We start from the raw sequence: 57,671 nt of genomic DNA, 5'->3' as shown, positions 1-57,671 counted from the left end.
TGGAGAGAGGTGTGCGAGCCGTCATGCAACGGAACTATACATATTAGACTGAACTTGTATAGTCAGTCTCGTTCTCTTATGCTCACCTCATGAGCAGCTCCGAGGCCGGCCCCCTGTCGCCGCCAACCACCGATACCGACCGTCGGACCGCGGTTCTGGATTCCGCTCTCGCGACGTTCGCTCGATTCGGCTACGGGAAGACCTCGATGGAGGAAGTGGCGCGGGCGGCGCGCATCTCCCGCCCCGGGCTCTACTTCCTCTTCTCCTCGAAGGAGGCTCTGTTCCGTGCCGCCGCGACCCAGGCCCTGGAACGTGACATCGCAGTGGTCGAAGACGTCCTGGCCGATGCCGACCGTCCTCTTCCGGAGCGCCTCGTCCAAGCCTTCGACCAATGGGCGGGCCGCTACGTCGGCCCGCTGGCACGCGATGTCGCTGCGGTCATGGCGGACAACCCCGACCTCCTCGGAGAGATCGCACGGACCGCTCCACGGCGTTTCGAGGAATTGATCACGGGTGCGATCGCCGCCGAGTCAGGACAGGAGACGGCCGCCCCCGTCGCGCAGACGATGATCAGCGCATCGATCGGCCTCAAGCACCAGGTCGCAACGCGGGAGTCCTACCTCGAGCGCCTGAAGGTCGCCATCGAGCTCCTGGTGCACTGAAGGCGCGCGGTGTGCCGATTGTGCCCGGAGTCGGCACCTGCGCCGCTCGCTGTCGGTCATCATGGTCTGCCAGTACGCGGTGACGGCGCGGGAGTCCCGGGCTTCGGTCAGGGGCGCCGTAGGGTCGATGTGCAGCCCGCCCGGGGCGGTGACGCCGGGGTAGTACGCGTACCGCGCGCCGGCTGTCATCGTGCGGCGCGTCTCGATGGTCCGCTCCACCGCAGGGGCGCAAGCCGGCCGTTCCGGCCGTTCCTGCGCTCTTTGTTGCCATCTCCACGTATCCGGGCTGCCGCCGCTGTCCGCGCTCGCTACTTCTGAATCCAGGGGTGCACGTGCGAAGGAGGGGCTCATGGTTCTGTCGATCAATGTTGCGGTTCTCCTGGCGGTCGTCATCGTCGTCCGGCTCCGGCGCCGTACAGAGGCGCGGAAGCGTACCGATGAACAGCTGACCGTTCTCATCGTGCTGGTCTTCGGCGTACTGGTCGCCCCGACAGCTTTTGGGCAGTGGGTCACCGATATGGCCGGGCAGCTTGCCGCAGGTATCAACGACACCGGCCGCTGACGTCCCCCGGCCGCTGTCCGGGATGGGGAACATTCGCGAACGCGTGCTGGTTGGAAGGAATGTGGTTGTGGAGGGGACAGTGTCCCCGGGCCTCACCTATTGCCCATGAGGACGATCGTTCGGCTGAAGCCTCATGGAGCCTTTCGCCGCGTAGGCGACCGCCCTCCACGACCACACTCTTCACGGCCGCTGCCCGGGACTTCGTTCCCGGGCAGCGGCCGTTTGCGTACTGCTGCGCAGCTGGACGTCGGCTGTGCAACACGTCGTAGCGGTGGACGGCCGGATCGGGGCCGCCCGCGTCGCGGTTGACCACCAGCAGCGACTCGGAGTGGTCGGGCAGCCCGGAGAAGGCCTGCTTGCGGCGGAGCCTGCGCTTCCACCGGCAGGTCCGGGCGATCCAGCCCAGCGAGGCGCCGAGACCCGCCGCGATCACCCCGGGACGGTGTTGCGCACGTCGTCAGTCATGGGCGCGCATGGTGGCGGTCACACGCCTCGGTGTTCGAGAGGGGCCTGACGCGGCCGTGCCGGGGAAGTTACGCTGCGCGGACGGTCGTTCACTGGAGGTACGGATGGGGCGCTCGGTCGCGCGGAGGTTTGCTGTGCCGGCGGTATTGGCCGCCATGGTGTCGGTGGGAGCGGCGCCGCCCTCCTCGGGGGGCGCCGCAGGCGGCTCGGGACCGGCGGAGAAGGCTCCGGTCGCCGTCGGATACGGCGGGGCCGTCGCGAGCGTCGACGCCCACGCCTCGGCCGCCGGGGTGGAGATCCTGCGCAAGGGCGGCAACGCGGTCGACGCGGCCGTCGCCACGGCGGCCGCCCTCGGCGTCACCGAGCCCTATTCGTCGGGCATCGGCGGAGGCGGCTACTTCGTCTACTACGACGCGAAGTCCCGTACGGTGCGGACGATCGACGGGCGCGAGACGGCGCCCCTGACGGCCGACGAGGGGCTCTTCCTGGAGGACGGCCGGCCGATCCCGTTCGCCGACGCGGTGACCAGCGGGCTCGGTGTGGGCACGCCCGGCACGCCCGCCACCTGGCGGACGGCGCTGGACAGCTGGGGCAGCAAGGGGCTCGGGTCGCTGCTGAAGCCCGCAGAGCGGCTCGCGCGGGACGGGTTCACCGTCGACGCCACGTTCCGCTCGCAGACCGAGGCCAACGAGGCGCGGTTCAGGAACTTCCCGGACACGGCCGAACTGTTCCTGCCGGGCGGTTCGCTGCCGGTGGTCGGCTCGACGTTCAAGAACCCCGACCTGGCGCGTACGTACCAGGAGCTGGGCCGCAAGGGCGTGGGGACGCTCTACCGGGGCGGCCTCGCCCAGGACATCGTGGACACGGTCAACGAGCCGCCGGTGGCGCCGGGATCGGGCTACGACGCCCGCCCGGGCGACCTCTCGCTGAAGGACCTCGCGGCGTACCGGGCCAAGCGGCAGGCGCCCACGAAGACCTCGTACCGCGGTCTGGGCGTCTACTCCATCGCGCCCTCCTCCTCCGGCGGCACGACCGTCGGCGAGGCCCTCAACATCCTGGAGAACACCGACCTCTCGAAGGCCACCGACGTCCAGTACCTGCACCGGTACATCGAGGCCAGCCGGATCGCGTTCGCGGACCGGGGGCGCTGGGTGGGCGACCCCGCCTTCGAGGACGTACCGGCGAAGGAACTGCTGTCGCAGGAGTTCGCCGACTCGCGCGCGTGCCTGATCAAGGACGACGCGGTGCTCACGAGTCCGCTGGCGCCGGGCGACCCGCGTCGTCCGGCCGCCTGCGCGACCGGCGGCACGGCCGCGCCGACGACGTACGAGGGCGAGAACACGACCCATCTGACGGTGGCCGACAAGTGGGGCAACGTCGTCGCCTACACCCTCACCATCGAGCAGACCGGCGGCAGCGGGATCACCGTCCCGGGCCGCGGGTTCATCCTCAACAACGAGCTGACCGACTTCTCCTTCGCGCCGGCCGATCCGGCCGTGCACGACCCGAACCTGCCCGGACCGGGCAAGCGGCCGCGCTCGTCGATCTCGCCGACGATCGTGCTGGACCGGCACGCGAAGCCGGTGGTGGCGCTGGGGTCGCCCGGTGGCGCGACCATCGTCACGACGGTCCTGCAGACGCTGACGGGGTTCCTCGACCGCGGGCTGCCGCTCGTGGACGCGATCGCCGCTCCGCGGGCCAGCCAGCGCAACCAGACGACCACGGAACTCGAACCGGGGCTGTGGGGCAGCCCGGTGCGGGCGCGGCTGGAAGCCCTCGGGCACGGGTTCCGGCAGAATCCGGAGATCGGCGCGGCGACGGGGGTCCAGCGGCTGCCGGACGGGAAGTGGCTGGCGGCCGCGGAGACCGTGCGGCGCGGCGGAGGGTCGGCGATGGTGGTGCGGCCGGCGCGGTAGCCGGCCTGCCGCGCGGTCTCCCGCGCCCCGGCAGGGCCCGGCCCGGGCGTGTCGCGGCGCGGGGTGAGGCGCGGGGTGACGGCGCGGGGTGACGGCCGTACTCCGCGGCCGGGGCGAAAAGTCGGCGTAGCGCTTCCGTAACACGGATGGTGTTTTCTACCGGATTGGAGTATTCCGGTCCGGCATGGGGTGAACGCAATGGCAGTGGAACAACTCCCCGGACAGGTACGGGAGTTCGCGCAGTACTTCGGTGGCCTGCTGTCCCGGCTCGACCAGGGCGGCGGCTGGTGCGGTGTGTTCTGGCAGCGCGACCCCGACGGGATGCGGGCCTGTCTGGACGGGGCGGAGGTGCCGCCCTGGGACGTCGTGCAGGCCGTCCTGCAGGACCTGGCCGCCGCGCACGGTGACCGGGCCGCGGCCCAGGAGTCCGAGCGGGCCCGCGCGCTGCACGGGGCGTCCCTCGCCGCGTACGACGCGCGGCCCGGCGGCCGGGACGCCCTCGGCGACCGCCTCGACGTCATGCTGCGGGAACAGCGGTACGCCGCCGAGCGGCTCGCGGAGCTGGGGCGCGCACTCCCGGCGGCCGCCACCCGGGCCGAGACCGACGCGCTCGGCCTGGACCTGGCCTGGGCCCGCGACGACCACGACCGCGCGACGGCCCGCTGCGCGGAACTGCGTACCCGCATGGACGAACTGGACCGGCGCACGGTCGGCGGACACGCGCAGGAGACCCTGGCGATCCCGTCGGCCGTCGACGGCGGCGGTGCGGTATGGATCGACGGGCCGGAGGAGGACCGTGCTCCGGAGAAGGGCCGTGCCGCTGACGAGGCCGCCGGGTCCGGCGGGGACGGGGCCGTCGCGGCGGCCGCCTCGCGCAGGGGCGTCCAGCGGTCGGCGTCCGGCGCGGACGACTGGCCGGACCTCCGGGGCGGCGGCATGGCGGACCGGGCCGCACACCGGGATTCCGCCCCGGCCTCCGAGCCGCTCCCGGCTCCCGACACGGCTCCGGTGTCCGGCTCCGGCCCGGCGTTCGGCTCCGGCTCTGGCCCGGTGTCCGGCTCCCGCCCGGCGTTCGGCACCGGCTCGGCGTTCGGTACCGGCCAGGTGTCCGGCTCCGGCTCGGCGTTCGGTACCGGCCCGGCTTCCGGTACCGGCCCGCTGTCCGGTGCTGGGTCCGGGGTCGGCCCCGGTCCCGGACACAGCACGGGCTCCGGACCTGGCCCCGGCACGGGACCTGGCCCCGGCCCCGGAACGGGCCCCGTCGGCGCAGGACCCGCCTCCGACATGGATTCCGTCTTCGACAGGGGCCGCGCCTTCGACGCGGGCATGGCCCCGTACGGCGGACCCGCTCCCTACGCCGCCGCCCCGCACGCCCCCGCCCCGCCCGAGTTCGCCGCCCCTCACCCGGAGGAGGAGTCTGCCGGTGCGGCCGTCCCCGCCGCTCCCAAGCAGCGCTCGCGGCGCCGTCTCCGAGGGGGTGCCCGCGGCAGTGCCCGGTTCGCCGGTGCGGCGGATGCGGTGGCGGACCCGGAAGAGGGCGCCGGCGACCCCGCGGGCCCCGCTCCCGTGGCGCAGCCCGCCGCGCGCACCCCGCGGGGAGCGCGGTTCGCCGGGGGCGCCGAGGAGGGCGGGCAGGCGAAACCGCGGCGTGAGGCGCTGGACGACGAGGCGCGGCGCACCACGGTCGAGACCGTCGCGGAGCTGGTCCGGCTGCGCGGCGAGGGCCGTACCGGCGAGGCGCACGCGGTGCTGGTCGAAGCCGCGTACTGGCCCGCGGCCCGCCTCCCGCTGCTCGCCGCCGAACTGCACCGCGCCGGTCTCGGCGCCGACTGGGCCACCCTCCTGTGGGAGGCGGTCTCGCTGCCCGCCGACCGGCTGGTCGCCGCGGCCGACGCGCTGGTCGCCGCCGGCCGCACGGCGGACGGGGAGCAGATGCTGCGCCAGGGCGTGGCCCGCCCGGCCCCGGAGATCGGCGAGGCCGTCCTGGGGCTGGTCCGGGCGGGCCGGCACCGCGAGGTCCGTGCCCTGGTCGACGCGTATGTCCGCATCCGCGCCCCCGAGGAAGCCGTCCGCAGCATCGACGCCGATCCGCAGCTCCTCGCCCCGCTCCTCCTGGCGGCGGCCCGCGACGTCTCGGAGCAGCGGCACTGGGACCTGGTCCACGCCTTGCGCGTGGCCGGACACACGGCCTGACGCCCGGTCTGACGCCCGGCCGGACACACGGTCTGACGCCCGTCTGACGTCCAGTCCGACGGCCGGCCGGGCCCGGCGGCCCGGCGTCCGGCCCCGGCGAGGAGCGGGGCGCCTCGGGGCCCCGCCCCGCTCACCCACAGGGGTGTGAAACATGATCGACTCCGCCGGTTAACGGCGATGGTCTTGTCCAGCGCTGCGGCGAGGCTTACTTTCAGGGCTCCACGCCTCGTGTCTACGTGCGTAGAGGCTCTCTGACGTCACGTCGAAGGAGCAGCTCATGGCCAACGTCGTACGCGCCGCTCTGGTCCAGGCCACCTGGACCGGCGACACCGCATCCATGGTCGCCAAACACGAGGAGCACGCCCGCGAGGCGGCCCGTCAGGGTGCGAAGATCATCGGATTCCAGGAAGTCTTCAACGCCCCCTACTTCTGCCAGGTGCAGGAGCCGGAGCACTACCGCTGGGCGGAACCCGTACCGGACGGCCCGACCGTCACCCGGATGCAAGAACTGGCCCGCGAGACCGGCATGGTCGTCGTGGTCCCGGTGTTCGAGGTCGAGCAGTCCGGCTTCTACTTCAACACCGCCGCGGTCGTCGACGCCGACGGCACGTACCTCGGCAAGTACCGCAAGCACCACATCCCGCAGGTCAAGGGCTTCTGGGAGAAGTACTACTTCAAACCGGGCAACCTCGGCTGGCCCGTCTTCGACACCGCGGTCGGCAAGGTCGGCGTCTACATCTGCTACGACCGGCACTTCCCGGAGGGCTGGCGCCAGCTCGGCCTGAACGGCGCCCAGCTCGTCTACAACCCGTCGGCGACCTCCCGGGGCCTGTCCGCCCACCTGTGGCAGCTGGAGCAGCCGGCCGCCGCCGTCGCCAACGAGTACTTCATCGCCGCGATCAACCGGGTCGGCGAGGAGGAGTACGGGGACAACGACTTCTACGGGACGTCGTACTTCGTCGACCCGCGGGGCCAGTTCGTCGGCGAGCCCGCGAGCGACAAGAGCGAGGAACTCGTCGTCCGCGACCTCGACCTCGACCTGATCGAGGAGGTCCGGCAGCAGTGGGCGTTCTACCGGGACCGCCGCCCCGACGCGTACGAAGGACTGGTGCAGCCGTGACGACAGACACGTCCGGGAACTCTTCCCAGGGCTCGGTCCGCGGTCCCGACAAGGACCTGCTGCGGCGCCACCGGGCCGTCCTGCCCGACTGGCTCGCCCTCTACTACGGCGAGCCCCTCGAACTCACCCACGGCGAGGGCCGCCACGTGTGGGACGCCGACGGCACCAAGTACCTCGACTTCTTCGGCGGCATCCTCACCACGATGACCGCGCACGCCCTGCCCGAGGTGACGAAGGCCGTCAGCGAGCAGGCCGGCCGGATCAACCACTCCTCCACGCTGTACCTCAACCGGCCGATGGTCGACCTGGCCGAACGGATCGCCGAGCTGTCGGGCATCCCGGACGCGCGCGTCTTCTTCACGACCTCGGGCACCGAGGCCAACGACACCGCGCTGCTGCTGGCCACCGCGTACCGCCGCAGCAACCAGATCCTGGCGATGCGCAACAGCTACCACGGCCGCTCGTTCAGCGCGGTCGGCATCACCGGCAACAAGGGCTGGTCGCCGACCAGCCTGTCCCCCCTCCAGACGCTGTACGTGCACGGCGGCGTCCGCACCCGCGGCCCGTACGCCGATCTCGATGACACCGAGTTCGTCGCGGCCTGTGTCGCCGACCTGGAGGACCTGCTCGGCCACGTCCGCGCGCCCGCGGCCCTCATCGCCGAACCCATCCAGGGCGTCGGCGGCTTCACCTCCCCGCCGGACGGCCTGTACGCGGCGTTCCGTGAGGTACTCGCCGAGCGCGGCATCCTGTGGATCACCGACGAGGTGCAGACCGGGTGGGGCCGGACCGGCGACCACTTCTGGGGCTGGCAGGCACACGGACAGAGCGGCCCGCCCGACATCCTGACCTTCGCCAAGGGCATCGGCAACGGCATGTCCATCGGCGGGGTCGTCGCGCGCGCCGAGATCATGAACTGCCTCGACTCGAACTCCATCTCGACCTTCGGCGGCACCCAGGTCACCATGGCCGCGGGCCTCGCCAACCTCACGTACCTCCTGGAACACGACCTCCAGGGCAACGCCCGCAGGGTCGGCGGGCTGCTCCTCGAACGGCTGCGGGCCGTCGCCGCGCAGATTCCGGGCGTACGGGAGGTCCGGGGCCGCGGACTCATGATCGGCGTCGAGCTGGTGAAGCCCGGCACCGACCTGGCCGACCCGGACGCGGCCGCCGCCGTGCTCGAAGCGGCGCGTGAGGAGGGCCTGTTGATCGGCAAGGGCGGCGGCCACAGCACCAGCGTCCTGCGCATCGCCCCGCCCCTGTCGCTCACCGTCGCGGAGGCCGAGGAGGGCGCCGCGATGCTGGAGCGCGCCCTGCGGAGCGCCCGGTCCTGAGGAGGAGCCGGTTGCGGGGAGCCCGAGGCGGTGACCGGCGTGCGGCTCGGCGGCGGCGGGCCGGAGGCGTACGGCCCCGACGGCTTCCTGAGCGCCCGAAGGGGCGCGGGGAACTGCGCGACCGGCCGCACCCGGCCCGCACGGTGCCGTCCGCCCTCCGCCGGGGCGCCCCGTGAGGACGGACCCGGGGGTGCCCGCCCCGTCAGGACAGACAAGGAGACGAACCATGAGCAGCCGTACAGTCATCCGCGGTGGTCTGGTGATCACCGCGTCGGACGAACTCCACGCGGACGTCCTCATCGAGGACGGCCGCATCGCGGCCCTGGCGGCCACCGGCACCCCCGCCGCCGCGGCCTGGACGGCCGAGCGGACCATCGACGCGAGCGGCAAGTACGTGATCCCGGGCGGCGTCGACGCCCACACCCACATGGAACTGCCCTTCGGCGGCACCTTCGCCTCCGACACCTTCGAGACCGGCACCCGCGCCGCCGCCTGGGGCGGCACGACCACGATCATCGACTTCGCGGTCCAGAGCGTCGGCTGCTCCCTGCGCGAGGGACTCGACACCTGGCACGCCAAGGCCGACGGCAGGTGCGCCGTCGACTACGGCTTCCACATGATCGTCTCCGACGTCAACCAGGACACCCTCAAGGAGATGGACCTGCTGGTCGAGGAGGGCGTCACCTCCTTCAAGCAGTTCATGGCCTACCCCGGCGTCTTCTACAGCGACGACGGCCAGATCCTGCGCGCCATGCAGCGCTCCGCCGAGAACGGCGGCCTGATCATGATGCACGCCGAGAACGGCATCGCGATCGACGTGCTGGTGGAGCAGGCGCTCGCGCGCGGCGAGACCGATCCCCGCCACCACGGTGAGGTCCGCAAGGCGCTGCTGGAGGCCGAGGCCACCCACCGCGCCATCAAGCTGGCCCAGGTGGCCGGCGCCCCGCTGTACGTCGTGCACGTCTCGGCGACGCAGGCCGTCGCCGAGCTGGCCCGGGCCCGCGACGAGGGCCTGAACGTGTTCGGCGAGACCTGTCCGCAGTACCTGTTCCTGTCGACGGACAACCTCGCGGAACCGGACTTCGAGGGCGCGAAGTACGTGTGCTCGACACCGCTGCGGCCCAGGGAGCACCAGGCCGCCCTGTGGCGGGGCCTGCGCACGAACGACCTCCAGGTCGTCTCCACCGACCACTGCCCCTTCTGCTTCGTGGGCCAGAAGGAGCTCGGCCGGGGCGACTTCTCGAAGATCCCCAACGGCCTGCCGGGCGTCGAGAACCGGATGGACCTGCTGCACCAGGCCGTGGTCGACGGGCACCTCTCGCGCCGCCGCTGGATCGAGATCGCCTGCGCCACCCCGGCCAGGATGTTCGGCCTGTACCCGAAGAAGGGCACGATCGCGCCGGGCGCCGACGCGGACGTCGTCATCTACGACCCGCACGCCGAGCAGGTCATGTCCGCCGAGACCCACCACATGAACGTCGACTACTCGGCGTACGAGGGCAGGCGCACCACCGGCCGCGTCGAGACGGTCCTGTCGCGCGGCGAACCCGTCATCACCGAGCGGGAGTTCACCGGCCGCGCCGGGCACGGCACCTACACCCCCCGCTCCACCTGTCAGTACCTCCTCTGACTGTCAGTACCTTCTCTGAGCGACCAGGAGTGGCGCCCATGGACTTCGGACTCGTCCTGCAGACCGACCCACCCGCCTCCCGCGTCATCAGCCTGATGAAGCGGGCCGAGCGCAACGGCTTCACGTACGGCTGGACCTTCGACTCCGCCGTGCTCTGGCAGGAACCCTTCGTGATCTACAGCCAGATCCTCGCCAACACCACGACGTTGAAGGTCGGCCCGATGGTGACGAACCCGGGCACCCGCGCCTGGGAGGTCACCGCCTCGACCTTCGCCACGCTCAACGACATGTTCGGCAACCGCACGGTCTGCGGCATCGGACGCGGCGACTCGGCGATGCGGGTGGCCGGCCGCAAGCCCAACACCCTCGCGCGGATCAGCGAGGCCATGAAGGTGATCCGCGCCCTCGGCCGGGGCGAGGAGGCCGACCTCGGCGGCACGGTGGTCAAGTTCCCGTGGGTCGGACCGGGCGCCGAACTCCCCGTCTGGATGGCCGCGTACGGGCCCAAGGCCCTGAGGATGACCGGTGAGGAGGCCGACGGGTTCATCCTCCAGCTCGCCGACCCGTACCTCACCGAGTACATGGTCGAGACGGTGCGGACCGCGGCGGTCGGAGCGGGACGCGACCCGGCCGAGATCACGATCTGTGTGGCCGCGCCCGCCTACGTCACCGAGGACGACTCGCCCGCGGCGCTCGCCCACGCGCGCGAGCAGTGCCGCTGGTTCGGCGGCATGGTCGGCAACCACGTCGCCGACCTCGTCGCCAGGTACGGCGAGCACTCCGCGGCCGTCCCGGAGGAACTCACCGACTACATCAAGTCCCGCGAGGGCTACGACTACTCCCACCACGGCCGCAGCGGAAACCCGGACACGCGGTTCGTGCCCGACGAGATCGTCGACCGGTTCTGCCTGATCGGCACCGCCGAGCAGCACATCGCGAAACTGAACGCCCTGCGCGCGCTGGGCGTCGACCAGTTCGCCCTGTACGACATGCATGACGCGCAGGAAGCGGTCATCGAGGCGTACGGGGCGGACATCATCCCCGCCGTCAACGGCTGACGGCGGTCATCCCCGCCGTCAACGGCTGACGGCCGTCATGCCTGCCGTCGACCGTCGACGGCGGTCCCCGGGCCGTCCCCTTCCCGCCTCCCCGGGAAGGGGACCGCGGCACCCGCTCCCCGCATCCCCACGGCGCCACCCGCACGGCCTTTCCCGTCCCGCCTCATCGATTGGCCTGCTCATGACCGAAACCGTCCCCACGGGGCCACCGATATCCCAGTCCGCCGACACCGAGGGGCGGATCGAACTCAGCCCCGGGGTTTTTCCCGCCGACAGCCCCTTCGCCAACGAGGATCTGCGTCCCGTCCCGGTCGCCGAGCGCACGTGGACGACGTACAACTTCGCGGCGCTGTGGATCTCCATGGCGCACTGCATCCCCAGCTGGACCCTGGCCTCCGGTCTGGTCGCCCTCGGCATGGACTGGAAGCAGGCCGTCTTCACGATCGCGCTGGCCAACGTCATCGTGCTGCTGCCGATGCTGGCCACCGGGCACGCGGGACCCAAGTACGGGATCCCCTTCCCCGTGCTGGCCCGGGCCTCCTTCGGGCTGCGCGGGGCCAACGTGCCGGCGCTCATCCGGGCGGCCGTGGCCTGCGGGTGGTTCGGCATCCAGACCTGGATCGGCGGCAGCGGCATCTTCGCCCTCGGGTCCAAGCTGACCGGCGGGGAGTGGGAGAAGGCAGGGCGGATCGCGGGCAACCCCTGGCCGCTGTGGCTGTGCTTCCTGCTCTTCTGGGCCGTGCAGATCGCGATCATCTACCGCGGAATGGACTTCCTGCGGCGCTTCGAGAACTGGGCCGCGCCCGTGGTGATCGTCGGTGCGTTCGCGCTGCTGATCTGGATCGCCGTCAAGGCCGACGGCTTCGGCGCGCTGCTCGACCAGCCCTCGGAGCTGGGCTGGGGCGCCGACTTCTGGCCGGTCTTCTTCCCGTCCCTGATGGGCATGATCGGCTTCTGGGCCACGCTGTCGCTCAACATCCCCGACTTCACCCGTTTCGGCGCCAGCCAGAAGGCACAGACCTGGGGGCAGAGTCTGGGGCTGCCGACGACGATGACGCTCTTCGCGATCCTCGCCGTGCTGGTCACCTCCGGCTCGGAGGCCGTCTACGGAGAGGCCATCTGGGACCCGGTGGCTCTGGCGGCCAAGACGGACAGCGCCTTCGGTCTGCTCTTCGCGCTCTTCATCGTGCTGATCGCCACGATCTCCGTGAACATCGCGGCGAACGTGGTCTCACCGGCGTACGACCTGTCCAACCTGGCGCCGAAGTTCATCAACTTCCGTACCGGCGCGCTGATCACGGGTGTCGTCGGCATCCTGATCTTCCCCTGGAAGCTGATCTCCACCCCGGAGTTCTACATCTTCACCTGGCTCGGGGTGGTCGGCGGTCTGCTCGGCACGGTCGCCGGCATCCTGATCGCCGACTACTGGATCGTCCGCCGTACGGTCCTGCACCTCGCGGACCTCTACACGCCCGGCGGACGCTACTGGTACACGAACGGCTGGAACTGGCGGGCGGTGCTGGCCTTCGTGGTCGGCGGAGTCCTGGCCGTCGGCGGCTCGTACTCGACCGTCGACGCCGAGGGGGCGAAGCTCGGCCCGTTCCCGGTCGACGGACTCGTCCCGTTCCTCAAGCCGCTCGCCGACTACGGATGGGCGGTCGGCGTCGCCTCGTCGCTCGTCCTGTACGTCGCGCTGATGGCGCCCCTGGCACGGGCCGAACGGGAGGAGTCCGCACGCGAAGTCGCCTGACGGCGGGCCGGCCGCGCCGGGCGCCGCCGTTACCGGACGGCCTCCAGCGCGGCCATCCCCTCCTTGGCGGCCTTGATGGCACCCTTGTTGATCTCGTCCGTACCGGGCGCCTTCCCGGTCTCGAAGTCACTGCCGTTGTACGTGACGACCACCAGGGCGTTGGACGCGCGGACGATCACCATGCCCTCACGGGTCTGCTGCTTCTTGTCGGTGGTGAGGTTCACGACCGAGTAGGCCTCGTCGCCGACGCCGGGGACCTCACCGCCGCCGCTCTTCTCCGTGGTGCGCTGCTTGTACGCGGCGAGGGCGGTCTCGTCGGACTTCTTGATCTCGTACGAGATGTCGAGCCAGCGGTAGTCGAAGTCCTTGAGCGCGTTCCAGGAACAGGTGCGGCGCAGGGACTCGTCGGTCGAGGGGATCTCCTTGCCGGCCGGCTTGGCGCCGGGCACCAGCGAGGCCACCGTCTTCTTCGTCACGCCCTCGCAGGGCGCGGGCGAGTCACGGTAGGTACGGCTGGCGGCGGCGGTCGCCGGTGCGGAGGGCGAGGCCGCGCCGTCGGGGGCGGACTTCTTCTCCGCGGCCGCGGGCGCGGCGAGCGGCCCGGACGACAGCGCCCAGCCCGCCGTGGCGAGCACGACGACCGGCGCCAGACGCGCGGCGAGGGTGAGCGGAAGGGAACGCACGGCGCACATTTCGTGGGGGACGGTGCGGAGGGCCCGCACGGCGGACGGGACGCCAGTGTCACACGAGTGGCTGTAGGGCGGAAGTGAGAACTCGCTCCGTGCCCGCGCGGTGACAGCAGCTACGGTTCCTGTCGGCCGGCGGCCGCACCGGCCGCACCGGTCGCTCCGGTCGCTCCGGGTACGGCGGGTGTGGCGGGTACGGCGGCTTCCAGGGGCAGCGCCCGCTCGATGCGGTCCACGGCCGTGAACGCGCCGTACGCGATCAGCCGCACCAGGCAGCGGTCCGTGTACGGCGGCTTCTTCCAGGCGGCCACGTCCTCGTCGGTGATCCGGTACGGAGCCAGCGCGGCCAGTATCGCCAGCCGGGCCCCGGGCCGGTCGGCGCGGTCGGGCAGGGCGTCCCACACCAGCGGCTGGTGCGTACCGTCCCAGAGCGCCACGGTCTGCCGTACGAGGGACCGGTCGGCCCCGGTGAGCAGTCCGGCGCCCGCGGTGGCCGCCGTCCGCAGTGCCGCGTACGCCGGGCCGACCGCCGTCCCGGCCGCCCAGTCCGGGCCGGGGCCCGCGTCGCCGTCGAGGAGGGCGAGGCTCGTGCCCGGGACGAGGCGCCGGCGCAGGGTCCTCGCCACGGAACGGCCGACGAGGGAGCGGACCGGCCTGAACCGCTGGACGTTGCCCGGCAGCAGGTTCTCGGTCAGCAGGGCCGAGACGATCCGGTTGATGAAGTGGAACGACAGGGCCGTGCCCACGTACGCGGCGGTGTGCCGGACGAAGAAGGGCGGCGGGGTGAGTTCCGGGCTGCCCGGGACGCGGGTCGCCTCGCCCCAGGCCACCATGCGCGCCTGCACCTCCTTCTCGGGGGTGCCGCCGCGGGCCAGGCGCTCGGCGAGGGCGTGGTCACCGGTGGCGTGCAGCAGGACGGTGTGCGCGTCCACGCAGAACGGGCACCTGTTGGCGCGGGACACCCCGAGGGCGGCCAGCTCCTTGCCGGTGCGGCTGCCGTCGCCCGCGAGCAGCGACTCGCGCATCAGCGCCCAGGTGGCGGCGAGCAGGTCGGGCGAGGAGGACAGGACGACGAAGGTCGGGGGAGCCTCGATCCCGAAGTCCCGCGCGATCTGCCGGTGGACCTCGGCGGTGCGGCCGGTGGCCGACCTGGGCGGCGGGGGCTCGGTGTGGCGGAAGGGCGTGGTCGTGAACGGCAGGGACATGAACGGCGCGGCCTTGGACTGCGCGGCCTTGGGCCGGGTGCTCCCGGACGGTGTGGTCATGGGATGAACCCTGGCGCGCGGAGGTGCCTTCACGCGTCGTACGGCGGGCGGCGGTCGCCGGTGCGCTGACGCGACCGCCCCGCACGTCCCGCTACTGCGGCGGGAGTAGTGCCGAGGTTGTCCACAGGGCTGACGCCCCTGTCGGTCCGGCGGTCTACGGTACGGACATGGACGCGGACCAGGTCACCCGCAAGCGGCTCGCCGACGTGGCGCTCGCCGTCGTGATCGGCGTCGTCACGGTGACCGCGGCGGCCTTCGACGAGGACACCACACCGCTCGACCAGGCCCTGATCGTGGCGGGTTCGCTCGCGCTGGCCGCGTACCGCACAGCGCCCCGCGCGGTGCTCGCCGTCACCACGGCGGCCCTGGGCGTCCATGTACTGCACGCCCAGCCCGGACCGTCGTCCGCCCTCCCCGTGCTGGCCGCCGTCCACACCGCCGCGCAGGCGGGACACCGCGGCGTGGGCGCGGCCGCCGGAGCCGTCCTCCTCGGCGCGTACCTCGCGGCGGGCCCCATGACGCACGGCACCGTCGAGCGGACCGCCCTGCTCGCGGGCTGGTTCCTGTGCGCCGTCGTCACGGGCCTCGCGGGCCGCAACTGGCAGGCGTACCTCCGCCAGACGGAACAGCGCGCCCTGGAGGCCGAGCGCACCCGCGAGGAGGCGGCCCTGCGCCGGGCCGGTGAGGAACGCCTGCGGATAGCCCGCGAGTTGCACGACTCCCTGACCCACAGCATCTCGATCGTCAAGCTCCAGGCGGGCGTCGCCGTCCACCTGGCGCGCAAGCGCGGCGAGGAGATACCCCCGGCCCTGCTCGCCATCCAGGAGGCCGGCGGGGAGGCCATGCGCGAACTGCGCGCCACCCTGGACGTGCTGCGCACCGACGAGCCGACGGGGACGCCCGCGCTGCTCGTGGAGCGCGCCCGCGCGGCGGGCCTCGCCGTCGACCTGACCGTGACGGGCCGCGAGCGCCCGCTGGCGGCGACCGTGGACCGGGCCGCGTACCGCATCGTCCAGGAAGCGCTCACGAACGCCGCCCGTCACGCCGGACCCGCCGAGGTCACCGTGCGACTCGACTACGGGGAGACCGAGTTGACGGTACGCGTCGACGACGACGGCTGCGCCGAGCCGTGCCGGCCGCCCGTCGAGGGCATCGGACTCACCGGCATGCGCGAACGGGTCACCGCGCTCGGCGGCACCCTGCACGCGGCGCCGCGTGAGGAAGGCGGCTTCCGGGTGCGGGCGGGCCTGCCGCTGGAGCACGCGTGATCCGCGTCGCGCTCATCGACGACCAGGCCCTCATGCGGGCCGGGTTCCGGGCCCTCCTGGAGGCCGAGGAGGGCATCGAGGTGGTCGGTGAGGCGGCCGACGGCGAGCAGGGGGTGGCGCTGGTGCGCGCACAGGTGCCGGACATCGCCCTCGTCGACGTCCAGATGCCGGTGATGACGGGCATCGAGGCGACCCGCCGGATCGCCGCCGACCCGCTGCTGTCCGGCGTGCGCGTGGTGATGCTGACCAACTACGGCCTCGACGAGTACGTCTTCGAGGCCCTGCGGGCCGGTGCCAGCGGCTTCCTGCTCAAGGACACCGAGCCGGCGGACCTGCTCCAGGCCATCGAGGTCGTCACGCGCGGCGAGGCCCTGCTGTCGCCGTCGGTCACCCGCACGCTGATCGGCGAGTTCGTGGCCCGGCCCCCCGACCGGGCGGCGGCGCCCGGCCTGGAGTGCCTCACCCGCCGCGAACGTGAGGTCACCGCGCTCGCCGCCCGCGGACTCACCAACGAGGAGATCGCCGCGCACATGGTCATCAGCCCCTTCACCGCCAAGACGCACATCAGCCGCGCGATGACCAAGCTCGGCGCCCGGGACCGCGCCCAACTGGTGGTGTTCGCCTACGAGTCGGGGCTGGTCACGGCGCGGGGGCGGGCGCAGTGAGCGGGCACGGCACAGCAGCGCCGGGGCGCGGTGGCACGTCGGCACGGGAGAGGCGGAGCGGCAGCCTCCGCCGAGGTCCTGTGTGATGATCGGCCCGTGAGTGCGACAAGCCCGGGGCCGTTCCGCAGCGCCGCCCTGTTCTGCCTGCTGGTGCTGACGGCGAACGGATGCGGCCTCTCCGCCGAGTTGGACCGCGAGGCCAACCCCGGCCGCACCCCCACGCCGACGCCGAGCCCGGCGGTGGTGAAACCGTCGCCCCCGCCCCCGGACGCGACCCCCGCGCCGTCCCCGTCCGTCCCCGGTCGGCAGGTGAAGGGCTGCCCGAAGTCCGGTCTGCGTTTCGCGGCCGACCGGGGCGATGCCGCGATGGGGCTGCGCGCCATGGGCCTCGACGTCACCAACTGCGGTGACCGTCCGTACACGTTGAACGGCTATCCGGCCGTCACCGTCCTCGACGGCTCGGGCGACCCGTTCCCCGGCGTGCGGACCGTCGAGGGCACGGACCAGGTGCCCATGGCACCGGAGGACCCCGGCCCCCGGCCGCTCACCCTCGCCCCCGGCCGGAGCGCGCACGCGGCCCTGTACTGGCGCATGCACAACACGCCCGGCGTGTACCTCCGCGTCGCCCCGCGACAGGGTGACACCACCGTGACCGTCCAGCCTCCGTACCCGCTCGACATCGGCCCCGAGAACGTGCTGGGGACGACGGCCTGGCAGCCCTCGCAAGCCCGCTAGCGGGGGCCTGCGTACCATCGCCGGACGCCCGCGGCGCGGTTCGCGGGCCCGCCCCGCCGTGAGGAGTCCTCCCGTGTTCACGACCCGCCCCACCCTTCAGGGCACCTTCGGAATGGTGTCCTCCACGCACTGGCTCGCCTCGCAGTCGGCGATGGCCGTGCTGGAGGACGGCGGCAACGCGTTCGACGCCGCCGTCGCCGCGGGATTCGTGCTGCACGTCGTCGAGCCGCACCTCAACGGGCCCGCCGGCGAGGTGCCGGTCCTCCTCGCCCCGGCCGGCGGCGAGGTGCGGGTGCTGTGCGGGCAGGGGGTGGCGCCGGCCGCGGCCACGGTCGCCCACTACCGGGGGCTCGGCCTGGACCTCGTGCCAGGCACCGGCCCCCTCGCGGCCGCCGTGCCCGGCGCCTTCGACGCGTGGATGCTGCTCCTGCGCGATCACGGCACGAAGTCCCTGGCGGACGTCCTGAAATACGCCGTCGGGTACGCCGAGGACGGGCACGCGCCCGTGGAGCGCGTCGGCGAGACCGTCGGGACGGTACGCGAGCTCTTCGCGACCGAGTGGACGTCGTCGGCCGAGGTGTACCTGCCCGGCGGGGAGCCCCCGCGGCCGGGCGAGCTGTTCCGCAACCCCGCCCTGGCGGCGACCTGGCGACGACTGATCGCGGAGGCCACGGAGGAGGCGGCGGCGGTCACGAAGACGGCGGCGGTCACGGAGGGGTCGACGCTCACGCAGACGTCCGGAGCCGCCCGGGAGCAGCGGGGCGCCCGGGAGACCGCGGCCCCGGCCGCCGGCGTCCGGGTCGCCGAGATCGAGGCCGCGCGGCGGATCTGGCGGGAGGGGTTCATCGCCGAGGCGCTCGTGCGGCAGGCGGGCCGGCCCACGCTGGACACCAGCGGTGAGCGTCACCGCGGCACGCTGACGGCGGCCGACCTGGCCGGGTGGTCGGCCACGTACGAGGCGCCGGCGACGTACGACTGGCGGGGCTGGACCCTGTGCAAGGCCGGGCCCTGGAGCCAGGGCCCGGTGCTGCTCCAGCAACTGGCCCTGCTGCCGCCCGAGCTGCCGCGGTACGGCTCCGCCGCGTACGTGCACCTGCTCATAGAGGGGTGCAAGCTCGCGATGGCCGACCGGGAGGCCTGGTACGGGGACACGGGCGAGGTGCCCCCGGCCGAGCTGCTGGCCGACCTGCTGTCGCAGGAGTACAACGCCGGGCGGCGGGCGCTGGTGGGGGAGAGGGCCTCGTACGAACTGCGGCCGGGCAGTCCCGGCGGGCGGGTCCCGCGGATCAGCGGGCACGCGCGCGCGGTGGCCGCCGGGGAGTACGTCGCGGGCCCGCCCGGGGCGCCGGGCGCGGGCGAACCCACCGTGGCGAAACCGCCGACGTCCCCCGTGCCCGGCGAACCGGAGGTCTCGGCGGACGGCGGAACCCGGGGCGACACCTGCCACCTCGACGTCGTCGACCGCTGGGGCAACATGGTGGCGGCCACGCCCAGCGGGGGCTGGCTGCAGTCCAACCCCGTCGTGCCCGAGCTGGGCTTCCCGCTCGGCACCCGGCTCCAGATGGCCCGGCTGGAGGAGGGGCTGCCCGACTCCCTTGCTCCGGGCCGCCGTCCGCGCACGACCCTCACGCCGTCGCTCGCGCTGCGGGACGGGGTCCCCGTCATGGCGTTCGGCACGCCCGGCGGCGACCAGCAGGACCAGTGGCAGCTGCACTTCTTCCTGGCCGTCGCCCTGCGCGCGCAGGTGCGCGGGGGCTTGGACCTGCAGGGCGCGATCGACGCCCCGAACTGGCACAACGACAGCTTCCCCGGCTCCTTCCACCCGCGCGGCATGCGCCCCGGCAGTGTGACCGTCGAGTCCCGCACGGACCCCGGGGTCGTCGGGGAACTGCGGCGCCGCGGCCACGACGTCCAGATCGGCGAGGCCTGGTCGGAGGGGCGGCTGTGCGCGGTGGCACGGGACCCGCGGACCGGAGTGCTGTCGGCGGCGGCGAATCCGCGCGGGATGCAGGGGTACGCGGTCGGCCGCTGACCCGGGACCCGTCCGGCCGGCCCGGGCCCCCAGGTGCCCCAGGACCCCGCAGGCGACCCGGGAGCCACCGGACGGTCACGCTCCGCAGTGCCCGAACGTTCGTTGTTCATGCGGATTCCACCCGTGATGCACCCGCCGGGCGGGGATTGTCAGTGCCGCGTGCTCTCATGGAGGCATGATCGAACACATGGAAACCATCGACGAGTTTCTCGCACACCGCACCGCCGACGTCGAGGCGGCGATCCGCAGGGCGGCCGCCACCGAGATCATGCCGCGCTTCCGGCAGCTCGCGGCGCACGAGGTGGACCAGAAGAGCGGCCCGCACGACCTGGTCACGGACGCCGACCGCAAGGCCGAGCTGTACCTCACCGAGGTGCTGGGCAAGCTGCTGCCCGGCTCGGTCGTGGTCGGCGAGGAAGCGGTCCACGCCGACCCGGCGACGTACGGGGCGATCCAGGGCGACGCGCCCGTCTGGATAGTCGACCCGGTCGACGGCACCCGCCAGTTCGTGCACGGCGACCCCGGTTTCTGCACACTGGTCGCGCTCGTGCGGCACGGAGTCCTGCTGGCGTCCTGGACGTACGCGCCGGCCCGCGACCAACTCGCCGTCGCCGTACGGGGCCGGGGAGCCCTGCTCGACGGTGTGCCGCTGCGCGCCGGTTCACCCGCCCCCGGCGCCGTTCTCGAAGTCGCCACGTCCCACCCGGACTACACGACGGACGACCAGAAGCACGCGCTCCTCGGCCTGCGCACGGACGGCGTCGCCCCGCGGCCCTGCGGCTCGGCCGGTCTGGAGTACCTGGCCGTCGCGCGCGGCAAGTTGGACGCCACCGCGTTCTCCTGGGAGGCCGCCTGGGACCACGCGGCGGGGATCCTGCTCGTCGAGGAGGCGGGCGGCGTGCACCTGACGCTCTCGGGGGAGCCGTTCCGCACGACCGGCGGCAACACGCTCCCGTTCACGGCGGCACGCGACGCGGCCACGGCCCGCCGCGTGGTGGAGCTGCTGTCGCAGGGCGACGCCTGAGCGCGGCGCCGGGAGGTGTCCGGCGCCCGGTGGTGCGGGGCCGCGGCAGGTCCGCCCGGCGCCCGGCATATCCTGACACCCAGTGGCCACCGGCTGACAAAGGAGTCCGAAGGTGCCGTCGATGCTCGATGCCGTCGTGGTGGGTGCGGGACCGAACGGACTGACCGCTGCCGTGGAGCTGGCCCGCCGCGGCTTCTCCGTGGCCGTCTTCGAAGCCCGCGACACCGTCGGGGGAGGCGCCCGCACCGAGGAGCTGACCCTGCCCGGCTTCCGGCACGACCCGTGCTCGGCCGCGCACCCCCTGGGCATCAACTCGCCCGCCTTCCGGGCGATGCCCCTGGCCCGGTACGGACTGGACTGGCTCCAGCCCGAACTGCCCATGGCGCACCCCTTCCTGGACGGCACGGCCGCCGTGCTCTCGCGGTCCGTGGCCGAGACGGCCGCCTCGTTCGGACCGCGCGACGCGGGCACGTACCGCAGGCTGGTGGAGCCCTTCACCCACCGGTGGGACGACCTGGTACGGGACTTCATGGCGCTGCCGCTCAGCGCGCTGCCCCGCGACCCGGTCACCCTCGCCCGGTTCGGCCTGGCCGGCCTGCCGCCCGCGACCTGGCTGATGCGGCGGTTCCGCGACGAGCGGGCCAGGACCCTGTTCGCGGGGCTGGTCGCGCACGTCATGGCCCCGCTGGGCGGCTTCGCCACCGGCGCCGTCGGCCTCGTCTTCGCACTGGCCGCGCACGCGCGCGGCTGGCCCGTCGCCCGCGGCGGTTCCCAGGCCATCTCGGACGCGCTGACCGCGTACCTCAAGGACCTGGGCGGGGCCGTCCACACCGACTACGAGGTCAAGCGCCTCGACGACCTGCCGCCCGCGCGCGCGTACGTCTTCGACACCTCACCCACCGCGCTGAGCCGTATCGCGGGCTTCGGGCGCTACTACGAGCACTACCGCTACGGATCGGGCGTCTTCAAGATCGACTACGCCCTCGACGGGCCGGTGCCGTGGACCGCCGAGGAGGCCCGCCGGGCCGGCACCGTGCAGATCGGCGCGGACAGCGGGGAGATCGGCGCCGCCCTGCGCGCGGCCTCAAAGGAAGGGCGGGCGCCCGACGCGCCGTTCCTGATCACCGTGCAGCCCAGTGTCGTGGACCCGTCCAGGGCGCCGGAGGGCAAGCACGTGTTCTGGGCGTACGCGCACGTCCCGAGCGGCTGGACCGGGGACCTCACGGACACCGTCGAGCGCCAGCTGGAGCGGTTCGCACCCGGCTTCCGCGACCGTGTCCTCGCCCGCGCCACGGCCGGCCCGCCCGAACTCGCCGCCCGCAACGCCAACTACGTGGGCGGTGACATCGGCTGCGGCGCGGCCTCCGGCCTGCAGCTCCTGCTGCGCCCCCGGCTGTCGCTGTTCCCGTACGACACCCCGCACCCGGCGGTGTTCATCTGCTCCTCGGCCACCCCGCCCGGCCCCGGCGTGCACGGCATGTCGGGGCACAACGCCGCGAAGGCCGTATGGAAGAGGCTGCGCCGCTCATGACCACGATCGAACTCGTCCGGGGCGACATCACCCTGCAGAGCGTGGACGCCGTCGTCAACGCGGCGAACTCCTCGCTGCTGGGCGGCGGAGGCGTGGACGGCGCCATCCACCGGCGCGGCGGCCCCGAGATCCTGGCCGAATGCCGCAAGCTCCGCGCCTCGCACTACGGAAAGGGCCTGCGCACGGGCCAGGCGGTCGCCACCACCGCCGGCCGGCTGGACGCGCGCTGGGTGATCCACACCGTGGGCCCCGTCTTCAGCGGCAGCGAGGACCGGTCCGAGCTGCTGGCCTCCTGCTACCGGGAATCGCTGCGCGTCGCCGACGAACTGGGCGCGCGGACCGTCGCGTTCCCGGCCGTCTCCGCCGGCATCTACGGATGGCCGATGGACGACGCCGCCCGTATCGCGGTCGGGACGGTGCGGGACACGAGGACGGCGGTGACCGAGGTCAGATTCGTCCTCTTCGACGAGCAGGCGTACGAGGCGTTCGCGGCGCAGGCCGGCTGATCCGGCCGGGTGAGCAGTCCGCCGGAGCCCTCAGGAACACACAGAGTTCGACACGGTCATTGCTCCCGTTGTGTTCGGGTCCTAGGGTTTTCCATGGCTCACCAGGTGTCTTCGTGCTCAGCAGCCGCACTCCACCCCTCAGTTCGCGCACCCCACGGTCGTACCGAGGAAGGCCACCGCCATGCCGCTTCCGCACCCGCACCTGCCTCCCGTCAGCCGCCGCCGGCTCCTCGAAGGAGGGGCCGCCTTCCTGGGCGCCCTCGCGCTGCCGGGGTCGTCCCCCCTGGCCCACGCGGCCGGCCGGCCCACCGCGGCGGACGGCTCCCCGGAGTGGAACGGCGCCATCGACGTCTACGAGGTCGGCAGCGAGCCGCCGCACACCACGCTCACGCCGTACGCGGACGTCGCACAGGCGCTGGACGGCGACCGCGACCGCTCGCCGTACCGGATGAGCCTCGACGGAAGATGGAAGTTCGCCTACGCCGACCGCCCCGACGACCGGGACCCCGACTTCCACCGCACCGACCTCGACGACAGCTCCTGGGACACCGTCCCCGTCCCCTCCGCCTGGCAGCTGCACGGCCACGACTTCCCGATCTACATCAACATCACGTACCCCTACTGGGGTCCCAACGGACTGGGGGAGGAGCCGCAGCCGCCGGCCGCCCCGACCCGCTACAACCCCGTGGGCCAGTACAGACGCACCTTCACCGTGCCGAAGGGATGGTCCGGGCGACGGACCTTCCTGCACTTCGAGGGGGTCAAGTCCGCCCACTACGTGTGGATCAACGGCCACCCGGTCGGCTACCGCGAGGACTCGTACACCCCCGCCGAGTACGACATCACCCCGCACCTCGAGGCCGGCGCCAACCAGATCGCGGTGGAGGTGTACCGCTACTCGGACGGCGACTGGCTGGAGGACCAGGACATGATCCGGCTGAGCGGCATCTTCCGCTCGGTCCACCTCTTCTCCACCCCGGCCGTGCACCTGCGCGACTTCAAGCTGGACACCCCGCTGAGCGACGGCTACGAGGCCGCCGAGCTGGCGGTGACCGCGAGCGTGCGCGACTACGGCGGCGGCCCGTACTCCGGCGGGGACGGCACGTACGCCGTCGAGACGCAGCTCTACGACGCGCGCGGGCACGCCGTCTGGCCCCGGCCGTTGCGCCGGGCCGTCGACCTCGGCTCGGCCCCGGCCGGCGAGGACGTGACCGTACGGGCCGCCGGAGCCGTGCCCGCGCCGAAACTGTGGTCGGCCGAGGACCCGTACCTCTACACGGCCGTGCTGCGGCTGCGCGACCCGGCGGGCGAGGTCGTCGAGACGCTCTCGCACCGCGTCGGCCTGCGCGAGTTCGCGCTGAAGGACGGGCTGATGCGCATCAACGGCCGGCCCGTCTCCCTGCGCGGCACCAACCGCCACGAGATGCACCCCGACCGCGGCACCGCGCTCACCCGCGCCGACCTGGTCCGGGACATCGAGATCATCAAGCGGACGAACATCAACACCGTCCGCACCTCGCACTACCCGAACAACACGCTCTGGTACGAACTCGCCGACGAGTACGGCCTGTACCTCGTGGACGAGACCAACCTGGAGACCCACGGCATCCGCGACGCGTACCCGGGCGACCACGCCGACTGGAGCAGGGCCTGCGTGGCCCGCGCCCGGAACATGGTCCACCGCGACAAGAACCACGCCTCGGTCGTCATCTGGTCGCTCGGCAACGAGGCCGGCGGCGGCAGCACCTTCGTCGCCATGCACGACTGGATCCGCTCGTACGACCCGACCCGCGTCATCCAGTACGAGGGCGACGACCGGCCGGGGATCAGCGACATCCGCTCGCAGATGTACGAGAGCCCCTCACGCGTCGAGGCCCGCGCCGGGGACACCTCGGACAGGCGCCCGTACGTCATGATCGAGTACGCGCACTCGATGGGGAACTCGACCGGCAACCTCAAGAAGTACTGGGACGTCGTCCGCCGCCACGACGTGCTGCAGGGCGGCTGGATCTGGGACTTCGTCGACCAGTCGCTGACCACGCCGACCCCGGCGCGCGTCCTGTTCACCGAAGAGGGGCCCGGCGCGCTGCGCGGCGAGATCCAGGCCGGCGGCGCGACCTTCGACCGCGCGAAGGGAGTGTCCGGCAGCACCGTCTTCGCCCGCGACCCCGGCCTCGACCTCACCGGCTCCCTGACCCTGGAGGCCTGGGTCACCCCGCACGTCACCGGCTACCACCAGCCGCTCCTCGCCAAGGGCGACACCCAGTACGCCCTGAAGCAGACCGACCGGACCCTGGAGTTCTTCATCCACGGCGACGGCCGGTGGGTGGCCGCGGACTGGCCGCTGCCGGACGACTGGACCGGCAGGGAGCACCACGTCGCGGGCGTCTTCGACGCGGCGGCGGGCACGCTCGCCCTGTACGTGGACGGCACGCTCAGGGCCACCCGGACGACGACCCGGCGCCCCGCCGTCAACACCGCGCCGCTCTCGCTCGCCACGGACGTCGACAACCCCACCCGGGAGTTCAGCGGCACGATCCGGCGGGCACGCGTCCACGCCCGCGCGCTGTCCGCGGCCGAACTCGTCTCGGACGGGCGCGGCCCCGGCGACGACGGCGTGCGGTTCTGGTTCGACGCGGCCACCGTCGGGGTGACGCGGAAGCGGGCGGAGGAGCGCACGTTCTTCGCGTACGGCGGCGACTGGGGCGACCACCCGAACGACGGGGCGTTCGTCGCGGACGGCATCGTCACCGCCGACCGCGCACACACCGGCAAGGCCGCCGAGGTCAAACAGGTCTACCAGGCGATCAACGCCGCACCGGCGTCCGGCGACTCCCTCGCCGCCGGGGCCGCGGTCACCCTCACCAACGAGTACCTGTTCACGAACCTCCGCGAGTTCGACGGCAATTGGTCCCTGGTCGCCGACGGCAGGACCGTGCAGCGCGGCAGGCTGAGCCGCGCCCAGCTGGACGTGCCGCCGCTCAGCGGCAAGGACGTCACCGTGCCGTTCCGGCCGCCGGCCCGTCCGGCGCCCGGCACGGAGTACTTCCTGCAGCTGTCCTTCACCACCAGGGAACGCACCAGGTGGGCGGCGGCCGGCTTCGAGGTGGCCAAGCAGCAGCTCCCCGTCGACGCGGGCAGCCCCGCCGTACGGCCCGTCCCGCTGTCACGCGTACCCGCGCTGCGTCACCGGGACGACGGGCGGTCCGTGAAGGTCAGGGGCGAGGACTTCTCCGTGACCGTCGACCGGGGCACCGGCCTCCTCACGTCGTACGAGGTCCGCGGCGCCCGGCTGATCACCTCCGGGCCGGTGCCGAACTTCTGGCGGGCACCGACCGACAACGACCGGGGCAACGGCCAGCACGTCCGCAACCAGACCTGGCGCGACGCCGGGACCCGGCGCGAGGTGACGGACGTGGGCGTGCGGGCCCTGCGCGACCGGGCCGTCCGCATCGAGGTCGCCGGAACCCTGCCCACCACCACCGAATCGGCGTACACCACCACGTACACGGTCTTCGGCAACGGCGAGATCAGGGTCGACAACACCCTGCACCCGGGCGCGGCGGACCTGCCCTACATCCCGGAGGTCGGCACCCTGCTGTTCCTGCCGGGCCGCCTCGAGCACCTGCACCACCACGGCCGCGGCCCCGAGGAGAACCACTGGGACCGCAACACCGGAACCGACGTGGGGCTGTACTCCGGGACCGTGGCCGGGCAGTGGACGCCGTACATCCGGCCGCAGGAGAACGGGAACAGGACCGACGTCCGCTGGGCCGCCCTGACCGACCGCTCCGGCGCCGGGCTGCTGGTCTGCGGTGAACCGCTCATCGAGGTCAACGCCTCCCACTTCACGCCCGAGGACCTGTCCGTCGGTACGCGCCACGACTACCAGCTGACCCCGCGGGACGAGGTCGTGCTGCGGGTGAACCACCGGCAGATGGGTGTGGGCGGCGACAACAGCTGGGGCGCACACACGCACGACGAGTACAAGCTCCCCGCCGGCCGGGACTACTCCTACACGTACCGGCTGCGCCCCCTGACCGACGTCGGCCGGGCGACGGAGGCCTCGCGGCGGCCCACGGCCCAGGAGTAGCCCCACCGGTCCGTTCCGCGCGGTCCGTCCGGACCGACCAGATGTCGGTTTTCCGCCAGCCATCGCCCTGACCGAGGGCGATGCTGGTGGGCATGGAGAACGGGATGCACACCGAGACCGAGCGCTGTGTACGCGCCGTCCAGTCCAAGGACGCCCGCTTCGACGGCTGGTTCTTCACGGCGGTCCTGACCACGCGGATCTACTGCCGGCCCAGCTGCCCCGTCGTGCCGCCGAAGCCGCAGAACATGACGTTCTACCCGAGCGCCGCCGCCTGCCAGCAGGCCGGCTTCCGGGCGTGCAAGCGCTGCCGCCCCGACACCAGCCCGGGCTCGCCCGAGTGGAACCGGCGGGCCGACCTGGTGGCCCGCGCCATGCGGCTGATCGCCGACGGGACCGTGGACCGCGAGGGCGTACCGGGGCTCGCGACCCGCCTCGGCTACAGCACCCGGCAGATCGAGCGCCAGCTCCTCGCAGAACTGGGGGCGGGACCCCTCGCCCTGGCCCGCGCCCAGCGCGCCCAGACGGCACGGCTGCTCATCGAGACGACCGCGCTGCCGATGGCCGAGATCGCCTTCGCGGCGGGCTTCTCCTCGATCCGCACCTTCAACGACACGGTCCGCGAGGTCTTCGCCCTCGCCCCCGGCGAACTGCGCGCCAGGGCACCCAGGAGGGGCTCCCGCTCCACCGGCACACCCGGGGTGCTGACCCTGCGGCTCCCCTTCCGGGCCCCGCTCAACCCCGACAACCTCTTCGGCCACCTCGCCGCCACCGCCGTACCCGGGGTGGAGGAGTGGCGCGACGGCGCGTACCGGCGGACCCTGCGTCTGCCGTACGCCCCCGGTGTCGTCGCGCTCACCCCGGGGCCCGAGCACATCGGCTGCCGGCTCACGCTCGGCGACCTGCGCGACCTGACCGTCGCCATCAGCCGCTGCCGCCGCCTGCTCGACCTGGACGCGGACCCTGTCGCGGTCGACGACCGGCTGCGCAGGGATCCGGCGCTGGCGCCGCTCGTCGACAAGGCGCCGGGCCGCCGGGTGCCGCGCACGGTCGACGAGGCCGAGTTCGCGGTGCGGGCCGTGCTGGGCCAGCAGGTGTCCACGGCGGCGGCCCGTACGCACGCGGCCCGCCTGGTCACGGCCCACGGGGAGCCGGTCGACGACCCCGAGGGCGGTCTCACCCACCTCTTCCCGTCGGTCGAGGCGCTCGCGGCGCTGGACCCCGGGACTCTGGCGATGCCGGCCACCCGCCGGACCACCCTCACCACGCTGGTGGCCCGGCTGGCGGACGGCACGGTCAACCTGGGCGTCGAGCAGGACTGGACGGAGACCAGGGCGCGGCTGCTCGCCCTGCCCGGGTTCGGGCCCTGGACCGTCGAGGCCGTCGCGATGCGTGCCCTCGGCGACCCGGACGCGTTCCCGGTCACCGACCTCGGAGTCCGGTACGCCGCGCGGGACCTGGGCCTGCCGACCACCCCCGCCGCACTGACGGCGCGTGCCGAGGACTGGCGCCCCTGGCGCGCGTACGCCGTCCAGTACCTCTGGGCGACGAGCACCCACCCGGTCAACTTCCTCCCCGGACACGTGACCCACGCACCGAAGGACTCGAAGTGAAACAGCACACCGTCATCGACAGCCCGTACGGCCCGCTCACACTCGTCGCCACCGACGGCGTCCTCTCCGGGCTCTACATGACCGGCCAGCGCCACCGCCCGCCCGAGGAGACCTTCGGCGACCCGGACGACACGCCGTTCGCCGAGGCGACCGAAGAACTGGCGGCCTATTTCGCGGGCGAGTCGAAGGACTTCTCGGTCCGGCTCCACCTGCACGGCACCCCGTTCCAGCGCTCGGTCTGGGCGGAACTGCGCCGCATCCCGTACGGCGAGACCCGCACGTACGGCCAACTCGCGGACACCCTCGGCAACCCCGGCGCATCCCGGGCGGTGGGCCTCGCCAACGGCAGGAACCCGCTGGGCATCATCGTGCCCTGCCACCGGGTGGTGGGCGCGGACGGCAGCCTCACGGGCTACGGCGGCGGCCTGGCACGCAAGCAGCGGCTGCTGGACTTCGAGCGGGGGGAGGGAGCCGCGGCGCTGTTCTGACACCGGCCGCCGTCACGGGCCGGCCCGGTCCGCGCACCACCCGGTCAGGCGGCCAGCTCCCGCAGCAGCCGGGGCAGACTCGTGCCGATCGGTTCCCGGATCACCTCGTCGGCGCGGTCGTCGTACGGGGTCGGCTCGGCGTTGACCACGACGAGGCGGGCCCCGTAATCGGCCGCGACGCCGGCGAGGCCCGCGGCGGGTTCCACCTGGAGGCTGGTGCCGACGGCGACGAACACCTGGCACGCCTTGGCGACGGCGAGCGCGTCCCCCAGCACCACCGGGTCGAGCCGCTCACCGAACATGACGGTCGCCGGCTTGAGGATCCCGCCGCACTCCAGGCAGGGCGGATCCGCCTCCCCGGCGTCGACCCGGGCCAGGACGTCCTCCATCGGCCCGCGCACATGACATCGCGTACACACCACACCGTGCGCGCTGCCGTGCAGTTCGAGGACCTTGCGGGCGGACAGCCCGGCGAGCTGGTGCAGCCCGTCCACGTTCTGCGTGATCACCCGCACCGGCACCCCGGCCCGCTCCAGCTCGGCCACCGCCCGGTGCGCCGCGTTCGGCTCCGCCCGCAGGGTCCCGCTCTCGCGGCGCATCCGCCACGAGCGGCGCCGGATCTCCGGATCACCCATGTAGTACTCGTACGTGACGAGCTTCTGGGCTTTTGGATCGCGCCGCCACACACCGTTCGGGCCGTGGTAGTCGGGGATGCCGGAATCGGTGGAGACACCGGCGCCACTCAGGACGGCGACCAGGGGCTTGCTCATGGGCCGAGCGTAGGGCGCACGCCTCCGCGGGGCTAACGGATATCGGCCCGGTGGCCGTTCTCCAGCTCCACCGTCCCGGTGCCCTGCGCGAGCGCGTCCAGTGCGGCGGCCACGCGGCGGCCCAGGGAGCCGAAGAGGTACCGGGGGAGCTCCTCGCGCGGGACCAGTCGCCAGGACAGCAGTTCCGACTCCTGGAGGCGGATCGACGTGAACTGGTCCTCGGTCAGGACTCCGCCGTCGTACAGGTAGGCGACGCCCGGAGGGTGCCCGGTGCCCGGCACCCAGTCCACCGCGAGCAGCCGGCCGAGCGGGATGTCCAGGCCGATCTCCTCCAGGGTCTCCCGGTGGGCCCCCTGCCGCGGGGTCTCGCCCTCGTCCGATTCCACGGTCCCGCCCGGCAGCGCCCAGCCCTCGCGGTAGTTGGGCTCGACGAGCAGCACACGGCCCTCGGTGTCACGGAAGAGCGCGGCGGCGCCGAGGAGCACACGCGGGAGGCCCGCGATGTACGTGGCGAAGTCAAGGGTCGTCATCGGGCCAGCGTAACGAGATCGAGCGGCGGTTCCGCACGAGCGTCAACGCGCGACGTACTTACACCCGGTGTGCCGAATTCCTGCCGGTCCGGCCTGCTTTCCGTGCTTCCGGCCATACTTTCGGTACCGCGCCACATGAGAAGCTCGTCGGGTTTTACCCGCATTAATATTCATATGCATGTCCGTGTCGCGCGTCTGGAGTCCCATGAAGTCGTTGAGCCGTACGACCGTCCTCGCGGTCGGTGCCGCCGCGGTCGTCGCCGTCCTGTCCGCCACCGGGACCGGTGCCGCCGCGGCCCGGGCGGCGCGCGCCGAGCCGCTCGTCGAGACCGGGGACGTCGGTGTGCGGACGGGGGACCTCGACCTCCTGGAGGACGTGCTGGAGCACATCAGCGTGCCGTTCGGGCACAAGGGCACGCTGACGCACCAGCTCTACGACTCGCGCGCGATCGACGCGGGCTGAGCGGCCGTCCCGGGCAGCCGTCCCGGGCAGCCGTCCTGGAGGGCGGCCCTGGGCAGCGGCCCCTTCCTGCGGTTAGGGTCGCAGCGGCGCGACTGCCTTGACGTGTGCAAGGCCCGAACAGCAAGGGGAATGCAAGGTGGCGGACGCTGCAGTGAATCGGACCGGCAGCCGTACCCAGCGGGTGCTCATCGCCGCGGACAAGTTCAAGGGCACGCTCACGGCCGTGCAGGTAGCCGAGCGGGTGACGGCGGGACTGCGCCGGATCGCGCCGGACGTCGAAGTGGAGGCCCTCCCGGTCGCCGACGGCGGCGACGGCACCGTCGACGCGGTGGTCGCGGCCGGGTTCGAGCGGCACGAGGTACGGGTCGCCGGGCCGCTGGGCGACGAGGTCACCGCCGCGTTCGCGCTGCGCGACGGGACCGCGGTCGTGGAGATGGCCGAGGCGAGCGGGCTGCAGCGGCTGCCCGCCGGGGTCTTCGCGCCCCTCACGTCGTCCACCTACGGGTCCGGGGAACTGCTGCGGGCCGCGCTCGACGCCGGGGCGCGCACGATCGTGTTCGGCGTCGGCGGCAGTGCGACCACCGACGGCGGGGCCGGGATGCTGGCCGCGCTCGGGGCCCGGTTCCTCGACGAGGACGGCGAGCCCGTGCCGCCCGGGGGCGGTTCCCTCGGAGAACTCGCCACGGCGGACCTGACCGGTCTCGACCCCCGGCTCACCGCCGTCGACGTCGTCCTCGCCAGTGACGTGGACAACCCGCTGACCGGTCCGAAGGGCGCGGCGGCGGTGTACGGACCCCAGAAGGGGGCCTCTCCCGACGACGTGGCGGTCCTCGACGCGGGGCTCGCCCACTTCGCGGCGGTCCTGGAGAAGGCGATCGGGGGCCGGGCGGCGGAGTACGCCGTCGCGCCCGGCGCCGGGGCCGCCGGGGGCATCGGGTACGGGGCTCTCGTGGGTCTCGGTGCCGGATTCCGCCCCGGGATCGAGGTCATGCTCGACGTGCTGGGGTTCGCGTCCGCGCTGGAACGGGCGACGCTGGTCATCACGGGTGAGGGGTCGCTCGACGAGCAGACCCTGCACGGGAAGGCTCCCGCCGGGGTGGCCGCCGCCGCGCGGGCCGCCGGCAAGGAAGTCATCGCCGTGTGCGGGCGGTTGGCGCTGGCGCCCGAGGCGTTGGGACGGGCCGGGATCCGGCGGGTGTATCCGCTGACGGAGGTCGAGCCGGATGTCGGCCGGTGCCTCGCGGAGGCGGGCCCGATCCTGGAGCGGGTCGGGGAACGGATCGCCGCGGACTTCCTCCGCTGACCTGAGGATTTCGCCCCCGCCGCCCCTACCCGTTCCCGTCACCACTCGGGGGCTGCGCCCCGAACCCCCGGTCCTCGGACGCCGGACGGGCTGAGTTTTTCAGCCCGTCCGGCGTCCGAGGACGAAGGGGGCCCGGGGCGCAGCCCCCGGAGGCGAGGGAACCCTCAGCTCAACCGGTACGCGTCCAACGCCAACGTCATCTCGATCAGGTCCCGCGGCCGCGCGAGCGACCGCGATGTGAGCTGCTCCAGACGCCGCAGGCGGTTGAAGACCGTGTTGCGGTGGCAGTAGAGACGCCCGGCGGCCCGCCCGGCGGACCCCTCGCAGCACAGCCACGCGTCCAGCGTCTCCAGCAGCACCGCCCGGTCCGCCGGCTCCAGTTCCAGCAGCGCACCGAAGACGTCCGCCACCAGCCGCCCGGCCAGCTCCGGCTGGCTGACGACGAGCGCCGTCGGCATCCGCTGGTCGAGCCGTACGACGGCATTCGCGTCGGGCGGACACGTCCGCAGGGCCAGCTCGGCGAGCCGTCGCGCCCGCCCGAGTTCGGCGAGCCCGGCGACCACGGGACTGATCCCGCCGGGACCGGAGCAGCGCCCGTCGAGCGCCCGCGCGACCCCGTCCAGGCCCTGCCCGGCCGCGAGGGCCACCACCCCGACCTCGCAGTCCGCCCGCATCCGCCACACGAACCGCAGCCCGTCGCCCTCCACGGGCCGCCGTACGGGCTCGCGCCGTTCGGAGCGCAGCACGACGACGGCGTACGGGCCCCGCTCGGGAAGGTCGAGCCCCGCCGCGGCGCGCGCCGCCAGGCCGGGCGCCTCCTGCCCTTCAAGGAGCGCGTCGAGCAGTGCCTGCAGCCGCTCGTCGGTACGCCGCCGGAGCTCCGCCTCGGTGGTCAGGTACGCCTCGGTCGCCGCCGCGGCCTGCGCGTCCACGGCGGACCACACCATGGTCGCCGACCGCATCAGCGCGCCGAGCCGCTCCGGTTCCCTCCCGGCCGCGTCCTCCAGCAGCGCGTCCCACACCAGATAGCCCGCCGCGCGGTACGCGTGCACCAGCAGCTCCAGCGGCAGCCCCTGCTGGGCCCGGCGCCGCCCCGCGTCCTGCGCGTACTCCAGGTCGCGGCGCGGCGAGTCCCGCGGCGCGGAGATCGTCCCGATCCCGATCCGCATCGCCTCCTCCGCCTCCCGCCACTGCTGGTCGTACGGCAGGAACTCCCCGTAGACGGGGGAGTGTCCGGCCAGCTGTCGCATGTGCTCGTCGACGAGTTCCGGCAGCCGCTCCAGCAGCGCCGTGCAGGACTCGGCGAGCAGCTTCCAGTCGTCACCGGTACGCCTTCTGCGGGCTCCCATGACCGGAGGATGCCATCGGTCACCCGCCGCGCACAGGCCCCTGACACGCGGTGTTGTGCGCGCGCACAACGCGCACCCGCGCCCGCTGGTCACCCGCAGCGATTCGCCCGCGCCCCGTGGACGGGCGCCTTTGCCGGTGCTGTGGTGAGCGCCACACCGACCGTGAACACGCCGCCGGACCACGGCGGTCGAGAGCGCGACGACAGGGGGAATGCCATGGGTGGTCCAGGGCTGGCCGTACACGAACTGTCGGTCGGATACGGTCCCGTACGAGCACTGCGCCAGGTGTCCCTGGAGGTGCCGGAGGGAGCCGTGGTCACGGTCCTCGGCGGCAACGGCGCGGGCAAGTCGACCCTGCTCCGGGCGATCTGCCGGACCCTGTCCTTCCACGGCGGCGCGGTCACCGGCGGCACGGTGAGCCTGGACGGCCGCCGGATCGACGGCGTGCCGCCGGACCGGGTGGTCGCCGCCGGGATCTCCCAGATCCCGGAAGGACGGCGGGTGTTCGCCCGGATGACCGTCGCGGACAACCTGCGGGCCGGGTCGCTCGGCGCCACCGGGAGCCGCGCGGACCGGGCCGCCGCCCTGCGCCGCGTCCACGAACTGTTCCCCGTCCTCGCCGACCGCGCCCAGCAGCGCGCCGGCCTCCTGTCGGGCGGCGAGCAGCAGATGCTCGCGGTCGGCCGCGCCCTGATGGCCGCTCCGAGGATGCTGCTCCTCGACGAACCGTCGCTGGGGCTCGCCCCGTTGATGGCCGAGCGGATCGCCGAGACGGTCCGGGAGATCAGCACCCAGGGCACCTCGATCCTGCTCGTCGAGCAGAACGCCGCCCTCGCCCTGCGCCTCGCCTCCCACGCCTACGTCCTGGAGGTCGGCGAGGTCACCCTGTCCGGCCCGGCGGACGAACTCGCCGCCTCCGACGAGGTGCGCCGCCGCTATCTGGGCGTGGTCGACGAGGACGCGGCGGCCGACGCCGAGCGGGCCCGCGCCTCGCACCCGGCGCTGACCCGATGGAAGGGGTGAGCACACCACCATGACGAACGACGCGCCACCACAGCCCACTTCACCAGGCACAGGCACCGGAAACGGCACAGGCACCGGTTTCGGCTCCGGCACCGATACCGGCACCGGCCACGATGCGGGCGTACCGCCGCTGCACGTACGGGACCTGACCGTGCGCTTCGCCGGCCTGACCGCCCTGGACGCCATCGGTTTCACCGTGCGCCCGGGCACCGTCCACGCCCTCATCGGACCGAACGGCGCCGGGAAGTCCACCTGCTTCAACGTCCTGTCCGGCGTCTACCGCGCCACCGCCGGCAGCGTCCGCTTCGGCGAGCACGAACTGACCGGGATGCCTCCGCACCGCATCGCCGGCCTGGGCGTCGCCCGCATCTTCCAGAACCTCGCCCTGCCACCGCTCGCCACGGTCGAGGACAGCCTCCTGCTGGGCCGCCACCGGCTGACCCGCAGCGGCTTCCTCTCCGCCGGCCTGAGGCTCCCCGCAGCGGCCCGTGAGGAGCGCCGTCACCGTGAACGCGTCCGTGAGATCGCCGAGTTCGTCGGCATCTCGTCCTGCCTCGGCCGGCCGGCCGGCTCCCTCCCGTACGGGCAGCAGAAACTCGCCGAACTCGCCCGCGCCCTGTGCATGGAGCCCCGCCTGCTTCTCCTGGACGAACCGGTGGCCGGCATGACCGCCGACGAGCGGACCCGTACCGCGGCCGTGATCGCGGGCGTCCGCGACAGCCTCGGCATCTCGATCGTCCTGGTGGAACACGACATGGGGGTGGTGATGCGGCTCGCCGACGCGGTGACCGTACTCGACTTCGGGCGCCGCATCGCGGACGGCGCCCCCGCCGACGTGCAGAACGACCCGGCGGTCGTCCGCGCCTACCTCGGGGAACGCCCCGACGAGGAGGAGGCCACGTCATGAGCACCTTCGTCGAACTCCTCCTCAACGGCATCTCCATGGGGTCGGTCTACGCCCTCATCGCCCTCGGCTTCGTGGTCATCTTCCGGGCCACCGAGGTCGTCAACTTCGCCCACGCCTCGCTGCTCCTCGCGGGCGGGTACTTCACCGCGACGCTCCACGACGACATCGGCTTCTGGCCCGCCCTGCTGGTCGGGATCGCCGGGGCCGCGGTGGTCGGGGCGGCCGTCGAGTTCCTGGTGATGCGCCGCTACCGGGGCCACGACCACAGCGTCCTCGCCATCGTCACGATCGGCGTGGACATCCTGCTCACTACGGAACTGACCCGCCGGATCGGCACCGACGTCCTCCCGCTCGGTGATCCGTGGGGCGACTCGGTGCTCACCGTCGGCCCCATCTCGCTGGCGCACACGCGCATCGCCGCCTTCGTCACCGCGGGCCTGCTCATCACGGTCTTCCTGCTCGCGTTCCGCTACACCTCCTGGGGCGTCGCGATGCGGGCCGCCGCGGAGAGCCCCGAGACGGCCGCGCTGATGGGCGTACGGCTGGGCCGGGTGTCGCTCGGGGCCTGGGCCGTGGCGGGCGGACTCGCCGCCGTCGCCGCCCTGTTCCTGACGGTCTTCCCCACGCCGGGCCTGGAGAGGGCCACCTCGCTCGCCGCCCTCAAGGCCTTCCCCGCCGCGATCCTCGGCGGCCTGGACTCCACGACCGGAGCGCTCGTCGGCGGCCTGGTCGTCGGCGTCACGGAATCCCTGGCGACCGGCTACCAGAGCGAACTGAGCTTCCTGGGCCGGGGTCTGGGCGACGTCGCCCCCTACCTCGTGATGACCGTGATCCTGCTCATCCGGCCCGCCGGGCTGTTCGGCACGAAGGAGCTCGCCCGTGTCTGAAGCGTCGGTCTCCGAGGCGTCCGTGCCTGAAGCACCCGTGTCCGAAGCCCCCGCCCGCCGCCCCGCGCGGTTCGCCGTCCGCAGGCGTACGTACGGGTGGGCCGCCGGCGGCCTCCTGCTGCTCCTCCTGCCCTTCTACCTGGACCGGTTCTGGCTCCAGGCGGGCCTGTTCGCGATGGCCGCGGCGATCGGCGCGATCGGGCTCAACCTGCTCACCGGCTCCACCGGCCAGCTCTCCATGGGGCACGCCTTCTTCCTCGCGGTCGGCGCGTACGGCTACTGCGTGTTCGCCGCGGACAGCGGTGACGGGCTGACCGGCCTCGGCCTGCCGACCTGGCTCGCGGCCGTCCTCGCCGTCCTGGTCGCGGGCCTGGCGGGCGGCCTCTTCAGCCCCATCGCGGGACGTCTGCGCGGCGCCTACCTGGGTATCGCCACCCTCGCGCTGATCTTCATCGGGCAGCACGTGCTGTTCAACGCGCGGGACCTCACCGGCGGCTTCAACGGGCGCGACGTACCGCCCCTGAGCCTGTTCGGGCTGACCTTCGACGACACCGAGCTCCTCGTCGCCGACGTCCCCTTCGGCTCCGCGGAGAAGCTCTGGTACGCGGGACTCGTCCTGCTCTGCGGCTGCGGGCTCTTCGCCCGCGGGGTGCTGCGCGGGCGTCCCGGCCGCGCGATGAACGCGATCCGCGACCACCGCATCGCGGCCGGTGTCATCGGTGTCCCGGTGGCCCGCTACCGGGCCGCCGTCTTCGTCCTGTCCTCGATGTACGCGGGCCTCGCGGGCGTCCTGCTCGCCCTGGTCTTCCAGCGGACGGTGCCGGACTACTTCGGCATCACGCTGTCGCTCGAGTACCTCGCCATGATCGTCATCGGCGGGCTCGGCTCGGTCTCGGGGGCGGTGGTCGGGGCGGTCTTCGTCTCCCTGCTGCCGCAGCTGCTGACCCGCTACAGCGACGCGCTGCCCCTGGTCTCCGCCCCGGGTACGGGCGGGATCGCACCGGGCGAGGCATCCCGGTACCTCTATGGCGCCGCCGTTGTCGCGGTGGTGCTCTTCCTGCCCGGCGGCCTGGTCAGGGTGGCCGCCGGGCGACGCTTCAGGACCGATCCAGGGGAGGAACGATGAGCACGATGAACGCGACCCGTACGGCCAGGGTGACCGCGGGCGCCCTCGCAGCGCTGCTGCTGCTGTCCGGCTGCAGCTCGAAGGTCAAGGACGACGACAAGAAGGGCGACACGGCCGCGGGGGAGGTGAAGACCGGTGAGGGCATCTCCGGCAAGACCATCACGCTGGGCGCCCTCACCGACATGACGGGGGTGTACGCGACCCTCGGCAAGAGCGTCACACAGGCCCAGCAGCTCTATGTGAAGCAGCTGAACGCCGGCGGGGGAGTGTGCGGCTACAAGGTCGAGCTGACCGTCCGCGACCACGGCTACGACCCGCAGAAGGCCGTCTCCGGGTACACGGAGCTGGCGCCCAAGGTGCTGGGATTCGTCCAGTTCATCGGTTCGCCGTTCGTCGCCGCGGTCAAGCCGCGCATCGACGGCCAGGACAAGGGCCTGGTCCTGCCGCAGGCCTGGTCGTCCTCGCTGCTCGGCAGCTCCTACATCCGGGTCATCGGGTCCACGTACGACATCGAGACGATCAACGCCGTCGACTTCCTGATGAAGGAGAAGGGCCTCAAGAAGGGCGACAAGCTCGGGCACGTCTACTTCGAGGGCGACTACGGCGAGAGCGCGCTGACCGGCTCCGAGCACATCGCGAAGGAGGCGGGCCTGACCGTCGTCGAACAGAAGATCAAACCGACCGACAACGACATGACCGCGCAGGTCGCCGCCCTGAAGAAGGCCGGCGTCAAGGCGATCGTGATCAGCGCGGGTCCGCGCCAGGCGGCCTCCCTGGTCGGCGTCGCCGCGGCCGGTGGCTTCGACGTCCCGATCATCGGCAACAACTCGGCCTTCGCCCCGCAGCTCCTCGCCACCCAGGCGGGCCCGGCACTGGAGAAGAACTACTACGTGGCCTCGCCCTCGCTGCCCATCGGCGCGGACACCCCGCAGGCCCAGAAGGTGGTGGCCGACTACAAGAAGGCGTACCCGAAGGACTCCCTCGACAACGGCGTGGTGGCCGGCTGGACGGCCGCCGCCACGTTCGGCGAGGCGCTGAAGAAGGCCTGCGCGAGCAAGGACCTGACCCGCGAGGGCGTGGACAAGGCCGTGCTCACCATCGACGCCCTGGACGCGGGCTTCGGCACGGCGCAGAACTTCACCGATCCCAAGGCCGCCTCCTCCAAGGAGAGCGTCATCCTGCAGCCCGACAAGTCGGTGACGGGCGGCATGAAGGTGGTCCGGGAACCGGAGGTCTCCACGGTGGCGGAGGCGTACACAGTGACCCCGTAGGAGAGGGGGCGCCCCGTGAGGGACGCGGGGAGCTGCGCGAGCAACCCCCACGCACCCGCACGGTGAGCGGTGAGCGCTCAAGGGAAGGGCCCCGAACCGAACGGTTCGGGGCCCTTCCCACACCACACGACCACACGACGACTACGGCAGCTGCGCAGCCCGCGCTTCCCGCCGGTTGCCGCGAAAATTGTTGACCCTGCGAGCCGTGGCGAAGAGGGGGATGACGGCCCCCATCACCAGCTGAAGCGCACAGCCGGTCTGGAGCAGCAGCTGCCCGCCGGGCGCGTCGAACGCCCACGCGGCCAGCAGCGCCATGCTCAGCACGATCCAGGAGAGCATCGCCCCGGCGAGGCGCCCGCGCGGCTTCGGGTACTCGACCCGGCTGACCATGAGCCACGCCGTACCGATGATCGCCATGAGCGTGGCGACGAACGGCAGCTCGAGCAGCACGATCGACACGACCGTCAGCGCGCCGAACGGCGAGGGCATGCCCTGGAAGGTGCCGTCCTTGACGGTGACGCACGAGAATCTCGCGAGGCGCAGCACGACGGCCAGCAGGACCACGATGCCCCCGACCGCCGCCACCCGCTGGTGCGCGTCGTCGGCGACCATGCCGTACACGAGGACGAAGTACGCCGGTGCCAGACCGAAGCTGATCAGGTCGGAGAGGTTGTCCAGCTCCGCGCCCATGGGGGAGGAGCGCAGTTTGCGGGCGACCAGGCCGTCGAACAGGTCGAAGACCGCGGCGCACAGCATCAGGATCACGGCGGTCGCGGCGCTGTGCCGCGCCATGCCGGTCTCCTGGCTGCCCGTGAGGTGCGGGATGAGGATGCCGGTGGTGGTGAAGTACACCGCCATGAAGCCGCACGTGGCGTTACCGAGCGTGAGCGTGTCCGCTATCGAGAGGCGGAGGGAGAGGGGCATCTCCTCCTCGTCGTCCACGTCGTCGGCCTCCGGCACCCAGCCGGTCCGTGCCTCAGGATCAGTCACGGTCAATGCGAGTCACCCCAGCCACGGTCTTCTGACCGACCTCCACGTCGACCTCCACGCCCTCGGGCAGGTAGATGTCGACGCGCGACCCGAAACGGATCAACCCGATCCGCTCGCCCTGCTCGACCTTCGTGCCCCGTGGGACGTACGGCACGATGCGCCGCGCGACCGCACCGGCGATCTGGATCATCTCGATGTCACCGAGCTCGGTGTCGAAGTGCCAGACGACGCGCTCGTTGTTCTCGCTCTCCTTGTTGAACGCCGGAACGAACCCGCCGGGGATGTGCTCGACCGACGTCACCGTGCCGGAGAGGGGCGCGCGGTTGACGTGGACGTTCAGCGGGCTCATGAAGATCGCGACGCGGGTGCGCCCGTCCTTCCACGGCATGATGCTCTGCACCACGCCGTCGGCGGGCGAGATGACCCGGCCCTGGGTGATCTCGCGCTCGGGGTCGCGGAAGAACCACAGCATGCCTGCCGCCAGAGCGGTGGCGGGCACGGCCACTGCCTTGGCGGCGCCGGACTTGCGCGCGCGTACCAGGCTGAGGGCTGCGGTGGCGACGGTCGGGAAGAGCCACGGCGATGCTCCGCGCGCAAGACGTACGCCGGCCCGGCTGTCGCGTGGTGCAGAGGTTTGGCTGTGGGGCATGGATGACCTTCGTAGCGGATGATGCCGCACGGTGACTGGGGACGGCGGCTTTCCCGAATCGTACCGGTCGCAGGCCACAACTGGGTAAGCCAGGAAGCCGAGTCGGTGTCCGAGGACCGCTGGCGGGGTGTGATCTTCAACTCGATGAAAACACCCCGAATCGGTATATTCAGCCCTGCAGCCGATACTCCTCGAGCAGCCTGCGGCCGATGATCATTTTCTGGATCTCGGCGGTACCTTCGCCGATCAGCAGCATCGGGGCCTCCCGGTAGAGGCGCTCGATCTCGTACTCCTTCGAGAAGCCGTAGCCGCCGTGGATCCGGAAGGCGTCCTCCACGACCTCTTTGCAGTACTCGGAGGCGAGGTACTTCGCCATCCCTGCCTCGAGGTCGTTTCGCTCCCCGGAGTCCTTTTTGCGTGCCGCGTTGACCATCATCGCATGGGCGGCCTCGACCTTGGTAGCCATCTCGGCCAGCTTGAACTGGATCGCCTGGTGCTGGGCGATGGGCCTGCCGAAGGTGTGACGCTGCTGGGCATAGGAAACGCCCAGCTCAAAGGCGCGCTGGGCGACCCCGCAGCCGCGCGCGGCCACATTCACCCGGCCGACCTCGACGCCGTCCATCATCTGGTAAAAGCCCCGGCCGGTGGTGCCGCCGAGCACCCGGTCGGCCGGAACGCGCAGACCGTCCATGATCATCTCGGTGGTGTCGACGCCCTTGTAGCCCATCTTGTCGATCTTCCCCGGGATGGTCAGGCCGGGGCGGACCTCACCGAAGCCGGGCTCCTTCTCCACCAGGAAGGTCGTCATCGACCGGTGGGGCGCGGCGGCCACCTCTTCAGGGGTATGGCCTTCGTCACTCTTCACGAGAACGGCCACGAGCGTCGACGTACCGCCGTTCGTGAGCCACATCTTCTGCCCGTTCAGGACATATCCGTCGCCGTCCTTCACCGCCCTGGAGGTGATGGCCGACACGTCGGAGCCCAGCGCCGGCTCGGACATGGAGAACGCGCCGCGCACCTCGCCCGCCGCCATGCGCGGCAGGAAGTACTCCCGCTGCTCCTGCGTGCCGTGCTGCTTGAGCAGGTAGGCCACGATGAAGTGGGTGTTGATGATGCCGGACACCGACATCCAGCCGCGCGCGATCTCCTCCACGCACAGCGCGTAGGTGAGGAGCGACTCGCCGAGGCCCCCGTACTCCTCGGGGATCATCAGGCCGAAGAGGCCCAACTCCTTGAGTCCGTCGACGATCGCCTGCGGGTACTCGTCGCGGTGCTCCAGCTCGGTCGCGACCGGGAGGATCTCCTTGTCCACGAAGTCCCGTACGGTCGACAGGATCTCCCGCTGGATGTCGGTGAGACCGGCGGTCTGGGCGAGTCGCGCCATGGCTACTTCTCCTGCTCCTTGAGCTGGGGCCGGCCGGGCTGTTCGCCGCCGCGCTCCTTGATGTACGTCTCGGTCGGCACCATCACCTTGCGGCGGAACACGCAGACCAGCGTGCCGTCCTGCTTGTAACCCCTGGTCTCGACGTGCACGATCCCGCGGTCGTCCTTCGACCGGGAGGGCGTCTTGTCGAGGACCGTGGTCTCGCCGTAGAGCGTGTCGCCGTGGAAGGTCGGCGCGACGTGCCTGAGCGACTCGATCTCCAGGTTGGCGATCGCCTTGCCCGACACGTCGGGGACGGACATGCCGAGCAGCAGGGAGTAGATGTAGTTCCCGACCACCACGTTCTTGCCGAAGTCGGTGGTGTTCTCGGCGTAGTTGGCGTCCAGGTGGAGCGGGTGGTGGTTCATGGTCAGGAGACAGAAGAGGTGGTCGTCGTACTCCGTGACGGTCTTCCCGGGCCAGTGCTTGTAGACCGCGCCGACCTCGAACTCCTCGTAGGTGCGTCCGAACTGCATGGGATCAGGCCTCCGGGACTTCGAACTTCGAGGTGCGCCGCATGCCGGCGGCCCGGCCCTTGCCGGAGATCACCAGGGCCATCTTGCGGCTGGCCTCGTCGATCATCTCGTCGCCGAGCATCGCGGAACCCTTCCGGCCGCCCGCCTCCGACGTGCAGTACTCGTACGCGTCCAGGATCAGCTCGGCGTGGTCGAAGTCCTCCTGGGAGGGCGAGAAGATCTCGTTCGACGCCTCGACCTGACCGGGGTGCAGCACCCACTTGCCGTCGAAGCCGAGGGCGGCGGCCCGCCCGGCGACCTCGCGGTAGCCCTCGACGTTGCGGATCTGCAGGTAGGGGCCGTCGATCGCCTGGAGGTCGTTGGCGCGGGCGGCCATCAGGATCTTCATCAGGATGTAGTGGTAGGCGTCCGCCGGGTAGCCGGGCGGCTGCTCGCCCACGACCAGCGACTTCATGTTGATCGACGCCATGAAGTCGGCCGGGCCGAAGATGATCGTCTCGACGCGCCGGGAGGCCGCCGCGATCTCGTTGACGTTGTTCAGGCCCCTGGCGTTCTCGATCTGCGCCTCGATGCCGATCCTGCCGACCTCGAAACCCATCGTCTTCTCGATCTGCGTCAGCAGCAGGTCGAGGGCCACCACCTGCTGGGCGTCCTGGACCTTCGGCAGCATGATGCAGTCCAGGTTCGGCCCCGCGCCCTCGACGACCGTCACGACGTCGCGGTACGTCCACTCGGTCGTCCAGTCGTTCACCCGCACGACCCGCGTCTTGCCCGTCCAGTCGCCCTCGTTGAGGAACTTGACGATGGTGTGCCGCGCCTCCGGCTTGGCGAGCGGCGCGCACGCGTCCTCCAGGTCCAGGAAGACCTGGTCGGCGGGCAGGCCCTGGGCCTTCTCCAGGAAGCGGGGGTTCGAACCGGGCACGGCCAGGCAGGAACGCCGCGGACGCAGGCGGTCGACCTGGGGGGCGGGGCTGGTCATGCGGGGACCTCCAGAGGGTCGAGCTTGTTCGCTGTGCGGATCTCGTCGACGATACGGCCGATGATTCCGGTGATGTCGAAGTCCTTCGGGGTGAAGACCGCGGCCACTCCCGCGGCCCTGAGCCGCTCGGCGTCGGCGTTCGGGATGATCCCGCCGGCGATCACCGGGATGTCGTCGGCGCCGGCCTCGCGCAGCCGCTCCAGCACGTCGGGCACCAGCTGGGCGTGGGAGCCCGACAGGATGGACAGGCCGATGCCGTGGACGTCCTCGGCGACCGCCGCGGACACGATCTCCTGGGGCGTGAGCCGGATGCCCTGGTAGACCACCTCGAACCCGGCGTCCCGGGCCCGTACGGCGATCTGCTCGGCGCCGTTGGAGTGCCCGTCCAGGCCCGGCTTGCCCACCAGGAAGCGGAGCTTGCCGACGCCGAGGTCCTTCGCGGTCAGGTCCACCTTGCGGCGGATCGCGGCCATCGCGGTGCCCTCCTCGGCGGTCACCGCGACGGGCGCGGACGACACACCGGTGGGGGCGCGGAACTCGCCGAACACCTCGCGCAGGGCGCCCGCCCACTCGCCGGTCGTGACCCCGGCGCGGGCGCACTCCAGGGTGGCCTGCATCAGGTTGCCGGTGCCCTGCGCGGCCTCCTTCAGCCTCTCCAGCGCCTTGCAGGGGCGCGGGTGGTTGAAGGGCGGCTGGTACCGGGTGTCGCGCCACTCCCGGAGGGCCGCGGTCACCCGCGCCTCGACCGCGGGGTCGACCGTCTGGATCGCGGCGTCCAGGTCGGCGGTGAGCGGGTTCGGCTCGGTCGACTCGAAGATGTTGACGCCGACGATCTTCTCGTCGCCGGACTCGATACGGGCCCGGCGCTTCGCGTGCGACGAGACGAGCTGCGACTTCAGGTAGCCCGACTCGACGGCCGCCATCGCGCCGCCCATCTCCTCGATCCGGTCCATCTCGGCGAACGAGTCCTCGACCAGCTCGGCGACCTTCGCCTCGACGACGTGCGAGCCCTCGAAGATGTCCGCGTACTCCAGCAGGTCGCTCTCGTAGGCGAGGACCTGCTGCATCCGCAGCGACCACTGCTGGTCCCAGGGCCGGGGCAGCCCCAGCGCCTCGTTCCAGGCGGGCAGTTGCACGGCACGCGCGCGGGCGTCCTTGGAGAGGGTCACGGCCAGCATCTCCAGGACGATCCGCTGGATGTTGTTCTCCGGCTGGGCCTCGGTCAGCCCCAGGGAGTTGACCTGGACCCCGTACCGGAACCGGCGGTGCCTGGGGTTCTCGATCCCGTACCGCTCGCGTGTGACACGGTCCCAGATGCGGCCGAACGCCCGCATCTTGCACATCTCCTCGACGAAGCGGACGCCCGCGTTCACGAAGAAGGAGATGCGCGCGACCACGTCCCCCTTCTGGTCCTCGCGGATCTGCCCGGACGCGAACACCGCGTCGAGCACGGCGATCGCGGGTGGACATCGCGTACGCGATCTCCTGGACCGGGGTGGCCCCCGCCTCCTGCAGGTGGTAACTGCAGATGTTGATCGGATTCCACCTGGGGATGTTGTTGACCGTGTAGCAGATCATGTCCGTCGTCAGACGGAGGGAGGGGACCGGCGGGAACACGTGCGTGCCCCGCGACAGGTACTCCTTCACGATGTCGTTCTGGGTCGTCCCCTGGAGCCGGGTGATGTCGGCGCCCTGCTCCTCGGCGACGACCTGGTAGAGCGCCAGCAGCCACATGGCGGTGGCGTTGATGGTCATCGAGGTGTTCATCTGCTCCAGGGGGATGTCCTGGAACAGCCGGCGCATGTCACCGAGGTGCGACACCGGCACACCGACCCGGCCGACCTCGCCGCGGGCGAGGACGTGGTCGGGGTCGTAGCCGGTCTGGGTCGGCAGGTCGAACGCGACCGACAGACCCGTCTGCCCCTTGGCGAGGTTGCGCCGGTACAGCTCGTTGGACGCCTCGGCGGTGGAGTGACCGGCGTAGGTGCGCATGAGCCACGGCCGGTCCTTCTGGCGCTCAGTCATGGGGGGACCCTCAGACGTTCCGGAAGCGGTTGATGGCGTCGACGTGCCGGGCGCGCTTCTCCGGGTCGCGCACGCCGAGGCCCTCGGCGGGCGCCAGCGCCAGGACGCCGACCTTGCCCTGGTGGAGGTTGCGGTGCACGTCGAAGGCGGCCTGCCCGGTCTCCTCCAGCGAGTACACCTTGGAGAGCGTCGGGTGGATCTTGCCCTTCGCGATCAGCCGGTTGGCCTCCCAGGCCTCGCGGTAGTTGGCGAAGTGCGAGCCGATGATCCGCTTCAGGGACATCCACAGGTAGCGGTTGTCGTACTCGTGGTTGTAGCCCGAGGTGGAGGCGCAGGTGACGATCGTGCCGCCCTTGCGGGTGACGTAGACGGAGGCGCCGAAGGTCTCGCGGCCCGGGTGCTCGAAGACGATGTCGACGTCCTCGCCGCCGGTGAGCTCACGGATGCGCTTGCCGAAGCGCTTCCACTCCTTCGGGTCCTGGTGGTGCTCGTCCTTCCAGAACCGGTAGTCCTCGGCGGTGCGGTCGATGATCGCCTCGGCGCCCATCGCCCGGCAGATGTCCGCCTTCTGCGGGCTGCTCACCACGCAGATGGGGTTGGCGCCGCCGGCCAGCGCGAACTGGGTGGCGTACGAGCCGAGGCCGCCGCTCGCGCCCCAGATCAGGACGTTGTCGCCCTGCTTCATGCCGGCGCCGTTGCGCGAGACCAGCTGCCGGTAGGCCGTGGAGTTCACGAGCCCCGGTGCGGCGGCCTCCTCCCACGACAGGTGGTCCGGCTTCGGCATCAGCTGGTTGGACTTGACGAGCGCGATCTCGGCGAGCCCGCCGAAGTTGGTCTCGAAGCCCCAGATGCGCTGCTCGGGGTCGAGCATGGTGTCGTTGTGCCCGTCGCTGGACTCCAGCTCGACGGACAGGCAGTGCGCGACGACCTCGTCACCGGGATGCCAGGCGTTCACGCCAGGGCCGGTGCGCAGCACGACGCCCGCGAGGTCCGAACCGATGATGTGGTACGGCAGGTCGTGGCGCTTGGTCAGCTCGCTGAGCCTGCCGTAGCGCTCCAGGAAGCTGAAGGTGGACACCGGCTCGAAGATCGAGGTCCACACCGAGTTGTAGTTGACCGAGGAGGCCATCACGGCCACCAGGGCCTCGCCGGGGCCGAGCTCCGGCACCGGCACGTCGTCCAGGTGGATGGACTTGCGGGGGTCCTTGTCGCGGGTGGTGAGCCCGGCGAACATCTCCGTCTCGTCCTTGTGCACGGTGACCGCGCGGTAGGACTCGGGGAGCGGCAGGGCGGCGAAGTCGGCGGACGTGGCCGTCCGCGACTGGATCGCGTCCAGGATTTCCTTCACGGTGTCGCCTCCGGCGATGAGCGTCCGGGGAAGGACGCTGAGGGTTACGTCGGGGTGGGTAGCTGCTGGTGGGGTGTGCCGTCGGTCCGGCGGAGGGTGGTGGTGTCGGCAGCGCTTTGTGGCGCGGAAGGGTGCCTGTGACGCAGGCGTCCGGGCGCGCACACCGTGGTGTGCGGGGACAGCCGGCGTACGGAGGATCCCTGCACGCCGGCCGCCCGGACCTCTTCAACGTATGACACGCCGTGCCATCTAGCAAGGCACCGAGTGCCAAAAATTTCTCTCATCTGTCATCCGGTCGTCACGGATGAGCGATGATCGATCAGTCGGGGACGCAAAAAGGCGGAGGACGCAAAAAAGGGGCACCGCCCTTGTGGGCGTGCCCCTTCGACGGTGCTGGAGGTCGCTCTACGACCGTTCCTTGAGAGCCTGCTCGATCGTGCGCATGACCTGGTGGAGCGGTGCGTCGACGCGGGCGACGGTCACCAGCACCTCGCCCTCCACCGAGGCGGTGGACAGGGGCGCCGTGTGCGTGGAGGCGTCCCGCCCGGCGCCTATCCCGGTGCCGAAGGTCTTGCGGACGATCGAGAAGGCGTGGTCCAGCTGGGCCTCGACGTCCCCCTGCGCGCCGGCCCGCAGCCACCTGCGCAGGACGTGGTTGTGGGCGGTGACCACGGCCGACGCGGCGACCTCCGCGAGCAGCGGGTCGTCGTTGGCGTCGTCGTCGTGGGCGTGCTCGTCGAAGTGCCCCAGCAGATAGCGCGTGAACAGCCGCTCGTAGCGGGCCACCGAGGCGATCTCCGCCTCGCGCAGGGTCGGCACCTCACGGGTGAGCTTGTAGCGCGAGACCGAGATCTCCGGCCGGGCCGCGTACATCTGCATGACTTCCTTGATCCCGCGGCACACCGTGTCCAGTGGGTGCTCGTGGGCCGGGGCGGCGTTGAGCACGGCCTCGGCCCGGGTCAGGGTGTCGTCGTGGTCGGGGAAGATGGCCTCTTCCTTGGAGCGGAAGTGCCGGAAGAAGGTGCGCCGGGCGACCCCGGCCGCGGCCGCGATCTCGTCGACCGTCGTCGCCTCGTACCCCTTCGTCGCGAAGAGTTCCATCGCGGCGGCCGCCAGCTCGCGGCGCATCTTGAGCCGTTGCGCCGCCGCGCGGCCGCCCGCGGCGCTCTCCGGCGCGTCGGACGAGGCTGGTGTACGGGAGGACTTGGCGGACCGGGACATGCCCCGAACGTACTGCATGGACGCGCCGGAGCGCTCGTGACCGGGTCTTTCCCCGTCCGCGGGCGCCCCGGTGCCGGGGTCGAGCAGCCCGCCCCACCCGAGCCGTCCGCGGCCCGGCCCCGGGCCGCGCCGGCCGGGGCCGTCGTCGCGCGGCGGCTCAGCGCCGCGCATATTCGCGGAAGCCGCGGCCCGTCTTGCGGCCGAGGCAGCCCGCGGCCACCAGGTGCTCCAGGAGGGGCGCCGGGGCGAGTCCCGGGTCACGGAACTCGCGGTGCAGCACCTTCTCGATGGCGAGCGAGACGTCCAGACCGACCACGTCGAGGAGCTCGAAGGGGCCCATCGGGTAGCCGCCGCCGAGCTTCATCGCGGCGTCGATGTCGTCGAGCGTCGCGTAGTGCTGCTCGACCATCTTGATCGCGTTGTTCAGGTACGGGAACAGCAGCGCGTTCACGATGAAGCCCGCCCGGTCGCCGCAGTCCACCGGGTGCTTGCGGACCTTCGCGCACAGCTCGCGGACCGTGGCGTGCACGTCGTCCGCGGTCAGGACCGTACGCACGACCTCGACCAGCTTCATCGCGGGCGCCGGGTTGAAGAAGTGCATGCCGATCACGTCCTGCGGCCGCGAGGTGGCGCGGGCACAGGCGACGACGGGCAGCGAGGAGGTCGTGGTGGCCAGGATCGCCCCCGGCCTGCAGACCTTGTCGAACACCGCGAACAGCTGCCGCTTGACCTCCAGGTCCTCGGCGACGGCCTCCAGCGCCAGGTCGACGTCGGCGAAGGCGTCGTACGAGCCCGCCGCCGTGATGCGCCCCAGCGTCTCGGCCGCCCCCTCGGCCGTCATACGGCCCTTGTCGACGGAGCGTGAGAGCGACCTGCCGATCCGGGCCTTCGCCGTCGCCGCCTTCTCCTGGCTGCGTGCGGCGAGCACGACCTCGTACCCGGCCTTCGCGAACACCTCGGCGATGCCGGACGCCATCGTCCCGGACCCCGCGACACCCACCGAGCGGACCGGCCGGGCGGCGGACGGGGACCCCGCGGCGGAGGGGGTCAGCGCGTCGGGGACGACGGTCGCGCTGCCCGGCGCGTCGTACGTGTAGAAGCCGCGCCCCGACTTGCGCCCGGTCAGCCCCGCCTCGCTGAGCTGCTTCAGGACGGGCGCCGGCGCGTGCAGCCGGTCGTGCGACTCGGCGTACATGGCCTCCAGGACCGTACGCGCGGTGTCGACGCCGATCAGGTCGAGCAGGGCGAGCGGGCCCATCGGCAGGCCGCAGCCGAACCTCATCGCGGCGTCGATGTCCTCACGGCTGGCGTACTTCGCCTCGTACATCGCGGCGGCCTGGTTGAGGTAGCCGAAGAGCAGGCCGTCGGCGACGAAACCGGGGCGGTCGCCGACCGCGACGGGCTCCTTGCCGAGTTCGAGCGCGAGGTCGGTGACGGCCGCGACGGCGTCCGGCGCGGTCAGCACGGACGAGACGACCTCGACGAGCTTCATCGCCGGCGCCGGGTTGAAGAAGTGCAGCCCCAGCACCCGTTCGGGGTGCGCCGAGTCGGCGGCCAGCCGCGTGACCGACAGCGCGTTCGTACCGGTCGCCAGGATCGTCCCCGGCCGCACGACGTCGTCCAGTTCCCTGAAGATTTGGTGCTTGACCTCGTACGACTCGGGCGCCACCTCGATCACCAGGTCGGCGTCGGCCGCGGCCCGCAGGTCGGTGAAGGTGCGGAAGCGGGCGAGGGTGTCGTCGCGCTCCTGCTCGGTGAGACGCCCGCGCCGCACGGCACGGGCGGTCGCGGACTCGAGCGCGCCGACGGCCTGCGCCGCGGCCGCCTCGCTGACGTCGATGCCGACGACCTCGCGGCCGGCCCGGGCGAGGATCTCGGCGATACCGGTGCCCATCGTGCCGAGGCCGACGACGGCGACGGTCCTGAGGGCTGTCCCCGACGACGACGGGGAGGACGAGGAGGGTGCGGACAGGGGAGCGGCCATCGCGGGACTCCAGGAATGAGTGACGGCTGAGGGACGCACCGGGATACGCCGACGGGCGCACGGAGTGCGGAGGTCACGCATGCGGACGCGGATGCGGATACGCATGCGGGTGAGGATGCCGATGCCGCCGGGCTGCGCAGCGCACACGCCCGGTGCCGTTCGCGCGGTGCGGAGCACGGTCCGCGCGACGGTGAGGAGGATCCGACCGGCCCTGTCCCGGAGCCGTGCCGTACTGCGGTACCCGAAGTACCGAACCGACCAGCTCCCCCACGGCCCTGAGGTGTGGGGGTGATCCCGCGGCGGCTGCGTCACCAGGCCACCACGGGTGAGTCGACGAGTGGGTAACTCGCTCGATTGAGCTTAACCTGCGAGTAACGAGCGCACCAGACCGCATGCGGAACGGGTCTGTGTGACCTGCGTCGCCACCGCTACCCTCTGCGTCATGGACGAAGAGTTGCGAGCGCTCACGCAGCGCTTACGGCAGGAGGCGGGTACGACGGCGTCCTTCTCGTACGAACGGCTGGCTGCGACCCACGACCTGGACGCACTGGCCGGGGTGCTCGTCGCACCCGAACAGCCGCTGTGGGCACGGGAACTCGCCGCCTTCAGGCTCGGTGTCGCCGGTGACCGGCGGGCCTTCGAGGCGCTCGTCCTGCTGCTCAACCACCGGGACCCGCAGCGCTGCGCGTCCGCCGCGTACGCCCTGGCGCGGCTCGGTGACCCGCGCACCGCCCGCGCGGCGGCCGCCCTCGCCACCAACGAACTGCGCGTTGCCTACGCCCTGCACCCGGTCCGGCTCCTGGTCGAACTCCGTGCGCCGGAGTCCGTCCCCGCGCTCATCACCACCCTGGCCCGCAGGTTCCGGCCGCACGACCCGTACCGCCGGGTCGCCCTCGCGTGTGTGGAGGGGCTGGGCGCGCTCGGCGACGAGAAGGCGCGGCCCGTGCTGAACGAGGCCCTCGTCCATCCGGAACTGGCCCGCGCCGCGACCGACGCGCTGAAACGGCTCCCGGCCCAACGGGCGCGACGGAGGTAACGGACGGCGGCTTCCCCGTGCGCGCCGCGGGGGGAGGCCGACGGGTCGCCTCCCGCGGCGCCTCGTCGACCGTACCCACCGCGTCGCCGCGGCCCGGGTCGGCCTGCACGCGGGTTGTGGCGACGCGCTCCGAGCGTAGTGCCGCACGCCTGCGGCGGAGCCCGGACGTACCCGCAATTGTGCCGTCCGTCCCCACCCCGACGCCGGGCGCACGGTCAGGAGCCGGCGGCAGGCGCGGGGCACGGGCGGTCAGCGGCAGGCGGCAGGGGGCGCCGGGGACGGCGCCCCGTCCGGTTCCCGTGCCGCAGGTGTCCGGGACGGCGGGCCCGCGCCTGATGTGCGGGGCGTACCGCCTGTCCGACCGTTGCCGGACAGGGGGCGTCACCGGCGTGGACGGGCCGGTTCCGGCAGCCGACGCGGAGCGTCGGCACGGGCGCGCGAGATCCCGGGGAGGACCTCAGGCCAAAGGGGGATTCCCCGTGACGCCGTCCAGCGGACGGACGTAACGCACCTCGGGCACCTGTGCACCCGCCACCTCGAAGGGCTCCTCGACGCCGTCCGCGGCGAACCCCGCCTTCTCGTAGAAGCGGCGTGCGTCCGCGTTCTCCCGCACCACCCACAGCAGCATCCGCCCGTGGCCCGCCGCGGCGCAGCGCGTGACCGACTCCCGCAGCAGCGCGCGGCCCACACCGCGTCCGAGCCGGTCGGGAGCGACGTAGATCGCGTACAGCTCGGCGTCCGCGGTGCGGTGTTCGCCGTCGCGGTACGGGCCGTGGCAGGACCAGCCGACGACCTCCCCGGCCCACTCCGCGACGAGGTTCACCACCCCCTCGCCCGCCCGCTCGAAGTGGGCCCGGCGGCGCGGCAGTTCGGCCGCCACGTCGAGCCCGTCGAGGTACGACCGCGGCATCAGCCCCGCGTACGCGTGCTGCCAGCCGCGTACGCGGATCTCCGCCACGCGGGGACAGTCGGCGAGGGTCATCGCGCGGACGGCCGGTCCGTGACTCACCCGGACACCACCGCGAACGCCTCTATCTCCATCAGGAACTCCGGGCGCACCAGGGCGGCGACCTGCACGGCCGAGGCGGCCGGCAGGCGGTCCGGCGCGATGTGCTCGTCCCGGGCCGCGCGGACGGCCGGCAGGTGGGCCATGTCCGTGAGGAAGAAGGTCAGTTTGACCACGTCGTCGAAACCGGCGCCCGCCGCGGCCAGGCAGCGCCGCAGGTTCTCGAAGACCTGACGGGCCTGGGCCGCCGGGTCGCCCTCACCGACGAGTCGGCCGTCCTCGTCGAGCGCCAGCTGGCCCGAGACCGCCACGAAGCGGCCGGTGCCCATGACGACGTGGGAGTACGCGGCGGCGGGGGCGACACCGTCGGGCGCGGTGATGCGGATCGGTCCGGTCATGGATCAATCCTGCACCACCGCACCACCGCACCACCGCACCGGCGACGGGCACCGGCGGCAGGTCAGCCCCGGAAGCCGAGCAGTCCGTGCAGCGCGGTCCCCTTCGACGCCCCGCCGGCCGCACCGGAGGCCGGCGGTTCGGGCTCGGGCAGTCTGTCGCACACCGCGTCGGCCTCACCGTCGCCGCGCGGTACCCGGCCGTCCGCCAGGTAGGCGGCGAGGTGCCTGTCCAGGCAGGCGTTCCCGCTCAGCGTGATGCCGTGGTTGCCGCCGCCCTGTTCGACCACCAGGCCGGAGCCCGCCAGCAGGCGATGGGCCATGACGCCGCCCTCGTACGGGGTGGCCGCGTCGTCCGTCGCCTGGAACAGCAGGACCGGTGGTACCGAGTCGTTCGCGACGTCCACGGGCTCCTTCGCGTCCGTGGGCCAGAAGGCGCACGGGGCGTTGTACCAGGCGTTGTTCCAGGTCATGAACGGTGCCTTCTCGTACGCCGCCCAGTTGTCGTCGCGCCACTCGTCCCAGTCACGCGGCCAGTGCGCGTCACGGCACTGCACCGCGGTGTAGACGCTGTAGCCGTTGTCACCGGCCGCGTCGACGGCGCCGAAGTCCTCGTACGCCTCGGCCAGCAGGTCGTCGTTCCCGTCCTTCACGTAGGCCGCGAAGGCGGCGGCGAGGGACGGCCAGTAGCCGTCGTAGTAGGCGCCGGGGGAGAAGGTGTCCTCCAGCTCGGAGGCGCCGACCTTCCCGTTCGCGGGCTTCTTCGCGAGGGCCGCCCGCATCGCGTACCAGGCCGTCTCGATCTCTTCCGGGTCCCTGCCCAGCCCGTACTTTGCGTCGTGCCGGGCGACCCAGGCCATGAAGGCCCGGTGGCGGGAGTTGAAGGCGTGGTCCTGCGCCAGGTTGTCGTCGTACCAGACGCCGGTGGGATCGACGACGGAGTCCAGCACCATGCGCCGCACCCGCCCGGGATACAGCTTGGCGTAGACGACGCCGAGGTAGGTGCCGTAGGAGTACCCGAAGTAGGTGATCCGCCCGGCTCCGAGGGCGCGCCGGACCGCGTCCATGTCCCGGACCGCGCTCACCGTGTCGATGTACGGCAGCAGGTCCCCGTACCTGCTCGCGCAGTTCTTCGCGAAGGTTCGCACGCGGTCCAGGTTCGCCTTCTCCAGGGCGTCGCCCACCGGCAGCGAGTCGGGGCGCACCGGGGTGAAGTGACCGGGTCCGCAGTCCAGGGCGGGCTTGCTCCTCCCGACGCCGCGCGGGTCGAAGCCGATGACGTCGTACTGCGCCGCCACGCCCTTCGGCAGCGAGGCCGCGACGAACCCGGCGAGGGTGAGCCCGCTGCCGCCGGGCCCGCCCGGGTTCACCAGCAGGGGCCCCTGGTACGCCTTCTTCGAGGTGTGCGGGACCCGTGACAGCGCGAGCGTGATCTTCCGGCCGCGCGGGTCCGCATGGTCGAGCGGCACCTTCAGGGAGGCGCACTGCAGTGCCGGGTACTTCTTGGTGGCGCACTTCTTCCAGACGGGCTTCGCCACGCCGGCGGACGGGGCGCCGTACCGGCCGCCCGCGGGGCCCCGGTCCGCGCCGGCCGGGACCGCGCCGGCCGGGACCGCGGTGATCATTCCGGCAACCACGGCGGCGGCACCGCACAGAGCGGCTGCACGTCGGTTCACAATGAATCGCCTCACATCGACGGACCGGACAGGAGGCCGCGCACGGCACGGCCATGGCCGTATCGTTCCGGGGCGGATGTCCGCAAGGACCGTTTCCGCCGAGACGTGACCCCATCGGGCCGCGGGATGCGGCCGGATGCCGGGCAGGGCGTGCGGGACGTCGCGTGTGAGGACGCGGGTCACGGAAGGACGCGGGTCACAGCAGGGTGAGCTGGGTGGGTTCCGGCGCGGCCGGCTCCGGGAGGGGGATCCTGCGGGGCATTCCCGGGCGCGTGGGGCCTATGCCGTACTCCTCGGCCAGTTCGTGGACCTGCCGGGTGATCCGGCGCTGGTACCACTTCGGGGCGTACGCGCCCTCCGCGTACAGCCGCTCGTACCGGCGCACCAGATGCGGGTGGTGGTGTCCCAGCCAGGCCATGAACCATTCGCGCGCCCCCGGCCGCAGATGCAGCACCAGCGGGGTCACCGAGGTCGCGCCGGACGCGGCGACGGCCCGTACCGTCGCCCGCAGTTGGGACGGGTCGTCGCCCAGGAAGGGGATCACGGGGGCCATCAGGACCCCGCAGTCGACGCCGTGCGCGCTCAGGGTGCGGACGACGTCCAGGCGGCGCTCGGGGGCCGGGGTGCCCGGTTCCACGGTCCGCCACAGCTCGCGGTCGGTGAAGCCCACGGAGACGGAGATGCCGACCTCCGTGACGGCCGCCGCCTGCTTCAGGAGGTCGAGGTCGCGCAGGATCAGCGTGCCCTTCGTGAGGATCGAGAAGGGGTTCGCGTGGTCGCGCAGGGCCGCGATGATCCCCGGCATCAGCCGGTAGCGGCCCTCGGCGCGCTGGTAGCAGTCCACGTTCGTGCCCATCGCGATGTGCTCACCGGGCCAGCGGCGTGAGCCCAACTGCCGCCGCAGCAGCTCCGGGGCGTTCACCTTGACCACGATCTGGCTGTCGAAGCCGAGACCGGTGTCGAGGTCCAGATAGCTGTGCGACTTGCGGGCGAAACAGTAGACGCAGGCGTGTGAGCAGCCGCGGTAGGGATTGACCGTCCACTCGAACGGCATGCGCGAGGCCCCCGGCACGCGGTTGACGATCGACCGGGCCCGGATCTCGTGGAAGGTGATCCCGCGGAACTCCGGCGTGTCGAACGTACGGGTGGTCACCGTGTCCGCGCCGAAGAGGGCGGGGTCTTTGGGCGGGTTCCCGTCGGACTCCGCTGTGAGGTTCTCCCACCGCATGACGCCTCCTCGATAGCACTGACCACAGAATAGAACACATGTTCCCTTGATCGTGCGAACCCGTTTCTGATCGGTGAGCGGGGCCCCGATTTGGGCGGCTCGGGCGCGTGATGGTTGGCTGAGCGCTGACGCCCGAGATCCCGAGTGCTGGAGGAACGCAATGGCGCAGGTCGAGGCCACCACGGAGCGAGTCGTCACGGGTCAGCCGGACGACGTGTTCGATGCGCTGGCCGACTACAACGGCACGCGTTCGAAGATCTTGACCGAACACTTCAGCGAGTACGAGGTGCGGGAGGGCGGCGACGGCGAGGGCACCCTCGTCCACTGGAAGCTCCAGGCCACCAGCAAGCGGATCCGTGACTGCCTGCTCGAGGTGACCGAGCCCACCGACGGCGAGCTGGTGGAGAAGGACCGCAACTCCTCGATGGTCACCACCTGGCGGGTCACCCCGGCCGGTGAGGGGAAGTCCCGGGTCGTCGTCACCACCGTCTGGGACGGCGCCGGCGGCATCGGCGGCTTCTTCGAGAGGACCTTCGCGCCCAAGGGCCTCGGCCGCATCCACGACGGCGTGCTGGCGAACCTCGCCGCCGAGGTCGAGAAGTAGCCCGGCCCGGTAGTTGCTGCGGGCACTCACCGTTTCGAGTGGTTCTCGGTGCGGCCCGGCTGTGCGCCGTAGGGCTCCCACCGGCGCATACGTCCCCGCGACCCGCCTCAGGGTGACTCGTCGCGCTTGCTCCCAGATGTCGCGTAATGCGAGAAATGGGCCGCGCAGGCGCGACGAGGGGAGCAGCACGTGGGCGGGACGGCACTGGCGCGGAGCGGACGGGAGGTCTCGGCTCCGGACCCGGACACCCCCCGAGTGCCGTCACCGGAGCGGCGGTCGGGGGCGGAAGGGGCGGCGCAACGGCAGCCGGTGACGCTCAGCCCGCGCCGCGTGCGCACGGTGTTCTGCGCGCTCATGCTGGCCCTGCTGCTCGCCGCGCTGGAGCAGATGATCGTCGCCACCGCGCTCCCGAAGATCGTCGGAGAGCTGCACGGCCTGGACCGGATGTCCTGGGCGATCACCGCGTACCTGCTCACGTCCACCGTGGGACTGCCCGTCTACGGCAAGGCCGGTGACCTCTACGGCCGCAAGGGCGTCTTCCAGTTCGCGATCGTCGTCTTCGTGATCGGCTCCGCGCTGGCCGGTTGGTCGCGCACCATGGACCAGTTGATCGCCTTCCGCGCCCTCCAGGGCGTGGGTGCCGGCGGCCTCATGATCGGCGTGCAGGCGATCATCGCGGACATCGTGCCGCCCCGGGAACGGGCCCGCTTCATGGGGCTGATCGGCGCCGCGTTCGGGATCGCCTCCGTCGCGGGCCCGCTGCTCGGCGGCTACTTCACCGATCACCTCTCCTGGCGCTGGTGCTTCTACGTCAACGTGCCCTTCGGCCTCCTCACGCTGGTCGTCGTGGCCGTCGTCCTGGACCTGCCGAAGCCCGCCGCCCGGCCCCGTCTCGACGTCCTGGGCGCCCTGTTGCTCGCCGCCGCCTCGACCTGCCTGGTCCTGCTGACCAGTTGGGGCGGCACGCAGTACGCGTGGGGCTCGCGCGTCGTCCTCGCTCTCGCCGCGGGGGCCGTCGTGTCGACCGTGCTCTTCCTCGTCGCCGAGCACCGCGCGGCCGAACCCCTCATCCCGCTGCGGCTGTTCCGCGACGGCGTCTTCAACATCACCGGTGTGGTGGGCGTGATCGTCGGGGTCGCCCTCTTCGGGGCGGCCAGCTACCTGCCCACCTACCTGCAGATGGTCGACGGCGCCAGCGCCACCGAGTCCGGCCTGCTGATGCTCCCCATGATGGGCGGGATCGTCGGCGCCTCCGTCGTCTCGGGCCACCTCATCAGCCGCAGCGGCCGCTACAAGGTGTACCCGGTGCTCGGCGGCGCCCTGTCCGCCGTCGGCATGTGGCTGCTCTCGCGGCTCGATGCCGACACACCCCGGCTGCACTACAGCGTGTGGATGGCCCTGCTCGGCGCCGGGATCGGGCTGGTCATGCCGGTGCTGATCCTCGCCGTGCAGAACTCCGTGCACCCGCACGACCTCGGCACCGCGACCAGCGCCAACAACTACTTCCGGCAGATCGGCGGCAGCGTCGGCGCGGCGGTCTTCGGCACGCTCTTCGCGAACAGGCTCGCCGACGCCCTCGCCGACCGGCTGCCCGCCGGGTCCGGCGCCGGCCTGCCCGACGCCGAGTCCCTCACCCCGCAGCTCGTCCACGCGCTGCCCGCCGACCTGCGGGAGGACTACGTCGCGGCGTACACCGACGCGATGCCGCGGATCTTCCTCTACCTCGTGCCGGTGCTCGTCCTGGGCCTGCTCGTCGCCCTCTTCCTCAAGGAGAAACCACTGGTGTCCCACCACACCCCCACCACCACGGCCCCCGAGACGGCCACGCCGCTCGACCCCGCGCAGCACAGCACCCCGCGGCACAGCACCCCGCAGCACACCGGCACGCAGCACCACACCGCTCTTCCCGGCGCGCGTTCGTCGTACGCCGCCGGCATTCCCGTCTGCGGGACCGTGCAGCACCCCGACGGCACCGTCGTGCCCCGCGCCGCGCTGACCCTCATCGACGTCGGGGGGCAGCAGATCGGGCGGGGCGCGAGCGGCGAGGACGGACGGTACGCGCTGTCGACGCCCGGAGCGGGTGCGTACGTCCTGATCGCCGCGGCCGGCGGGCACCAGCCGCAGGCGGTCAGCGTCACCGTCGGGGAGCGGCCCGTGGAGCTGGACGTCGTGCTGGGCGGCGCGGGGCGGCTGGCCGGGAGCGTGGTCACGGCGGACGGGACCCCGGTGCGGGACGCGACCGTCACGCTCACCAACGTGCACGGGGAGGTGGTCGCCGCCACCCGCAGCGGACGGGAGGGCGGGTACGTCATCACCGAGCTGGTCGCGGGGGAGTACACCCTCGCCGGGAGCGCTCCGGCCTTCCGGCCCGCCGCGCTGCCCGTCAGCGTGCAGGCCGCGCGCGAGACC

General features: G+C 72.2%; 47 protein-coding genes and 2 pseudogenes (2 of these 49 running past the window's edge). 29 read left to right on the top strand and 20 right to left on the bottom strand.

Going from position 1 to position 57,671, the window contains the following annotated elements; all coding sequences use genetic code 11:
• A protein-coding gene (locus tag QFZ75_RS08015; RefSeq protein WP_307535044.1) for an SDR family NAD(P)-dependent oxidoreductase crosses the window boundary here: on the bottom strand, positions 1 to 25 show its 5' end (the start). 947 nt of this gene lie to the left of the window's left edge; 25 of the gene's 972 nt are visible here — the first part of the coding sequence; its start codon is at positions 23 to 25; the stop codon falls past the left edge of the window.
• A 64-nt stretch (positions 26 to 89) separates the two neighbouring features.
• Here QFZ75_RS08015 and QFZ75_RS08010 point away from each other — a divergent pair, with 64 nt between their 5' ends.
• Together QFZ75_RS08010 and QFZ75_RS08005 are read left to right on the top strand one after the other, a co-directional pair.
• Positions 90 to 662, top strand: a complete 573-nt coding sequence (locus QFZ75_RS08010; protein ID WP_307535042.1) for a TetR/AcrR family transcriptional regulator — start codon at positions 90 to 92, stop codon at positions 660 to 662.
• Positions 663 to 1,011: 349 nt separating this feature from the next.
• Positions 1,012 to 1,224: a hypothetical protein gene (locus QFZ75_RS08005; RefSeq protein ID WP_307535040.1), complete on the top strand. Its 213-nt coding sequence runs from the start codon at positions 1,012 to 1,014 to the stop codon at positions 1,222 to 1,224.
• 259 nt (positions 1,225 to 1,483) lie between these two features.
• Here QFZ75_RS08005 and QFZ75_RS08000 read toward each other — a convergent pair.
• Positions 1,484 to 1,689, bottom strand: a pseudogene (locus tag QFZ75_RS08000) (hypothetical protein); the annotation flags it as partial.
• A 104-nt stretch (positions 1,690 to 1,793) separates the two neighbouring features.
• Between QFZ75_RS08000 and ggt the strand changes: the two are divergent.
• The 7 genes from ggt (at position 1,794) to QFZ75_RS07965 (ending at position 12,690) form a co-directional block, all read left to right on the top strand.
• Complete coding sequence (ggt, locus tag QFZ75_RS07995) at positions 1,794 to 3,605, top strand: gamma-glutamyltransferase (RefSeq protein WP_307535037.1); 1,812 nt, start codon at positions 1,794 to 1,796, stop codon at positions 3,603 to 3,605.
• A 198-nt stretch (positions 3,606 to 3,803) separates the two neighbouring features.
• Positions 3,804 to 5,798, top strand: coding sequence for a hypothetical protein (locus QFZ75_RS07990; RefSeq protein ID WP_307535035.1), 1,995 nt, complete (start codon positions 3,804 to 3,806; stop codon positions 5,796 to 5,798).
• A gap of 277 nt (positions 5,799 to 6,075) precedes the next feature.
• Positions 6,076 to 6,918: a nitrilase-related carbon-nitrogen hydrolase gene (locus tag QFZ75_RS07985; RefSeq protein ID WP_307535033.1), complete on the top strand. Its 843-nt coding sequence runs from the start codon at positions 6,076 to 6,078 to the stop codon at positions 6,916 to 6,918.
• Entirely contained in the window at positions 6,915 to 8,252 is a 1,338-nt protein-coding gene (locus tag QFZ75_RS07980) for an aspartate aminotransferase family protein (protein WP_373465824.1), read from the top strand. Before QFZ75_RS07985 ends, QFZ75_RS07980 begins: the two co-directional genes overlap by 4 nt.
• 226 nt (positions 8,253 to 8,478) lie before the next feature.
• Entirely contained in the window at positions 8,479 to 9,882 is a 1,404-nt protein-coding gene (gene hydA, locus QFZ75_RS07975; protein ID WP_307535032.1) for a dihydropyrimidinase, read from the top strand.
• A gap of 38 nt (positions 9,883 to 9,920) precedes the next feature.
• Positions 9,921 to 10,940 carry a TIGR03842 family LLM class F420-dependent oxidoreductase gene (locus QFZ75_RS07970; RefSeq protein WP_307535030.1) on the top strand — a complete coding sequence of 340 codons (1,020 nt, stop codon included), beginning with the start codon at positions 9,921 to 9,923 and terminating at the stop codon, positions 10,938 to 10,940.
• Between the two features lie 181 nt (positions 10,941 to 11,121).
• Positions 11,122 to 12,690, top strand: coding sequence for an NCS1 family nucleobase:cation symporter-1 (locus QFZ75_RS07965; RefSeq protein ID WP_307535028.1), 1,569 nt, complete (start codon positions 11,122 to 11,124; stop codon positions 12,688 to 12,690).
• Between the two features lie 29 nt (positions 12,691 to 12,719).
• Here QFZ75_RS07965 and QFZ75_RS07960 read toward each other — a convergent pair whose 3' ends face one another.
• Both QFZ75_RS07960 and QFZ75_RS07955 read right to left on the bottom strand, forming a co-directional pair.
• Positions 12,720 to 13,382: a hypothetical protein gene (locus tag QFZ75_RS07960; protein WP_307535026.1), complete on the bottom strand. Its 663-nt coding sequence runs from the start codon at positions 13,380 to 13,382 to the stop codon at positions 12,720 to 12,722.
• A 110-nt stretch (positions 13,383 to 13,492) separates the two neighbouring features.
• Entirely contained in the window at positions 13,493 to 14,581 is a 1,089-nt protein-coding gene (locus tag QFZ75_RS07955) for a carboxymuconolactone decarboxylase family protein (protein ID WP_307544295.1), read from the bottom strand.
• Between the two features lie 227 nt (positions 14,582 to 14,808).
• On the opposite strand from QFZ75_RS07955, the gene QFZ75_RS07950 reads away from it, so the two are divergent.
• The 10 genes from QFZ75_RS07950 (at position 14,809) to QFZ75_RS07905 (ending at position 28,593) form a co-directional block, all read left to right on the top strand.
• Positions 14,809 to 15,909 carry a sensor histidine kinase gene (locus QFZ75_RS07950; protein WP_307535025.1) on the top strand — a complete coding sequence of 367 codons (1,101 nt, stop codon included), beginning with the start codon at positions 14,809 to 14,811 and terminating at the stop codon, positions 15,907 to 15,909.
• Positions 15,906 to 16,574, top strand: coding sequence for a response regulator transcription factor (locus tag QFZ75_RS07945; RefSeq protein ID WP_307535023.1), 669 nt, complete (start codon positions 15,906 to 15,908; stop codon positions 16,572 to 16,574). Before QFZ75_RS07950 ends, QFZ75_RS07945 begins: the two co-directional genes overlap by 4 nt.
• A 96-nt stretch (positions 16,575 to 16,670) precedes the next feature.
• Positions 16,671 to 17,309 carry a DUF4232 domain-containing protein gene (locus QFZ75_RS07940; protein ID WP_307535021.1) on the top strand — a complete coding sequence of 213 codons (639 nt, stop codon included), beginning with the start codon at positions 16,671 to 16,673 and terminating at the stop codon, positions 17,307 to 17,309.
• Between the two features lie 73 nt (positions 17,310 to 17,382).
• Positions 17,383 to 19,341 (top strand): gamma-glutamyltransferase family protein, encoded by a 1,959-nt coding sequence (locus QFZ75_RS07935; protein ID WP_307535019.1) that lies wholly within the window; start codon positions 17,383 to 17,385, stop codon positions 19,339 to 19,341.
• Positions 19,342 to 19,516: 175 nt separating this feature from the next.
• Positions 19,517 to 20,365 (top strand): inositol monophosphatase family protein, encoded by an 849-nt coding sequence (locus QFZ75_RS07930; protein WP_307535017.1) that lies wholly within the window; start codon positions 19,517 to 19,519, stop codon positions 20,363 to 20,365.
• Positions 20,366 to 20,486: 121 nt separating this feature from the next.
• Entirely contained in the window at positions 20,487 to 21,896 is a 1,410-nt protein-coding gene (locus QFZ75_RS07925; RefSeq protein ID WP_307544293.1) for an NAD(P)/FAD-dependent oxidoreductase, read from the top strand.
• Entirely contained in the window at positions 21,893 to 22,402 is a 510-nt protein-coding gene (locus QFZ75_RS07920) for an O-acetyl-ADP-ribose deacetylase (protein WP_307535015.1), read from the top strand. Before QFZ75_RS07925 ends, QFZ75_RS07920 begins: the two co-directional genes overlap by 4 nt.
• A gap of 181 nt (positions 22,403 to 22,583) precedes the next feature.
• Entirely contained in the window at positions 22,584 to 26,495 is a 3,912-nt protein-coding gene (locus QFZ75_RS07915) for a glycoside hydrolase family 2 TIM barrel-domain containing protein (protein ID WP_307535014.1), read from the top strand.
• A 104-nt stretch (positions 26,496 to 26,599) separates the two neighbouring features.
• Positions 26,600 to 28,105, top strand: coding sequence for an AlkA N-terminal domain-containing protein (locus QFZ75_RS07910; protein WP_307535012.1), 1,506 nt, complete (start codon positions 26,600 to 26,602; stop codon positions 28,103 to 28,105).
• A complete protein-coding gene (locus QFZ75_RS07905) occupies positions 28,102 to 28,593 on the top strand; it encodes a methylated-DNA--[protein]-cysteine S-methyltransferase (RefSeq protein ID WP_307535011.1) in 492 nt (163 codons plus the stop codon). The genes QFZ75_RS07910 and QFZ75_RS07905 overlap by 4 nt, the downstream gene beginning before the upstream one ends.
• Before the next feature lie 44 nt (positions 28,594 to 28,637).
• On the opposite strand, the gene QFZ75_RS07900 is transcribed toward QFZ75_RS07905, so the two are convergent.
• Positions 28,638 to 29,363, bottom strand: coding sequence for a Sir2 family NAD-dependent protein deacetylase (locus tag QFZ75_RS07900; protein WP_307535008.1), 726 nt, complete (start codon positions 29,361 to 29,363; stop codon positions 28,638 to 28,640).
• 32 nt (positions 29,364 to 29,395) lie between these two features.
• The gene (locus QFZ75_RS07895) at positions 29,396 to 29,893 is read right to left on the bottom strand and encodes an NUDIX hydrolase (RefSeq protein ID WP_307535007.1); all 498 of its coding nucleotides are present in this window, start codon (positions 29,891 to 29,893) and stop codon (positions 29,396 to 29,398) included.
• Positions 29,894 to 30,098: 205 nt separating this feature from the next.
• Between QFZ75_RS07895 and QFZ75_RS07890 the strand changes: the two genes are divergently transcribed.
• Together QFZ75_RS07890 and QFZ75_RS07885 are read left to right on the top strand one after the other, a co-directional pair.
• Positions 30,099 to 30,356 (top strand): hypothetical protein, encoded by a 258-nt coding sequence (locus QFZ75_RS07890; protein WP_307535005.1) that lies wholly within the window; start codon positions 30,099 to 30,101, stop codon positions 30,354 to 30,356.
• Between the two features lie 136 nt (positions 30,357 to 30,492).
• On the top strand, positions 30,493 to 31,659 hold the full coding sequence (locus QFZ75_RS07885) for a glycerate kinase (protein WP_307535003.1): 1,167 nt from the start codon (positions 30,493 to 30,495) through the stop codon (positions 31,657 to 31,659).
• A 164-nt stretch (positions 31,660 to 31,823) separates the two neighbouring features.
• On the opposite strand, the gene QFZ75_RS07880 is transcribed toward QFZ75_RS07885, so the two are convergent.
• A complete protein-coding gene (locus QFZ75_RS07880; protein ID WP_307535002.1) occupies positions 31,824 to 33,008 on the bottom strand; it encodes a CdaR family transcriptional regulator in 1,185 nt (394 codons plus the stop codon).
• A gap of 216 nt (positions 33,009 to 33,224) precedes the next feature.
• On the opposite strand from QFZ75_RS07880, the gene QFZ75_RS07875 reads away from it, so the two are divergent.
• From QFZ75_RS07875 to QFZ75_RS07855, 5 genes are read left to right on the top strand one after another with little or no spacing between them, the layout of a single operon-like run.
• Positions 33,225 to 34,031, top strand: coding sequence for an ABC transporter ATP-binding protein (locus QFZ75_RS07875; protein ID WP_307535000.1), 807 nt, complete (start codon positions 33,225 to 33,227; stop codon positions 34,029 to 34,031).
• 10 nt (positions 34,032 to 34,041) lie between these two features.
• Positions 34,042 to 34,938 carry an ABC transporter ATP-binding protein gene (locus QFZ75_RS07870; protein WP_307534999.1) on the top strand — a complete coding sequence of 299 codons (897 nt, stop codon included), beginning with the start codon at positions 34,042 to 34,044 and terminating at the stop codon, positions 34,936 to 34,938.
• A complete protein-coding gene (locus QFZ75_RS07865) occupies positions 34,935 to 35,825 on the top strand; it encodes a branched-chain amino acid ABC transporter permease (RefSeq protein ID WP_307534997.1) in 891 nt (296 codons plus the stop codon). The genes QFZ75_RS07870 and QFZ75_RS07865 overlap by 4 nt, the downstream gene beginning before the upstream one ends.
• Positions 35,818 to 36,951: a branched-chain amino acid ABC transporter permease gene (locus QFZ75_RS07860; protein ID WP_373465823.1), complete on the top strand. Its 1,134-nt coding sequence runs from the start codon at positions 35,818 to 35,820 to the stop codon at positions 36,949 to 36,951. Before QFZ75_RS07865 ends, QFZ75_RS07860 begins: the two co-directional genes overlap by 8 nt.
• Positions 36,952 to 36,956: 5 nt before the next feature.
• On the top strand, positions 36,957 to 38,222 hold the full coding sequence (locus QFZ75_RS07855) for an ABC transporter substrate-binding protein (RefSeq protein ID WP_307544289.1): 1,266 nt from the start codon (positions 36,957 to 36,959) through the stop codon (positions 38,220 to 38,222).
• Between the two features lie 141 nt (positions 38,223 to 38,363).
• On the opposite strand, the gene pssA is transcribed toward QFZ75_RS07855, so the two are convergent.
• The 9 genes and pseudogenes from pssA to QFZ75_RS07810 form a co-directional block, all read right to left on the bottom strand.
• Positions 38,364 to 39,182, bottom strand: coding sequence for a CDP-diacylglycerol--serine O-phosphatidyltransferase (pssA, locus tag QFZ75_RS07850; protein WP_307544287.1), 819 nt, complete (start codon positions 39,180 to 39,182; stop codon positions 38,364 to 38,366).
• Positions 39,183 to 39,204: 22 nt separating this feature from the next.
• The gene (locus QFZ75_RS07845) at positions 39,205 to 39,861 is read right to left on the bottom strand and encodes a phosphatidylserine decarboxylase (protein ID WP_307534995.1); all 657 of its coding nucleotides are present in this window, start codon (positions 39,859 to 39,861) and stop codon (positions 39,205 to 39,207) included.
• 169 nt (positions 39,862 to 40,030) lie between these two features.
• Positions 40,031 to 41,245 (bottom strand): acyl-CoA dehydrogenase family protein, encoded by a 1,215-nt coding sequence (locus QFZ75_RS07840; protein WP_307534993.1) that lies wholly within the window; start codon positions 41,243 to 41,245, stop codon positions 40,031 to 40,033.
• 2 nt (positions 41,246 to 41,247) lie between these two features.
• On the bottom strand, positions 41,248 to 41,760 hold the full coding sequence (locus QFZ75_RS07835) for a MaoC family dehydratase (protein WP_307534991.1): 513 nt from the start codon (positions 41,758 to 41,760) through the stop codon (positions 41,248 to 41,250).
• A 4-nt stretch (positions 41,761 to 41,764) separates the two neighbouring features.
• Entirely contained in the window at positions 41,765 to 42,739 is a 975-nt protein-coding gene (locus QFZ75_RS07830; protein WP_307534989.1) for a CoA ester lyase, read from the bottom strand.
• Positions 42,736 to 44,764: pseudogene (locus QFZ75_RS07825) on the bottom strand (protein meaA). The gene QFZ75_RS07830 and the pseudogene QFZ75_RS07825 overlap by 4 nt, the downstream one beginning before the upstream one ends.
• Before the next feature lie 10 nt (positions 44,765 to 44,774).
• Entirely contained in the window at positions 44,775 to 46,112 is a 1,338-nt protein-coding gene (ccrA, locus tag QFZ75_RS07820; protein ID WP_307534986.1) for a crotonyl-CoA carboxylase/reductase, read from the bottom strand.
• 405 nt (positions 46,113 to 46,517) lie between these two features.
• Positions 46,518 to 47,333: a TetR family transcriptional regulator gene (locus tag QFZ75_RS07815; RefSeq protein WP_307534985.1), complete on the bottom strand. Its 816-nt coding sequence runs from the start codon at positions 47,331 to 47,333 to the stop codon at positions 46,518 to 46,520.
• Positions 47,334 to 47,490: 157 nt separating this feature from the next.
• Complete coding sequence (locus tag QFZ75_RS07810) at positions 47,491 to 49,317, bottom strand: 3-hydroxyacyl-CoA dehydrogenase family protein (protein ID WP_307534984.1); 1,827 nt, start codon at positions 49,315 to 49,317, stop codon at positions 47,491 to 47,493.
• Positions 49,318 to 49,759: 442 nt separating this feature from the next.
• Between QFZ75_RS07810 and QFZ75_RS07805 the strand changes: the two genes are divergently transcribed.
• On the top strand, positions 49,760 to 50,353 hold the full coding sequence (locus QFZ75_RS07805) for an adenylosuccinate lyase (protein ID WP_307534982.1): 594 nt from the start codon (positions 49,760 to 49,762) through the stop codon (positions 50,351 to 50,353).
• 457 nt (positions 50,354 to 50,810) lie between these two features.
• On the opposite strand, the gene QFZ75_RS07800 is transcribed toward QFZ75_RS07805, so the two are convergent.
• The 4 genes from QFZ75_RS07800 to QFZ75_RS07785 form a co-directional block, all read right to left on the bottom strand.
• On the bottom strand, positions 50,811 to 51,335 hold the full coding sequence (locus tag QFZ75_RS07800; RefSeq protein WP_307544285.1) for a GNAT family N-acetyltransferase: 525 nt from the start codon (positions 51,333 to 51,335) through the stop codon (positions 50,811 to 50,813).
• 23 nt (positions 51,336 to 51,358) lie between these two features.
• Positions 51,359 to 51,757 carry a RidA family protein gene (locus QFZ75_RS07795; RefSeq protein ID WP_307534980.1) on the bottom strand — a complete coding sequence of 133 codons (399 nt, stop codon included), beginning with the start codon at positions 51,755 to 51,757 and terminating at the stop codon, positions 51,359 to 51,361.
• 62 nt (positions 51,758 to 51,819) lie between these two features.
• Complete coding sequence (locus QFZ75_RS07790; protein WP_373465822.1) at positions 51,820 to 53,379, bottom strand: alpha/beta hydrolase; 1,560 nt, start codon at positions 53,377 to 53,379, stop codon at positions 51,820 to 51,822.
• Between the two features lie 247 nt (positions 53,380 to 53,626).
• Positions 53,627 to 54,658: an Rv2578c family radical SAM protein gene (locus QFZ75_RS07785; protein WP_307534976.1), complete on the bottom strand. Its 1,032-nt coding sequence runs from the start codon at positions 54,656 to 54,658 to the stop codon at positions 53,627 to 53,629.
• A gap of 160 nt (positions 54,659 to 54,818) precedes the next feature.
• Here QFZ75_RS07785 and QFZ75_RS07780 point away from each other — a divergent pair, with 160 nt between their 5' ends.
• Complete coding sequence (locus QFZ75_RS07780) at positions 54,819 to 55,262, top strand: SRPBCC family protein (RefSeq protein ID WP_307534974.1); 444 nt, start codon at positions 54,819 to 54,821, stop codon at positions 55,260 to 55,262.
• 189 nt (positions 55,263 to 55,451) lie between these two features.
• Positions 55,452 to 57,671, top strand: partial view of an MFS transporter gene (locus QFZ75_RS07775; RefSeq protein WP_307534973.1) — the 5' portion only. It continues 279 nt past the right edge of the window; 2,220 of the gene's 2,499 nt are visible here — the first part of the coding sequence; its start codon is at positions 55,452 to 55,454; its stop codon lies beyond the right edge, outside the window.

This window comes from Streptomyces sp. V3I8 (assembly GCF_030817535.1).
Classification (GTDB): Bacteria; Actinomycetota; Actinomycetes; order Streptomycetales; family Streptomycetaceae; genus Streptomyces.
The sequence above is the reverse complement of the archived record's forward strand: the minus strand, read 5'-3'. Positions and strand labels throughout refer to the sequence as shown.

Bases quoted from the DNA above. Each gene is read 5' to 3' on its own strand.
- QFZ75_RS07870 (WP_307534999.1), top strand. From the start codon at position 34,042: ATGACGAACGACGCGCCACCACAGCCCACTTCACCAGGCACAGGCACC.
- QFZ75_RS08010 (WP_307535042.1), top strand. From the start codon at position 90: ATGAGCAGCTCCGAGGCCGGCCCCCTGTCGCCGCCAACCACCGATACC.
- QFZ75_RS08005 (WP_307535040.1), top strand. From the start codon at position 1,012: ATGGTTCTGTCGATCAATGTTGCGGTTCTCCTGGCGGTCGTCATCGTC.
- QFZ75_RS07790 (WP_373465822.1), bottom strand. From the start codon at position 53,379: ATGATCACCGCGGTCCCGGCCGGCGCGGTCCCGGCCGGCGCGGACCGG.
- QFZ75_RS07840 (WP_307534993.1), bottom strand. From the start codon at position 41,245: ATGGCGCGACTCGCCCAGACCGCCGGTCTCACCGACATCCAGCGGGAG.
- QFZ75_RS07920 (WP_307535015.1), top strand. From the start codon at position 21,893: ATGACCACGATCGAACTCGTCCGGGGCGACATCACCCTGCAGAGCGTG.
- QFZ75_RS07835 (WP_307534991.1), bottom strand. From the start codon at position 41,760: ATGCAGTTCGGACGCACCTACGAGGAGTTCGAGGTCGGCGCGGTCTAC.
- QFZ75_RS07900 (WP_307535008.1), bottom strand. From the start codon at position 29,363: ATGAGCAAGCCCCTGGTCGCCGTCCTGAGTGGCGCCGGTGTCTCCACC.
- QFZ75_RS07970 (WP_307535030.1), top strand. From the start codon at position 9,921: ATGGACTTCGGACTCGTCCTGCAGACCGACCCACCCGCCTCCCGCGTC.
- QFZ75_RS07815 (WP_307534985.1), bottom strand. From the start codon at position 47,333: ATGTCCCGGTCCGCCAAGTCCTCCCGTACACCAGCCTCGTCCGACGCG.
- QFZ75_RS07845 (WP_307534995.1), bottom strand. From the start codon at position 39,861: ATGCCCCACAGCCAAACCTCTGCACCACGCGACAGCCGGGCCGGCGTA.
- QFZ75_RS07925 (WP_307544293.1), top strand. From the start codon at position 20,487: ATGCTCGATGCCGTCGTGGTGGGTGCGGGACCGAACGGACTGACCGCT.
- QFZ75_RS07930 (WP_307535017.1), top strand. From the start codon at position 19,517: ATGATCGAACACATGGAAACCATCGACGAGTTTCTCGCACACCGCACC.
- QFZ75_RS07960 (WP_307535026.1), bottom strand. From the start codon at position 13,382: ATGTGCGCCGTGCGTTCCCTTCCGCTCACCCTCGCCGCGCGTCTGGCG.
- QFZ75_RS07910 (WP_307535012.1), top strand. From the start codon at position 26,600: ATGCACACCGAGACCGAGCGCTGTGTACGCGCCGTCCAGTCCAAGGAC.
- QFZ75_RS07915 (WP_307535014.1), top strand. From the start codon at position 22,584: ATGCCGCTTCCGCACCCGCACCTGCCTCCCGTCAGCCGCCGCCGGCTC.
- QFZ75_RS07865 (WP_307534997.1), top strand. From the start codon at position 34,935: ATGAGCACCTTCGTCGAACTCCTCCTCAACGGCATCTCCATGGGGTCG.
- QFZ75_RS07795 (WP_307534980.1), bottom strand. From the start codon at position 51,757: ATGACCGGACCGATCCGCATCACCGCGCCCGACGGTGTCGCCCCCGCC.
- QFZ75_RS07810 (WP_307534984.1), bottom strand. From the start codon at position 49,317: ATGGCCGCTCCCCTGTCCGCACCCTCCTCGTCCTCCCCGTCGTCGTCG.
- QFZ75_RS07800 (WP_307544285.1), bottom strand. From the start codon at position 51,335: ATGACCCTCGCCGACTGTCCCCGCGTGGCGGAGATCCGCGTACGCGGC.
- QFZ75_RS07785 (WP_307534976.1), bottom strand. From the start codon at position 54,658: ATGCGGTGGGAGAACCTCACAGCGGAGTCCGACGGGAACCCGCCCAAA.
- QFZ75_RS07985 (WP_307535033.1), top strand. From the start codon at position 6,076: ATGGCCAACGTCGTACGCGCCGCTCTGGTCCAGGCCACCTGGACCGGC.
- QFZ75_RS07955 (WP_307544295.1), bottom strand. From the start codon at position 14,581: ATGTCCCTGCCGTTCACGACCACGCCCTTCCGCCACACCGAGCCCCCG.
- QFZ75_RS07965 (WP_307535028.1), top strand. From the start codon at position 11,122: ATGACCGAAACCGTCCCCACGGGGCCACCGATATCCCAGTCCGCCGAC.
- QFZ75_RS07855 (WP_307544289.1), top strand. From the start codon at position 36,957: ATGAACGCGACCCGTACGGCCAGGGTGACCGCGGGCGCCCTCGCAGCG.
- QFZ75_RS07880 (WP_307535002.1), bottom strand. From the start codon at position 33,008: ATGGGAGCCCGCAGAAGGCGTACCGGTGACGACTGGAAGCTGCTCGCC.
- ggt (WP_307535037.1), top strand. From the start codon at position 1,794: ATGGGGCGCTCGGTCGCGCGGAGGTTTGCTGTGCCGGCGGTATTGGCC.
- QFZ75_RS07895 (WP_307535007.1), bottom strand. From the start codon at position 29,893: ATGACGACCCTTGACTTCGCCACGTACATCGCGGGCCTCCCGCGTGTG.
- QFZ75_RS07830 (WP_307534989.1), bottom strand. From the start codon at position 42,739: ATGACCAGCCCCGCCCCCCAGGTCGACCGCCTGCGTCCGCGGCGTTCC.
- QFZ75_RS07890 (WP_307535005.1), top strand. From the start codon at position 30,099: ATGAAGTCGTTGAGCCGTACGACCGTCCTCGCGGTCGGTGCCGCCGCG.
- hydA (WP_307535032.1), top strand. From the start codon at position 8,479: ATGAGCAGCCGTACAGTCATCCGCGGTGGTCTGGTGATCACCGCGTCG.
- QFZ75_RS07990 (WP_307535035.1), top strand. From the start codon at position 3,804: ATGGCAGTGGAACAACTCCCCGGACAGGTACGGGAGTTCGCGCAGTAC.
- QFZ75_RS07805 (WP_307534982.1), top strand. From the start codon at position 49,760: ATGGACGAAGAGTTGCGAGCGCTCACGCAGCGCTTACGGCAGGAGGCG.
- QFZ75_RS07950 (WP_307535025.1), top strand. From the start codon at position 14,809: ATGGACGCGGACCAGGTCACCCGCAAGCGGCTCGCCGACGTGGCGCTC.
- QFZ75_RS07875 (WP_307535000.1), top strand. From the start codon at position 33,225: ATGGGTGGTCCAGGGCTGGCCGTACACGAACTGTCGGTCGGATACGGT.
- QFZ75_RS07780 (WP_307534974.1), top strand. From the start codon at position 54,819: ATGGCGCAGGTCGAGGCCACCACGGAGCGAGTCGTCACGGGTCAGCCG.